Source organism: Streptomyces sp. NPDC004327 (assembly GCF_042873935.1).
Taxonomy (GTDB): domain Bacteria; phylum Actinomycetota; class Actinomycetes; order Streptomycetales; family Streptomycetaceae; genus Streptomyces.
Genome location: NZ_JBIAME010000001.1, coordinates 230,686 through 288,356, shown reverse-complemented (window position 1 = coordinate 288,356; position 57,671 = coordinate 230,686). Strand labels below are relative to the sequence as shown.

The window sequence follows — 57,671 nt, the reverse complement described above, 5'->3', positions numbered from 1 at the left end:
GTCCCGCCTTGCGTGTGGTCCAGGTGATCCCGTCCGGCGAGGTGAGGATGGTGCCGCCCAGACCGGCGACGACGAACTGGGAGCCCGTCCAGACCACGTCGGCCAGCGTGTCGTAGGCGTCCGTGATCTGTGTCGTCCAGGTGATCCCGTCGGTCGAGGTCATGGCGGAGTCGCCGACCGCGACGATCAGGCTTCCGGACGTGGTGATGCCCATCATGCCGATCGACGAGCCCGGGTCCATGGCCACGCTGTGGACCGGCAGGTCGGGCAGGTTGGTGGCCGCGGGCCCGCCGTCGGTGCCGCTGGCGTCCACCCAGGTCGTCCCGTTGTCGGTGGTCAGGTAGACGTGCTGGCTGCGGCTGGGCGGCGCGATCACCGAGGTGCCCCAGAGGCCCGCCATCACGCGCTGCGGGTTGTAGGGGTGGACCGCGATGCTCGTGACGCCGCGTCCCGGCAGCCCGGTCGAGTACGAATTCCACGTCGACCCGGCGCCCATCAGCGCGTTGTCGGTCCGCCACACCGAGCCGTCGATCAGTCCCGCCCACACGCTGTTGCCGCCGCTGCCGTACACGGGTGCGATGCTGAGGATGCCCGCGGGGAAGGTGTGGATGGTGGCGAAGCTCGCACCGTGGTCGGTGCTCTGCAGCAGCTGCGTGCCCCAGTCGTGCAGCGGCCCGCCGGCGACGTACACCCTGCTGCCGTCGCGGGGATCGATGGCGATGGCGTTGACACCCGGCGTGATGCCCGCCGCGCCGCCGGACCACGTCACGCCGCCGTCGGTGCTGCGGAAAAAGGTGTTGTTGAGGGTGGCGAAGAGGGAGAGTGGTGCGTAAGGGTCGACAGCTACCCAGCCGCCGTCGCCGCCCAGCCGGGGAACCCAGTCGTTGCCGGACATGCCGGGCGCGCGCTGCGCGGTGCCGTTGTCCTGCGAGCCGGCGTAGCTGTAGCCGTTGTTCACCGCCGAATGCCGGCCGATGTCGAGGCCGCCCGTGCCGACGAGGATGGTGGCGACGCCCTCGTTGAGGTTCGTCCAGTTGGCGCCGCCGTCGCCGCTGACCGCGGTGCCGCCGTCGGTGCCGACGTACAGGCGGGTGGGCGCCGTGCCCCAATGCGGCTTGGGGCTGAAGGTGATGGCGTGGTGGTCGACGTGCACCTTGCCCCCGGTCAGGGTTCCCGTGGCGAAGCTGTCGCCGCCGTCGGTGGACAGGTGCAGGTCCTGGAAGCCGAGGTAGAGCCGCGTGGCGTCCTGCGGGTCGACGCCGATGGTCTGGTCGAAGCCCATCTGTCCGCCGGTGGCGGCCGCCGCGGCGGCGGGCTTGAGCGTCCAGTTGTTGCCGCCGCTCTTCGATTTGTACAGCCCCACCCAGGTGCTCGGCGGCGTGGATGCCGTGGCGTAGAGGGTGTTGTGGTTGGGCTGTGTCGACTGCGCCATCGTGATGGTCTGGTAGGTACCGGCAGCCGGCGCGCCCGGGTTGGCGAACAGGTTGGTGGGAAAGGTGGCGCCGGCGTCCGTGGACTTGAGGATGCCCAGGCCCCGCATGCACGCGTACACCGTGTTCGGCGTCGTGGTGTCGAGGTGCAGGTCCGTCAGCGGGCCGCCCAGGATGGGCGCGTTGTTGTTGTAGCTGCCCGCGTTGCTGCCGAAGTTGTCGCCGTCGTTGACGGAGCGGTACACCCCGCGGACGAAGGTGCCCACCAGGACCACGCCCGGGGCGGGGATGACGATGCGCACCACGTCGGCGTTCAGCATGGCGGAACCGCCGATCGTGCTCCAGGTCTCGCCGCCGTCGACCGAGCGGAACAGCGAGGGGCCGAGCCAGAAGACGCCGCCGGCGTACACGATGTCGGGATTGCCGGGGTCGAGTGCCACCGCGCCCATCTGGTTCCACGGCAGACGGTCGGTCTTCGGCGCCCAGGTGGCGCCGCCGTCCAGGCTCTTCCAGATGCCCCCGAGGGTGGCGGCGTAGAGGGTCTGGTCGCTGCCGCCGCGCGGGTCGACGGCGATGTCGTACACGCGTCCCGCCACCGGGGCGGGGCCGCCGCCGAGGTTCTGGCGGATCGGTGCCGGTCCCACCTGCTGCCACTGCGCCGCTACCAGCGGACCGCTGCCGGCGCCGCCACCACCGAAGCCGGCGACGCGCAGGCGCATGGCGTCGCGCTCCAGCCCCTCGCTCTGCCGCAGTGCCTCCAGCCATGCCTCACGGTCGAGGACCCCGTCCGCCCTTGCCCGCGCCAGCCGTCGTGCCTCGTGCAGTCGTTCCCTGACGGCGATCTCGATGGCCGCATGCTGAGTCATGACCTGCCCTCCGCCGTTCTCGCCCGAATCCGTGTGGCCGAGGGCATCAAGTACCGTCCGCCACGACGGTCCCTACCATCCAGCCTGGCGCCTGGAAGAGAGGGCCGCCACCGGGGCGCGAGGGTTCGGGTGTTCGGCCGCGAGGGCGGCCCGGCGGGCCGAGGCGTAACTCCTGCGCGCGCTGCGCGGGGGTCAGTCGGCCGCCAGGATCTCCACGCCGTGCGCGGTGAGTTGATCGAGGACAGGGTGGCGGGGGTCGGCGTCGGTGATCAGTCCGCTGACGTCCTGCCAGGGCAGGACGCGGAACCGGGAGGCGGCGCCGATCTTCTCGGACGAGGCGAGGATGTAGGTGTCGGCGGCTCGTGCGGCCAGGGCGCGTTTCATCGCGGCCTCGTCGGCGTCGCCGGTGGTCAGACCCGCTTGCGGGTGGACGCCGGTGACACCGAGCAGGCACAGGTCGGCCGAGACGTTCTGGGCGGCCTCGACCGCTGCGGCGCCGCAGGTGACCGCCGAGTGCTTGAACAGGCGACCGCCGAGGAGGAAGACCTCGGCCCGGGGGTGGTCGAGCAGAGCGGCCGCGACGGTCGGGCTGTGAGTGATCACGGTGCAGTCCAGGTCCGGCGAGAGGGCGTGGGCGACGCCGAGCGCCGTGGTGCCGCCGTCCAGGATGAGGGCGCTGCCGGGCCGTACGAGCGCGGCGGCGACCGCGGCGACTTTCCGCTTGCCGTCGGGGGTGACGGATTGCCGGGCCGCGTAGTCCGCGAGGGCCGGGGAGACGGGCAGGGCTCCGCCGTAGACCCGCTGGCACAGTCCTTCGGCGGCCAGGTCGCGCAGGTCTCGGCGCACGCTGTCCTCGGAGATGCCCAGGTCCGCGGCGACGTCCTTCGCGACGATCTTGCCCTCGCGGGCGAGCAGGGCCAGCAGGTGGTCGCGTCGCTCAGCAGCCAGCATCCGTATTCTCTCCTGTTCTTGCACGTTTCCGCGTGTATCGTAGCGCGCCATGACCGAGAAGCCCATGCTCATCCTCATCGCCGGGCCCTATCGCTCCGGCACCGGCGGCGACCCCCAGGCCATGGCCGCCAACCTCGCCCGCCTCGAAGCCGCGGCCTGGCCGGTGTTCGCCGCCGGCCACGTTCCCGTGATCGGTGAGTGGGTCGCCCTGCCCGTCCTGCACTCGGCCGGCGCGGGCCCCACAGACCCCCTCGCCGACCAGGTCCTCTACCCGACCGCCCAGCGCCTGCTCGCGCACTGCGACGCCGTGCTCCGCCTCCCCGGCGACTCCACCGGGGCCGATCAGGACGTCGCCACCGCCCGCCGCCGCGGCCTGCCCGTCTACCACGACGTGCACGAGATCCCCCGCCTCACCCCGCAGGAGAGCGCATGAACACCCGCCCCGGCATCGACGCCCCCGACCACCGCGGCCGCACCTGCCTCGACCACGCCGGCCGGGACCTGGACCGCAACCCCGACGTCGTCGTCCGCGACGTGGAGCTCACCTCCCAGGGCTGGCACGTCCTGCGCCGCACCACCTTCGACTACCGGCGCCGCGACGGACGGTGGACCACCCAGCAGCGCGAGACGTACGACCGCGGCAACGGCGCGGTCGTCCTGCCGTACGACGCCGAGCGCGGCCGCGTCCTGCTCACCCGCCAGTTCCGCTACCCGGCCTACGTCAACGACCACCCGGACGGCATGCTCATCGAGGCCGCGGCCGGACTGCTCGACGGCGACGACCCGCTCGCCGCCGTCCGGCGCGAGAGCGCCGAGGAACTCGGCGTCACGCTCGGCCCGCTCACCCACGTCCTCGACGCCTACATGAGCCCCGGCTCCGTCACCGAGCGCCTGCACTTCTACGCCGCCCCCTACACCCCGGCCGACCGCACCGGAAACGGCGGCGGACTCGAGGAGGACGGCGAGGACATCGAGGTGCTCGAACTGCCCTTCACCGACGCCCTCGCCATGATCCGCGACGGACGCATCACCGACGGCAAGACCATCCTGCTGCTGCAATGGGCAGCCCTGGACGGGCCCTTCGCCGCCAGGGCGGGCGCCCGCTGACACCGCAGCCCCGGCCCGCCGCGCCCGGAAACGACCGAAACGCCCGCGAGATTCACGCCTCCGCACGCGCGCCCGGGGACCCGACCTCGGTCCCGGGCGGAAGCACCACCGCCACGACCCTGACCGGCGTCGTCGGTCCGTCCGCGCCGGAGCCCCGGCCGCGGCGAACGGCGGTCCCTCCCGCCCGGAGGCGACCGGATACAGTGCGCGAAACGGCAGCCCGGTCAGGAGGGACAGCGTGAGCGCCAGCAGCAACACCCGGCCCGCCGAGGGGGGAGCGCGAGCGCCGCGGCCCGGCCGGCTGCACCGCCTGATGCGCTACATCCCGCTGATCGCCCCCGTCCTGCTGTGGGCCGTGCCCTGCTGGGTGCTCCTCTACACCGGCCAGCACTGGCCGTCGCCCGTCACGCCGGCCGGCACCGCCCTGTTCGGCGTCGGCCTCATCGGTATGCCGCTCGCGATGGTGCGCGGCCACGGCCGGCGCCAGCAGGACTGGGCGGCGATCACCGGTGACACCCTGCTGGGCGCCGGCTGGGTCCTGTTCACCTGGTCCGTTCTGCTCGGCGTCCTCCTGCGGCTCGCCCTGACCGTGGCCGGCGTCGGCGAGGGCCAGGACCGGGCGCGAATCGTCACGTGGGCCGTCCTCGGCGTCACCGCCGTGCTGCTCGCCTGGGGGTACGCCGCGGCCCGGCGCGTGCCACGGGTACGCCGGCTCGACGTGCGACTCCCGCGACTGGGTGCCGGGTTGGACGGCCTCCGCGTCGTCCTCGTCACCGACACCCACTACGGACCGCTCGACCGCGCTCGCTGGTCGGCGCGCGTCTGCGAGACGGTGAACACGCTGGAAGCCGACCTGGTCTGCCACACCGGAGACATCGCGGACGGCACGGCCGAACGCCGCCGCGCCCAGGCCGCCCCGCTCGGGACCGTGCGGGCCACCCGGGCCCGTGTCTACGTCACCGGCAACCACGAGTACTACAGCGAGGCCCAGGGCTGGGTCGACCTGATGGACGAGCTGGGCTGGGAGCCGCTGCGCAACCGCCATCTGCTGCTCGAACGCGGAGGCGACACGCTCGTGGTCGCCGGCGTGGACGACGTCACCGCCGAGTCCTCCGGCCTGTCGGGCCACCGCGCCCACCTCGCCGGAGCCCTGAACGGCGCCGACCCCGACCTGCCCGTCCTGCTCCTGGCGCACCAGCCCACGTTCGTCGACCGGGCGGCAGCGGCCGGCATCGACCTCCAGCTCTCCGGCCACACCCACGGCGGCCAGATCTGGCCCTTCCACCACCTCGTCCGCCTCGACCAGCCCGCCCTCGCCGGCCTCAGCCACCACGGCCCCCGCACCCTCCTCTACACCAGCCGCGGCACCGGCTTCTGGGGCCCGCCGTTCCGTGTCTTCGCCCCCAGCGAGATCACCCTGCTGGTGCTCCGCTCCCCGCACCCGCCCACTTCGCCGTAAGCACCGGACGGCCCCCGCACACATCCGGAGCCCGCCCACCTCGCCGCGGCACCGGACGGGCGAACGCATCCGTACCCCGCCCACCTCGCCGTGGCGCGGCGGGGACGGGCGCCGGAAAATTCCGCTCGGCCGGAGCGGGTGCGGGCATAGGGTGCGCGATCATGGAGCATCGTCAACTCGGCCGCAGCGGCCTGCAGATAAGCGAAGTCACCTACGGAAACTGGCTCACCCACGGCGAGACCGTCGCCGAGGGCAACGCCCTGGCCTGTGTGCAGGCCGCACTCGACGCGGGGATCACCACCTTCGACACCGCCGACGTCTACGCGCTCGGCGCCGCCGAGGAACTGCTCGGCAGGGCCCTGGCCGGCGTCCGCCGTTCCTCGCTGGAGATCACGACCAAGGTCTGCCTGCCCACCGGCGACGGACCCAACGACCAGGGCCTGTCCCGCAAGCACATCATGGAGTCCTGCCACGCCTCCCTGCGTCGCCTCGGCACGGACTACGTCGACCTCTACCAGGCGCACCGCTTCGACGAGCGGGTCCCGCTGGAGGAGACGCTGATCGCGTTCGACGACCTGGTCCGCCAGGGCAAGGTCCTCTACCTCGGCGTCTCCGAATGGACCGCGCCGCAGATCGCTTCCGCGCTGGAGCTGGCCGGCCAGCTGGGCCTGCGCAGCCGCATCGTCGCCAACCAGCCGCAGTACAACATGCTGTGGCGGGTCATCGAGCCCGAGGTCCTCCCCCTGTGCCGGCGCGAGGGCATCGGCCAGTTCGTCTTCCAGCCGCTCGCCCAGGGCGTCCTCACCGGCAAGTACCTCCCCGGCGAGCAGCCCCCGCCCGGCTCCCGGGCCACGGCCGGCGGGCGGGCTCCGCGCTTCATCGGCCGCGTGCTCGGCCAGGAGCTGCTCACCCGCGTCCAGGCCCTGCGCCCGCTCGCCGAACAGGCGGGCCTGACGATGGCACAACTGGCGGTCGCCTGGACCCTCAACCAGGACGGCGTCTCCTCCGCGATCATCGGCGCCACGCGCCCCGAGCAGGTCAAGGAGAACGCCGCGGCGGCGGGCGTCAGGCTCGACGCCGAGCTGCTGGCAGCGGTGGACCGGGTCCTCGGCACGCTGGTGGACCGCGACCCGTCGAAGACCGCCCGGCTGATGGACGTCGACCCGGCCTGGCAGGGCTAGGGCCTGTGCGGCGGATCAGGGTCCCCCCGGCCATGATCCGCCGGACAGGCCCCAGGCCGACGGACCGGGGCCGCCGGGTGGCGACGCGGCGGCCCGGGTCTCCGACGACTGCCACCCACCCGCACACTGCGCACTCCGGTCGGTTCCGGCCTCAATTACGGTCTGTTCAGGCCAAGTTGCCGACTGCCCTTCGCCTTCGTGGCATACCTGCGAGTCCGGAGGCACCTACGGGGGAGGATCACGCGCGTGAGCGATGGGGCCGTGAACACCGACGCGAGCGGGACCGGCGCGCAGTGGGCCGAACGGCTCTTCGCGGGCGAGGAGCGCTGGGGCTGGGAGTACGCGGAGCCGCCGGCGCCGGTCCCCCACCACCTGGCGGACAGCCCGCCGGTCTGGGTGGAACCTCCTGGTGCGGATGCGCGGCCCCAGGGCCGGGGGAAGAAGTCGGGCAACTGGACCGGGTGCGCGTACGGGCTCGTCGTGGGCATCGGGATCTACCTGGCCTTGCGGTACGGCATCCTCGCGCTGGTCCTCCTCCTGGCCGTCGTCCTGGCACCGGTGGCAGGCAACGCCCTGGCCCGTCGCGCGGCCCGGCGTCACCGCCAGAGGTTGTGGGGTGAGCACCAGGAGAGGGTCGCCCACTGGCAGGGTCTCCTGGCCGCGCACGAGGCCGAGGAGCGGAGACGAGTAGCGGAGGCCGCCGTCTGGTTTCCGGTGCGTCTGGCGTCGCAGCCGAGCCGCGTGGACGTGTTCGGCGGCACGGGGAACGGCTGGGCGAGCCTGCTGGCGACCGTCGGCGGCCCGCTGCTCGCCACGGGTCCCCTGCTCGTCATGGACTTCAGCCAGCAGTCCGTCGCGCTGGAACTCGCGGCGCTGGCCGCCCACCGCGAGGTCGAGGTGAGCCACGTTCCCCTCCCCTCGGGCTTCGTGGCAGCGGACCTGCTGCACGGCTTCACTCCCGAGGAGCTCGCCGAGTGCCTTGCCGAGGCGCTGCAGTCGATGCGCCCGGAAGGCTCGGAGATCGACCTGCACTCCATCGACGCCGACCTGATCGGGACGGCCGCCCGTGCCCTCGAAGCGCCGGTGACCTACGCGCGGCTCGCCGCCGGTCTTCGCGTCCTGCTGCGCACCTACGAACCGGGCACGGACGCGGAGCCCCTCTCCGCGCGGGAAGTCGAGGCGCTCTCCCGAGCCGTCGACCGCGTGGGCCGGGGCGAGCGCGTCCAGAACGAGCTGCGCTACGTCCACGGCCAGATGGAACTCATGGCCAAGGCTCCTGCGCAGCCGGCGCCCCACCCGGGGCCCGCCGAGCTGTGGCAGCCGGGCCGGCTCACCGTCCTCGCCACGGACGACGTCATCGACCGCCGCAAGGACCTGACCGACCGCATCGTCTTCTTCCAGTTCCTGCACCACGTCCGGCAGCGCCGGCTCACCCCCGGCGCCGGCATGCTGGTGATCGCCGGGGCCGAACGGCTGGGCCGCGCCGCGCTCGAGTCCATGGCCCGCCAGGCGCGTGCGGCCGGAATCCGGCTGACCCTGCTGTTCGAGCACCTGCGCGAGGACACGGTGCGGCTCGTCGGCGGCTCGGACAGCGCCACGGTCTTCATGCGGATCGGCAACGGGAACGAGGCCCGCGACGCCGCCCGGTTCATCGGGCAGGACCACAGGTTCGTCGTCCACCAGCTGACCAGACAGGTCGGGGAGACCTTCGCCGAGGGCCGGGGCAGCAGCTACGGCGAGCAGGACGGCAAATCCGTCTCCGAGGGCTCCGGCAAGGGCAGGTTCGTCGCCGGCGACGGACTGTTCACCACCGTGTCGGGGCGCGGCCGGGCGACCTCGCGCTCCTTCACCACCTCCCTCTCACGGAGCTGGCAGGAGACGGCGAACACCTCGACGGCCCGGTCCACCACCCATGGCGAGAGCCTGTCCCGGGTCTACGAGTTCACCGTGGAGCCCACCCAGCTGCAGGCTCTTCCCGCGACCGGCCTGGTCGTGGTCGAGGCCGGGCCGCACGGGCGGCGCACGGTGTTCGCCGACTGCAATCCCGGGATCGCCGGTCTGCCCCGGCTCTCCCCGGTGCCCCGGCCGGCCCTGCCGTGACAGGGCGTGCGCCCCTGGTCAGGACCTCGTAGCCTTGGTTCATGGCGGAGGCCACATCCGACAGCGGGCAGGACGACGGCCACGAAGACGGTGACGGCGGCTCCGGGCGGACCCCTTCCGGGGGCTCGGCGCGCACGGCCCCCGCGGCCGGGAGCGGCGACGGCGCCGACCGGCTGCCCGTATGGAGCAAGGCCCTCGGCTGGTGCGGTGTCGCCGGGCTGATCTATCTGCTGATCTGTGCCGTGAGCATCATCAGCCGCGGCTTCGCGGGGCTGGGCGGCGACGCGGCGCACACCATGTTCGCCTTCGCCGCGCACCCGTGGGTCGGACTGAGCGTCGGCATTCTCGGTACCGTCCTGATCCAGTCGTCGACCACGACGACGGCCATCGCCGTCACGGCCGTGGGGTCGGGCGCGCTGCCCATCCAGGGCGCGATCCCCATCATCCTGGGCGCGAACGTCGGCACCACCGTGACGACGAGTCTGGTCGCCCTGACCTTCATCGGCGACCGCGCGGAGTTCCGCAGGGCGCTGGGCGCGTCGACCGTCCATGACTTCTACAACTGGCTCGCGCTGCTGATCTTCTTCCCCATCGAACTGATCTGGCATCCGCTGCAGCACATCAGCGGGGCGCTGACCGATGCGCTGTACGGCACGGACTGGCTGCCGGACCCGGCCCATCTGAACTTCATCCGGGCGGCCACCAGACCGGTGGAACACGCGGTGATCCACGCGACCTCGCACGTCAGCAGCACGCTCGGTCCGCTGTTCACCATCGTGATCGGCGCGGCGCTGATCCTGGTCGCCGTCCGCTACCTGGGTAAGCTCCTCAAGGTGCTCATGGTCGGCAGGGCCCGCTCCATCCTGATCAGGGCCGTCGGCCGCAACGCCTACCTCGCCATGGCGTCGGGCATGGGGGTCACCGTCGTCACCCAGTCCTCGACCATCACCACGTCCGTCCTGGTGCCCTTCGCCGGAACGGGCATCCTCACACCGGCGCAGGTGTATCCCGTCGTCGTCGGCTCCAACCTCGGCACGACGTTCACCGTGGTCTTCGCTGCGTTCGCGGGCGTCGGGCAGGACGCAAAAATCGGCCTGCAGGCGGCCTTCGTCCATCTGATCTACAACCTCTTCGCGATCGTCGCGATCTACGTGATCCCGCTCCTGCGCCCCGTACCGCTGCTCTGCGCCGAGGGCCTCGCCCGCGTCGCCTCCGAGCACCGGTGGGTCCTGGCCGTCTACCTCGGCACCGTCTTCATCGCGCTCCCCGCCCTGGTCATCGTGCTGGTGGGCGTGGTCTGAGCGCGGCGTCCGACGGCGGGGGGGCGCGGGTCGGCGACGGACGTACCCCGCGGGCGAAGCCTCGCCGCGGCCTGCTCCGTCATCGGCGGCGGCCGTCGCCCGGGCGAGAGGCTCGTGAGCCCGGCGACGGCCTCCGGGGACGGTGGAAGCGGTCAGCGGGTGCGCAGGCCGGGGAAGCCCGTCGGGATCGGGACGGCCGCGTCGCCGTCGTCGGCGAGGACCCAGGCGGTGCCGTCGACGGTGACCGAGGGGCGGGAGCCGTGGGCGGGGGTGCGGGGGGTGAGGGGAGCGCAGAGGTAGGTGTCGTCCGGGAGGGCGGGGAGGCGCAGGGCCTCGGCCATGGCGCGGCCGCGGGCGTTGGCGGCGAGGAGGAGCAGGCCCTCGGCGCGCAGGGCGGCGGCGGCCAGGCGGACGGCGCGTTCGCGGGCGCGGTCCCCGTCGCGCTCGTGGACGAGCGGGCGGAGGGCGGAGGCGTGCACGGGGTGGCGGCGGACGCGGCGGAAGAGTTCGGCGACGCGGGTGACGTCGTCGGGCCCGGCGAGGACGGCCGCGCGCGCGTCGGCGGCGAGGCCGAGGAGGACGTTCTCGGGGAGGGCCGCGTCGCGGTGGAGCCAGAGGACGCTGCCGGGCGGGACGCGCGGCGGCCCGCCCCGTACCAGACCCGCCGACCAGCGCGAGCCCGCCTCGTCCACGTACGCGAGCAGGCACATCCGGTCGCTCGGACGGCGGTCGCCGGACTCCCGGTCCGGGCCGTGCAGGACCACCTGGGCGTGCAGGGGTACGGACCTGCCGGCGCGTTCCCAGGTCAGCGGGCCGCTGGGGCCGCGGCGGAAGGGGAAGGCCCCCTCGCCGAGCCGTCGTTCCAGGTCCAGCGAGATGCCGGCCGCCTCCACCATGCCCAGATCGCCCAGATCGAAGCGGTCCGTGCCGCGCGCGGCCAGGGCGCTGTCGAAGGTGTCGCGGAGCGTCCGCGCGAGTATCCCGCCCTGGGGGTCGAGTTCGTTGAACAGCCGTGCCAGCGCGAGGAGTTCGGCGTCCCAGGCGCTGAGGTCCACCTGGGGCGTGAGGATCACGCACACCACCGTGCCGTTCTCGGTGCGCACGTCTCGCGGCGTGAGGCGGTGGGCGAGCGCGGAGTTCGCCGTGTCGTGCGACAGCGTCTCGTACGCCTCCGGGGAGACGCAGAGCGTGGTGTCGTCCGGGTAGTTCTCCGACACGCGGACGAAGTCCGCCCCCCGCAGCATCGTCCGCGTGTACTCGACGGCGGCGTCGGCCGCCGGCGGCTCCACCACCGGCCCCCGGTGGACCGCCATGCGCACGGCGGGGAGCCGATCGGTCAACTCGGCGAGGAGCGGGGCGAGCGGCACGGCGGCGTCGATCAGCAACAGCAGGCAGTCCTGGAAGGCATGGCTGTCGAACCGGCCGGGGCCGACGGACGCGAGGCCGCCGAGCAGGGCCGCCGACTCCGACACGAGCCGGGAACGGGACGCGGCGGACGCCCCGATGGCGATGACGATCCTGGCGGGATCGGCGGCGAGCCGCAGCAGCCGCTCGGCCTCGTGCCGCTCCGCCGCGTCCCGCACGGGGTCGAGCAGCGTCAGGCCCCCTCGCACCGCCCGTGCGGCCTGGTCGCGGCGGCCGAGCCGGAGCAGGGTCTCGGCGGTGCGCAGATGGACCCGGCCCGACTCCGACAGCAGGCCGCGGGTCCGGAAATGGGTACTCAACTCCCCCTGCACGACGAGGAGTTCTTCGTCCTCGCGATGGACGGTCAGGGCCTGTTCCAGGCAGAGCAGCGCCTCGCCGGCCTCCGGGGCCGAGGACGCGCCGCCGTGCCACGCCAGTGCCTCCCTCGCCCAGGAGATCGCGTCCCGCGCCCCGTCCTGCGGCCAGAGGGTGAGGACGATCCGGGCGATGACCAGGGCGGCGAGGCCGAAGGTCGCCTCGTCGGCCTCCAGGTCGCTGTGGGAGACCCGGTGCAGGATCTCCCAGGCGTCGTCGGGCCGCCCGAGGGCGAGTGCGGTGCGCGCGAGGGCGATCGCGGCCCTGCCCCGGACGCTTCCGCCGTGCTCCGGACTCAGACCGATCCAGTGCTCGGCGGCCCGCCGGAACGCCGGGAGGTGCGCCGGCATCCCGGCCACGTCCGTGAGCAGCAGCAGCGTCTCCGGGGCCGCGTACGCGAACTCCAGTGCGTTGCGCACCCACACCCCGGCCCGGGGCGCCGGCTCGGGCACGATCCCGAGCCGCGCGGGCAGGGTGCTGCCGGGGTGCCAGTCCTCGTGGAGGGCCGCGGCGGCGGCCTGGTGGAAGCGGCTGATCCGGGCCCGGGCGACCTCCCGCCGCGCGTCGTAGCCCGGGGTGGCCCGCACCTCGTCGTGGACGACCGCCGGGAAGACGTACCGGCCGGGTCCCGGCCGGTCCAGGAGACCGTCGCGCACGAGGGTGTCGAGGTGTGCGGCGGCGGAGTCCGGCGACCGGTCCAGGACGGCGGCGGCCTCCTCCAGGGTGAACTCCGAGGCGGCGGCCTCCGCGAGCCGGACGAGAGTGGTGGCGCGGCCCTCGGAGAGTTCGTCGAGCCAGTGGCGTACGACCGAGGCGGGGGGCGGAGAGCCGGCCGACCGGGACTCGGTGAGGATCCGGGCGGCGCGGGCGGAGATCACGGGGTCGGGCGAGGCCAGGGCGCCGCCCAGGATCCGCAGGGTGAGGGGCCACCAGCGGCCGGCCGCCACCGCGTCCGGCCGGGGCGCGCCGCCGGCGGCGAGGAGCCGGCCCGCGTCCTCGCCGAGGAGCCCCAACAGGTGCACTTCCGCGGCCAGGAGCGCGCTCGGGATCTCGCCCCGCGACGTGGCGATCACGGCGCAGCCCTCCGGCGGAACGGTGGCGAGCGCGCGGGCGCGCTCGTCCGTCCCGATGTCGTCCATGACGAGGAGGACCCGGCGCCCGCTCAGCGCCTGGTGCAGGCGCGCCGTCAGCTCCTCGGGGCGCGGGGTCGTGTCGCCGGGGGACTCCCGGCGGGCGCCGATGTCGTGCAGGATCCGGTCGAGCGCGGCCTCCGGCGCGACCGGGTGGGGCGTCGATCCCCGCAGCGGCACGAACAGCGCGCCGTCGGGAAAGCGCTCGCGCACCCGGTGGGCCACGTGCAGCGCCAGGGTGGTCCGCCCGGCGCCGGGGACGCCGTCCCAGGCGGTGACGTGGACGGCCCGCACCTTTCCGGTGGCGAGTTGCTCGACGAGCTCGTCCGCCGTCGTCCGCGCGGTGCCCACGAAGGGCTCCGGCGCGGGTGGCAGGCCGGGCTCGTCCTCCGGCGCCTCCGGCGCCTCTGTCACCGAAGGCTCCGGCTCGGCGAGCCCCAGCAGCTCCAGCGTCCGCCGCGACGCCCGCGCGAACGCCTCCTTCTCCGCCGCCAGGTCGTGCGGCCCCTCCCCGTCGTACGCGACCGAGGGCAGCCGGGTCCGGCTCGTGCCGCGGTCGGCGATGTGCCGGTCGAGGGCCTGGTGGAGGGCCCAGACCTCGTGGGCGGGAAGGTGCTCGCGCAGGACGGACCGGGCGTCGGGCGGCAGGGCCAGCTCGACCGGGCCGCCGGTGTGCCCCGTCACCTCGAAGACGCCGCTGGTGACGACTTCGGCGACGTCCGCGATCTGCGCGTCCGGCACCAGCTTCTCGCGGACCAGGTGGAGCAGCCGCAGGCTGAACCGGTCGAAGGGCGCGCAGAGCACGGCGAGCCGGGCGGCGCGCGGGGAGGCGGTGCGCAGGAAGCGGCGGGCTCGTTCGGCCGGCGGGAGGGGGACGGTCCGCGGGCGGGCGGGGCCGGCGGTGGTACGGCCGGTGGGCGGGACGAGGACCGCGGTGCAGCCCTCCGGGTCGCCGCGCATCAGCGTGCGGGACCAGCGGCCGAGGGAGTGCGGGGTGAGGGAGAGCACGGGGACGGGCAGCCAGGTGCCGGCCGCCGTCTCGTCCTCGGATGCGAGCAGCGCGGGCGGCGCCACGGGCACGCGGCCGCGGGGGCTGCCGGGAGCCGCGGGGGTGAAGCGGGCGGTGGGGAGGTCGAGGCCGCCGCGCCGCCAGAGGCGGGTGGGCAGCGGGTTGAGTACGGCGGTGGGGTGGGCGCCGGCCCAGGCGCGCAGCAGGTGCCACACGTCGGGGCGGCGCCAGGCGTCGGCCATGCAGTCGGAGACCACGACGACCAGGCGGCGCCCGTCGGCCGAGCGCAGCGCGCCGGGGGCTCGGGGCGTGCCGTGCGCGTCGAAGGTGAGGTCGGCGACCTGGAGGGTGCGGAAGGCGCCGAGCCGGTCCAGGACGGCCGAGAACTCGGCGACGGTTTCGGCCCAGACGCGCATGCCGGGCGAGCGGTCGACGACGAGGACGAGGTCGAACCAGCGCTCGGGCGCCGCCGTGACCACCGGGATCAGCTCGCCGCTGCGGGCGTAGCCGTCGACGGTGGCGTCGATGTCGAGTTCGCCGCGCCGGCCCTCGGGCCAGCGCCGCTTCCAGGGGCGCAGGGCGCGGGTGAGTTCGAGGGCGCGGGGCAGGCCGGCTGCGTGCGGGGCGGCGACGGCGTGGCCGCGGAGCGGGGCGGCGCTGCCGGGGAGCCGTTCGTGGAGGGGGCGGGTGCCGGCGCCGGGGCGCGCGGGGGCATGGGGTTCCGCTTCGCGGGTCGGTGCCTTCGGGGTGCGGGGGTCCCGGTCGGCGCCGGTGTCCGGCTCGCGCGGCCGGTCCTGGCCGGCCGGCCGGGGCGCGTCCGCGCCGGACCGGGGCCCGGCGGTGTCCCGTACCGCTTCGCCCGCCTGGTCCGCTCGCAGAGCGGCGAGCCACAGCGCCTCCGCCAGTGCGGTGCCGTCCAGTTCGGGGGCGGCGGCGCGCAGGGCGGAGAGCAGCCGGGGCAGGGGGTCAGGCATGCGAGAGCTCGCGCAGGATCAGGTCCTCGACCGCCTGCCGGCGGGCCTCGTCGGGGGCGTCGGTGCCGGCCAGGAGGTGGACGGCGTTGAGGAGTTGGTCGACGGCGAGGCTCTCGCCGGCGCCGAGGCGCTCCAGGAAGGCGGTGACGAGCCGGTCGGCGGCCGGGGTGGTGGCGGCGCCGGCGCCCATGTGGGCCTCGACGATCCGCAGCAGGGTCTCGGGCGTGGGCAGCGGCATGGTGAAGCGGACGCAGCGGCGCAGGAAGGCGGCGGGGAAGTCGCGTTCGCCGTTGCTGGTCATGACGATGAACGGGAACTCGGTGCACTGCACCCGGCCGCGCCGGATCTCGTGGTGCCGGTCGCCCTGCCATTCGCGTACGGCGACGACGTCCGTGCCGTAGCGGGCGAGTTCGGGGATCTCGAACTCGCCGCGCTCCAGGACGTCGAGGAGGTCGCTGGGCAGGTCGAGGTCGCTCTTGTCGATCTCGTCGATGAGCAGGGCGCGGGGCCGGTCGGCGGGCAGCAGGGCGGTGCCGAGCGGGCCCATGCGCAGGAAGGGCGCGATGTCGTCGCCGCCGGTCTCCTGGAGCCGCTGGGCGTGGATGCGGCCGAGGGCGTCGTAGCGGTAGAGGGCGTCGGCGAGGCTGCTGCGGGAGGTGATGTGCCAGCGCAGGACGGTGCCGAGGGCGAGTTCGGCGGCGACCTGTTCGATGACCGTCGACTTGCCGGAGCCGGCCGGTCCGGTGACGAGCAGCGGACGGCGCAGCGCGAGCGCGGCGTTGACGGCCTCGACGAGGCCCGGCGGCGGCACGAACTGCTCGTGCAGGGAGCGGCGCGGGAACTCGCGCCACGGCGGCGCCGGCGGCAGCGCCACGCGGTCCTCGGGCCGGGCGGGCGGGGTGCCGTGGCCGGCGTAGTAGGGCTGCCAGGTCATGCGGGTGACTCCCCCTCGTCGTGGGCCGGTTGCCGGCCGGCCAGGTGCTCGCTGTCGAACCAGGTGCAGAAGTCCAGCCATTCGGGTCCGTCCCAGACGGTACGGAGCCGGGCGAGATGGTGCAGCCCGTTTCCGGCGCGTCCCTTCTGCCGGTAGGCGCGGCAGAACTCGGCGGGCAGCAGGTGCCAGTGGGTGTCGACGGAGCGCCGTACGGATTCGGGTACGTGCCCCTGGGGCGCCGCCCCGGACGGCGCGTCGGTCGGCGGCGCGTCGGGCTCCGCGTCGGCCGGCGGCGCGTCGTCCGGCCACAGCACGATCGGCGAGGAGGCGAGCAGCGTCTCCATCAGCTCGGCGAGCCGGGCGGGCCGGTGGGCGAGGGCGACGGCGCGGGTGCGGGGCTCGTTCATGAGCCGCTCGCGCAGTTCGGCCACGCGGCGGGTGTCGGCCTCGCCGAACCAGTCGACGCGGTCGCCGTCGGCGCTGTCCTCGATGGCCTTCAGGGTGTCGCGGGCCTGGTCGTTGATCCACCACAGGTGGTCGGGCGGCTGGATCCGGTCGCTCCAGCGCAGCACCACGTCGTAGCGGGTGCCGATGCGCATGCCGAAGTCGGTCTCCTCGGGCCGCCAGGAGGCGAGCAGCGGGGCGGGCGCGGCGATCTCCACCCGGCGCAGGGGCGTGCCGAGGGCGCGCGCGAGGGGCGCGGCCCAGCGGAGCACGCCGACGAGCGCCCGCTCGGTGCCGGCGCGGTCCTGCGCGGCGCAGGGGAACTCCTCGTGGTGGCGGACGGTGCCGCCGTCCAGGAGCCAGGCGGCGAGCGATTCGGGCCATTCGTCGCCGACGGCCGCGTGCAGGCTGACGACGAGCCGCAGGCGCATCTCCTCGGTGCGTTCGGCGAGCCGCGCGAAGGCGTCGTTGAGGTCGATGACGGCACCGGTGTCCTTGGCCCAGGCGCGCAGGGCGGAGTGCTGCGGGTCGACGCCGGTGGCGCGGGCGAGGTGGGCGAGGAAGCCGGCGGTGGGCGCGGTGCGGCTGGAGCCGGCGAGCGGGGCGCGCAGCAGGAGGTGTTCGACGGTGTCGCGCAGGAGGTCCGTGCCGGTGGAGTCGGGCGGCGGGGTGAGCGGGTCGGCGACGGTCGCGGCGAGCGTGCGGCGCAGCAGGACGCTGGTGAGGTCGCTGCCGGGCCATGCGGTGAGCAGGTCGAGGGTGCGGGCGGCGTCCCGCAGGGCGTCGAGGACCCCGTGGGCCCACTGGCGTTCGGGCGCGGGCAGGCCGGCGAGGCGGTCGCGCAGGGCGGCCAGGTCGCGGGGGTGGGCGGGGACGTCGGCGGTGGGCTGTTCGCCGCCCAGCGGGGCGAGCGCCTGGCGCAGGGCGGCCCGGCCGACGGGGCCGAGCGGGGAGCCGGTGCGGGCGGCGGTGTGCCGGGCGTTGCGGGCGAGCCAGAGCGGGCCGGCGGCGAACTGGGCGCCGTCGTAGTCGACGTGCTGGATCGCCTGGCCGACGGCGCCGCCGTCCTCGCGTACGGCCCGGGCGACCCAGGCGCCGGTGAGGGTCTCGCCGGCCTCGTCGACGCCGGCGTGGAGGACCCTGACCAGGGTGTTGCTGAAGCGGAGGTCGTAGGCCTCCTCGTCGGCGGCGGCGCCCATGAGCAGGGTGAGCCGGGTGTCGCCGCGCCGGATGCCGCCGGCGAGCGAGGGCAGGTCGGGGACGGCGTGGCCGGCGTGGCAGGTGTCGACGACGGCGACGAGGCCGTCGAGGCCGGTGGTGTCGAGGAGGGCGCCGAGCAGCGTGCCGACGTTGACCGCGCTCAGCGGGTCCTCGGCGCCCGAGTCGCCGGCCATGTAGTACAGCTGGGTTCCCGCGGCCATGCCGTGTCCGAGGAGGGCGAGCACGAGCACGGCGCCCGCCTCGGCGGCGGCCCGGCCCGCCTGCCGTACCGCGTCCTCGATCTCCGTACGGGTGAGGCCGGCGCCGCACAGCAGGGTGCGGCCGTGCGCCGGGTCCTTGTCGCAGGCGCCGGCCCAGGGGGTGGTGAGGGTGTCGTGCAGGGCGTGGGCGGCCGGTTCGAGCGCGTCGAGCAGGCCGAGTCCGGGGCACTGGGCCCCGATCACGAGCACGTGGCGCCGTTCGCTCATCGCTCCGCGAGGGTGGTGAGGGCCTCGACGAGGGGTCCGGCGACGGCCGGCTGGGCCAGGTACTTGGTGGCCGGGTGCACCCAGGCGCCGTCGGAGTCGACGCGCCGGCTGTGCGGGAGGACGGCGCCGGCGTTGGGGCGGGTGAAGTCCTCCAGGACGGGGCGGGCGGCGACGAGGTCGTCGCGGTCCCAGAAGTTGAGCCAGCGGCCGACGGTGGCGGGGGTGGCGAGGGGGTGCGGGCGGACCCGGGGGTGGACGGCGCCGCGGATGCCGAGCGGCGAGCCGAGGGTGACGAACAGGGCGATGTCGGCCGGGTGTTCGTGCAGGGTCTCGAGGGCGACGACGGTGCCGAGGGAGTGGGCGACGACGATGTTGGGGCCGTCGGGGTCGAGGCAGTCGGCGACCCGGGTGCGGATCCGCCGGTCGAGGGTGGTGGTGCCGTCGGACTCGGCGCGGTTGAGGTAGCGGGCGACCTGGCCGAGCATGCCGGCGGTGGTCCGGGCGCTGAGCCAGCCGCCCACGGCGCGCAGTCCGGGGACGGCGAGCAGGCTGGTGACGGCGTTGACGACGCGCCGGGCCGGCGCGCCCGCGCCCTGGGCTCCGCCGGGCGGGGCGAGGCGGGAACGGGCGTGGCGCAGGGCGGCCGTCTCGGCGGCCGGGAGGTCGGCGGCGTGGTCGGCGAGGCGTTCGTCGACGGCCTCCAGGAGGAGGGCGGCGAGCAGGTCGTCGTCCTCGTCGGCCTGCGGGCCGGTGGCCGCGCCGCCCTGGGCTCCGGCCGTACGGAACAGGTCGCCGTAGTAGGCGAAACGGGCGTCCGCCGCCCAGCCGCCGGTGAGCGCCGAGACGTGCGCGGAGTGTCCGGCGGGCCCGGCGCCCGCGGCGACGGCGCGCAGCCACTCGTCCCGTTCGGCGGCGGGGTCGCGGGGACCGCCGATGCCGTGGACGAAGACCAGGCGAGGCTTCATGGCTCCCCCGTTCGGCGCGGCGCTTCCGGGTGGTCCGGATGCTGGTCCCGGTGATCCTTACGGGTGGGGTGGTGCGGGAGCAAGCCGCGGGCGGAGGACCGTCGAGTCTCGGCCAACTCCGCCCGGCAGCATGGCGGGATGCGCGCGATCAGCGGCTCGCGCCGGCGGTCGCGCTCGGCGTCACGCCGGTGGTCGCGCGACTTGTCGCGCCGTGATCGTGCTCGGCGTCACGCCGGTGGACGGGCTCGGCGTCACGCCGGCGGTCGCGCTCGGCGTCACGCCGGGGGCCGCCGGCTCCGTCGCCGGGTCAGCGGTCGCTGTCGCGGACGAGGGCGTCGATCGTGGCGAGGGCGTCGTGGTCCGCGTACTCCTTGGCGAGCGCGGTGGCGCGCTCCCGGTACGAGGGCGTGTCGAGCACGGTGTCCACGGCCGCGCGCAGGGCCTCGTCGGAGGGGGCGGCGGTGCGCAGGTTGACGCCGGTGCCGGTCCACTCGACGCGGGCGGCGACCTCGGGCTTGTCCTCGGTGTCGCCGCCGAGGACGAGCGGCACGCCGTGGCCGAGGGCGGCCTGGGTGCCGCCGTAACCGCCGTTGCTGACCAGTACGTCGGCGAGCGGGAGGAGCTCCGAGAAGGGGACGAATCCGGCCACGATCGCGTTGCCGGGTACGGCGGGCAGCGCGGCGGCGAACTGCTCGGCGGCGTCCGGGCGTCCGGTCGCGGCCACGACGAGGACGTCGGGGCGGTCGGCGAGGACCCGCACCGTGGGGACGGCCAGGCGGGTCAGGTCGGTGTTGGCGAGGGTGCCCTGGGTGGTGACGACGATCCGCCTGCCCTCCTCGCGGGCCCGCAGCAGCTCCGGCCACCAGGCGGGCTGCTCCTGCCCGGCGGCGGCCGGGATCGGGATCGCGCCGACGAAGCGGACGTTCTCCGGCATGTCGGAGCGCGGGTACTCGAAGCCCGCCACGGTCAGCTGCACGAAGACGTCGGCGGCGCCGATCAGGTTCCGGCCGAGCGGCCCCTCCGGCAGCGTGGCCCCGGCGCTGGCGAAGCAGCCGCGCAGATGGGCGACGAGCGGCTCGCGCATCTCGGCCATGCGGGCGGCGATCGCCGCGTGCTGCTCCCGCTCGGCCTCGTCGCCGGCCGGCAGGAGGCCGAGGCCGTGCGGCGCGGTGTCCCGGCTCTCGACGCTCAGCGGTGTGATGCCGACGCTGAAGACGGCGGGCCGCCGGCCCTTCTCCTCGCCGAGCGCCAGCGCGAGGCCGCCGAAGAACAGGTTGTCGTGGATCACGGCGGTCGCCGGGAAGCCGGCGAGGACTTCCCGCAGCGCCCGGCACTGCGCGGCCGTCGGGTCGCCGAACACATGCATGACGTCCCACATGATCTGCGCCGGCCCGGCCGGAATCGTGTCCCGCTCAGGGAACCTGGCCGAGAAGTCCCGGTCGTCGTAGTCCGCTTCAGCGGGCAGCGCCCGGAACTCCGGCCCCGCCGCCCGCACTTCCTCCGCGAACCGCGCGCCGCCCAGGAACACGACCTCGTGCCCGGACCGCGACAGATGGCTCGCTATCCGCAGCAGCGGCGCGTGATGGCCCGACACGGGTGTGGCGGCGACAAGAATCCTGGACATGCTGGACTTCCCCCCTGTGAACGACTGTCGCGCGACTGCGCAGGCGCCGTGGTGACGCACGTGACAAGCCTACGAGCTGCGGAAACGGATCCCGTCGGCTTTCGGCCGCGACGGCGCGTCGACCGTCCGGCGGGGGCGGCGGGGGCGGCGGGGGCGGCGGGGCGACCGTCCGGCGGGGCGGCGGCGCGGCGAGTGTCCGGCCGGCGGGGGGCGACGGCGCGGCGACTGTATGGCGGAGGGTGGCGGGGCGGCGTCAGAGACGAGGGCGGCGGCGTTTGGTCTTGGCCGCGGCCCGCTCGCACAGCAGCCCGCGGTAGTGCTCGCCGCGCTCTCCGCCGAGCTCCAGCATCTCGATGATGCCGGCGACTTGCGCGGCGAGTTCGGCGTTCCCGGTGAGCCCGATCCGCACCAGCGGCCAGAATCCCTCGAGGGCGGCGGACCGGGACCGGTCCACGAGCCCGTGGTCCCGGAAGAACTCTCCCGCGGACACTCTCCAGAGCGTGTCGAGGAGTTCGTCCCTGGCGAGCACCGACAGTTCGCCGGCGAGCGCGGCCATGATGACGGCGACGGCAGGCGGGGTGCACGCGAAGATGTCGCCGTTCCACTCGGCATGGCCGTCGAGGGTGTACCCGATCATGTCCCGGGCCGTCCGGGCCTCCAGGATCGCCTCGAACAGCAGCGGCAGATGCTCGGCACTCTCGCCGCAGCCGCAGTCGAGCTCCGCCCAGTCGTGCCGCGCGAGCTCCGCCCGTACGAGCTCACCGACCGCCGTCTCCTGCCCCTCCTCAGCCATGCGCACACCTTCTCACCGGGGCGGAACGGGTGCGGTGCCCGCCCCCGCCGGGGCGGGCACCGCGGAGCTCAGGTTCAGTGCCAGTACTTCATGTCCGTACCTCCTCTCCCGGTGAGCGTGGGCTGCACAGGGCTAGGCCGTGTCTGGTGGGACTCGTGCGGACTCAGTGCCAGTACTTCATGTCCTGACCTCCTCCCCCGTCGCGGGGCGCAGCGTCACCTCGAAGCGGTCGAGGCCGCGCAGGGTGAGGTTGCGCCGGTGGTCGGGTTCCGCGACCGCCCGTGCGCCGGGGTGGTCCGTGGCGAGGGTTCCGAGGACCGATCCGGCGAGCCGGATCGCCATGGACGCGCCCAGGCAGGCGTGGGCCCCGCGGCCGAACCCGAGGTGCGGGTTCGGGGCGCGGTCGAGTCGCAGGTCGGTGGGGTGGGCGAAGCGGCGCGGGTCGTGGTTGGCCGCGCCGAGGAGGAGGGTCACGGGGTCGCCCGCCTTGATCGTGACGCCTCCGAGTGCGGTGTCGGTGACGCAGACGCGGGCGTCGGCCTGCACGGGGGCGTCGAAGCGGACGAGTTCGTCGACGGCGGTGGCCGGTCCCGCGGCGCGGAAGGCCGCTGGGGCGCCCGGGGTGGTGAGCAGGGCGGCGGCGGCGTTGCCGAGGAGGCGGGAGGCCGATTCGTAGCCGGCGTGGAGGACCGCGCGCAGGCTGTTGCGCAGCACGGCCGGGTCGACGCCGCTGGTGCTTGCGTGCGCGGCGACGTACCCGATGAGGCCGTGCCCGGGCGGGTCGGCGAGCCATCCGCCGGCGTACGCGGCGAGTTCGGCGCGGGCGGCGACGGCCGGTTCGTGCTTCTCGGGCCACAGGCCCGCGTCCATGCCGTCGACGACGGTCCGGGACATGGGCACGAACCAGTCGAGGTCGGGGGCGGGCACGCCGAGGAAGTCGGTGACGAAGCGCAGCGCGAGCGGTTCGGCGAGCTCTCCGACGAGGTCGAAGGAGTCCCGTTCGGCCAGCTCGGCGAGGAGTTCCTTGACGTGCCGGTCGAGGCGCCCGTGCAGGGCGTCGCGGTCCTGGGCGCGGAAGCCGTCGAGCAGCAGGTGCCGGATGGCGGTGTGCTCGGGCGGGTCGAGGGTCTGGACGCTCAGCAGCGGGGCCGGGATCTCCTCGCCGGCCCGGCGCCAGTCGGAGGCGAAGCGGGCGGAGTCGGTGAGGACGGCGAGGCAGTCGGCGTGCCGGGTGAGAACCCAGGATCCGAGCGGCTCGTGCCAGAGGACAGGGTCGGTTTCACGCAATTCGGCATATGCCGGGTAGGGGTTCGGGAGGAGCTCGGGAAGGGCGAGCCGGAGGATCGGATCGGCGGTCGCCGCCTGTTCGAGCTGTGCCACGAAACCTCTCCCCCTGCGCAGAAAGACCCTGGTGAAGGCCGTAAATGCTTGCGGTCGAGCAGTGCGGAGCAAACGTTTCGCCGGTAGGCGGCGCCACTCCACGGGCATATCTCCGTGCTGATGGCCGGTGACGCTACCACGCAACTTCCGTGGCTGGTATGACTACCTGCCTCAGATCTTTCCGATCCTCACACCGAACCTCACGGGGAGTAACGGATGTCGGAGCAAGGCCAGACCATCGTCCACGACGTGCCGCTCAACGTCGCCCAACAGCCCGATCCGTACCCGCTGTTCGAACGGATCCGGGAGCACGGGGTGGTGCAGCGGGTTCGGCTGAATCCCACCCTTGAAGTCTGGATGGTCACCGGCTATGACGAGGCGGTGGCCGCACTCACCGATCCACGGCTCAGCAGCAGCCCGGCCGGGGTCAACGGGCTCGCCGAGGAGATGGCCCACCAGGAGCGCACCAACGTCCTGATGGCGAGCATGCTGGTGGCCGACGGCTCGGACCACACACGGCTGCGCAACCTCGTCTCGAAGGCATTCACGGCCCGCCGGATCGAGGCGCTCGCACCGCGGATCCAGGCACACACGGACGCCTTCCTCGACGCCTTCGCCGCACGCGGATCGGCCGACCTGGTCGCCGAGTTCGCCCTGCCGCTGCCGATGGCCGTGCTCAGCGAGCTCATCGGCATCCCGGCCGAGGGGCAGCCCGATTTCGCCAGACTGGCGGTCGGCCTGATCATGCCGCCCAACACCCCCGAACGCCTGGCCAAGGGGGCCCGGGCCCGCGCCGAACTCACCGAGTTCTACGAACCGTTGATCGCCCTGCGCAAGAAGGAGCCGCGCGACGACCTGCTGAGCGCGCTGTGCGCGGCGCAGGCCGAGGAGACGATCAGCGACCGCGAACTGACCGCGATGGCCATCCTGTTGACGCTCGCCGGGCACGAGACCACGGCGAGCCTGATCGCCAACGGCGTCCACGCCCTGCTGCGCCACCCCGAGCAGTTCGCGACCCTGCGCGACGACCCGTCGCTGCTGCCGAACGCGATCGAGGAACTCCTGCGCTACGAGGGACCGGTCAGCCGTGGCGTCGCCCGCTTCACGGTGGACCCGTACGAGATCGGCGGCGTCACCATCCCCGCCGGCGAGATGATCATCATCGGGCTCGCGGCCGCCAACCGCGACCCGCAGCGCTTCGACCGCCCCGACCTGCTCGACGTGGCCCGCCGCGAGATGCCGCAGCAGCTCGCCTTCGGCCACGGCATGCACTTCTGCCTCGGCGCCCCGCTGGCCCGCGCCGAGGCCCGGATCGCGCTCGGCACGCTGCTGCGCCGCTTCCCGGACCTGCGGCTCGCCGACCCGGACGAGGACCTGACCCGCCGCGAGGGCATCCTGCGCGGGATGGCGACGCTGCCGGTCAGCTTCACGCCGGCGCCCGTGAGCGGGCGCGCGTGAGTACGGCGGGGCCCGCCGCGTTCGACGCCATCGCGCCCACCTACGACGCCTCGCGCGGCGGCACCGCGCGGGCGGCGGTCTTCGCGGAGCAGCTGGCGCCGCTGCTCGACCCGGCCGAGCCGGTGCTCGACATCGGCGTCGGCACCGGCATCGTGGCGGCCGAACTGACCGCCCGCGGTCACCGGGTGTGCGGCGTCGACCTGTCCCCCGGGATGCTCGCCCACGCGCGCGAGCGGCTCGGCGCCCGGGTGGCGGTCGGCGACGCGACCCGCCTCCCGGTCCGCACGGGCTCGGTCGCGCAGGCCGTGTCCACCTGGCTGCTGCACGCCGGACCGGATCCGCGCGCGGTGTTCACGGAGGTGGCGCGGGTGCTGCGGCCCGGTGGCCGCTATCTGGTCGTCCCGGCGCGCGGCATGCGGCCCGGCGACGACATCGGCCGGATCGTGAGCGACCTGGAGGACCGGCTCGACCCCGACCGCACCCGCCGGGACGACCCCGAGCACCTCTCCCTGGTGGCGGGCGCGCGCGGGCTGCGGTACGAGGGCACGGCGAGCGAACGGCCCGCCGTCTTCCGGGTCTCTCCGGAGGCGATTGCCCGGTCGATCGAGGGCGGAAGGCTCTTCACCGGCGCGTGGCAGGTGCGCGAGGAGGACCTGCCGCTCGTCGCGGAGGCGTGCGCCCGGCTGCGCGCCCTGCCGGACCCGGAGCTCCCCCGCGTGCGGGAGATGGCCGACTTCGTGATGGTCTTCCGCCGGACGCCCCAAACGCCCCGGACGCCCCGGACGGGCTGAGGAGCCGTGGCCCGTACGGTACGGCCGTGGGCGCGCGAGCCCCGCGGCCGCGGCCGTACCGCAGACCGGCGACTGGCGACTGGCGACCGGCGACTGGCGACCGGCGACTGGCGACCGGCGACCGGCGACCGGCGACCGGCGACCGGCGACCGGCGAACCTACCGGCCGCTCTACTGGCCGAACTTCAGCGCCGCAGCGTACGCCTCGTCCGGGTCCAGGCGCCGCAGTTCCTCGGCGATGAGTTCGGCCGTGGTGCGGACCTTGAGGGCCATCACGCGGTTCGGCTGGCCCGGGATCGCGAGGTGGGCGACCGGGCCCTCCGGGCGGTCGATGACGATCTCGCCGTCCGGGATGCCCATGCGGACGGCGGTGACGACGGGGCCGTCCGTGACGACCCGCTCCACCGGCACGTTCAGCCGGTCGCCGAACCAGCGGGCGAGCAGCTCGGCGCTGGGGTTCTCCGCCTCGCTCTCGACGGCGGCCGACGTCACCGTCGCACGGGCCTGGTCGAGCGCGGCGGCGAGCAGCGAGCGCCAGGGAGTGAGCCGGGTCCAGGCGAGGTCGGTGTCGCCGGGCGCGTAGGAGGCGGCGCGCGCGGCGAGGGCGCCGATCGGGTCCGCGACGGCGTAGGCGTCGGTGATGCGGCGCTGGGCGAGCGCCCCGAGCGGGTCCCGCGACGGCACCTTGGGGGCGTCGACCGGCCACCACACGACGGTGGGCGCGTCGGGCAGCAGCAGCGGCAGGACGACGGAGTCGGCGCGGTCGTTGACCTCGCCGTGCAGCCGGAGCAGCACGGTCTCGCCGGCGCCCGCGTCCGTGCCGACGCGGACCTCGGCGTCGAGCCGGGTGACGTTGCGCTCGCGCGGGGAGCGGGTCTGCCGCTTGATGACGACGAGGGTGCGCGAGGGGTGCTCGCGGGACGCCTCGTTGGCGGCCTTCACGGAGTCGTAGGCGTTCTCCTCGTCGGTGACGATGACGAGGGTGAGGACCATGCCGACGGCGGGGGTGCCGACGGCGCGCCGGGCCTCCAGGATCGCCTTGTTGATCTTGCTGGAGCTGGTGTCCGTCAGATCGATCTTCATGACCGGTTCCGGTCCCTTTCCTCGTGGCGTGCCCGCACTGGTCCCAGCGCCGGATCGGCTCCGGATCTTCCCGTGTCCAGTATTCAGGATCCAGGAGGCTGGATATCGAATCCGATCTCCTGGATCTGGATGTTGGATCCGGGATCCAACATCCAGGATCCGACCGCCCCGGCTCCGCTCACGACTCTCCGCCCAGCCCCACCGCGAGCACCAGCTTCCCGCGTGTGTGGCCGCCCGCGTTCAGGCGCCACGCCTCGGCCGCCTGGTGCAGCGGCAGCACCTTGTCGACGAAGACGGTGAGCCTGCCCTCGTCTGCGAGGGCGGCCAGGGTCACCAGGCCGGGCGCGTCGGGGCGCACCCACACGTAGTGGCCGCCGACGACGGCGGCCCGGTGGTCCGCGACCGAGGCGAGACGGGCCGGGGAGCGCAGCAGTTCCACGGAGACGTCGATGGCCTCGCCCCCGACGAAGTCGAGGGCGGCGTCGACGCCGTCGGGGGCGAGGGCGCGGACGCGGTCGGCGAGGCCGGGCCCGTAGGCGACGGGTTCGGCGCCGAGACCGCGCAGGAAGTCGTGGTTGGCGGGGCCGGCGGTGCCGATGACGCGGGCGCCGCGGGCGGTGAGGATCTGGGTGGCGAGGGAGCCCACTCCTCCGGCGGCGGCGTGCACGAGCACGGTGTCGCCGGTGGTGGCGCCGACCCGGTCGGCGGCCTGCAGGGCGGTGAGTCCGGCGAGCGGCAGGCCCGCGGTCTGCGCCCAGCTGAGGGCGCGCGGCTTGCGGGCGAGCATCCGCACCGGGACGGCGACCTGCTCCGCGTACGCGCCGCACTCGGCGCTGTCCTTGCGGATGTAGCCGAACACCTCGTCGCCGGGGGCGAATTCGGGCGAGTCCAGTCCGTTGCCTGCGACGACGCCGGCGACGTCCCAGCCGGGGATGAGCGGGAAGTGGGCGACCATGATCGGGTCGAGCCCGCCGGCCGACATCTTCCAGTCGACGGGGTTGATCCCGGCGGCCTCGACCCGGACGAGGACCTCACCGGGGGCGACCTTGGGATCGGGCAGCTCCATGAGGGTGAGGGTCTCGGGGCCGCCGTAGCGCGGCATGGCCATGGCCCGCACGGCGTCAGTCCTCCGTCTCGCGGGCGGTGGTGTGCTCGGGCTCCGGCTCGTCGGGCCCGGACCGGGCGGCGTCGGCGGACGGCCCGGGCTCGGGGGCGGCCATGGCGTCGGCGCGCCGGCCGACGACGGCCGCGGCAGCGAGCGCGGTGCCGAGGAAGGCGGTGGCGACCACCCAGGGCCGGTCGAGGACGTGACCGGTGGCGTGGTCGAGGGAGTAGCGGCCGGCTCCGGCGACGCCGATGGCGGCGGCGGTGAAGCCGAGGAAGGCGGGGTACTCGTAGCCGCCCTTCATGGCGAAGAAGCCCGCCGGGGCGTGCACGGCGACCGCGCCGGCCATGGCGCCCGCGGCGGCGGCGCCGGCCGCCGGGGTGGCGAGGCCGAGGGCGAGCAGGGCACCGCCGCCGGCCTCGCCGAGCCCGGCGGCGATGGCGCTCTCCCGGCCGGGCGAGAAGCCCATGGCCTCCATGGCCTTCGTGGTGCCCTCGAGGCCGCCGCCGCCGAACCAGCCGAGGAGCTTCTGGGCGCCGTGCGCGGCGAGGACGGCGCCGGTGCCGACGCGCAGGGCGAGCAGGCCGAGGTCGCGGCGGTTGAGAGCGGTCATGGGGTCTCCCGGTGAGTGCGGTGCGGGTGGCGCGGGCGCGGCGGGTGCGCGCGTCCGGCACGGGCGTTCTCCACTCTGCGCCGCGCGGCGGCCGGACCCTTCGCGTTGTTCGTCCATACAGGTCATCTTTTGCGGCGTACGCCGGGTGTTGCTTTAGTGAAAGCGCCGGTGACGGCCCGACGAAAGTGGGGATGCATGACCGCCGATTCCGCCGAGACGGCCGATTCCGCCGAGACCGCGGCCCTGCGGGCGAAGGTGCGGGCCCTGATGCCGCGGGCCAAGGAGGACCTGACCGCCCTGGTCGCGATGCGTTCGGTGGCCGACCCCCGCCAGTTCCCGCCCGAGGAGTGCGCCGCCGCGGCGGACTTCCTGGTCCGGGCCTTCACCGAGGCCGGCCTGCGGGACATGCGCCGGGTGACCACGCCCGACGGCACGGACGCGGTCGTCGGCCACGCGCCGGGACCCGAGGGCGCGCCGACCGTGCTCCTCTACTGCCACTACGACGTGCAGCCGCCGCTCGACGACGCCGCCTGGCGCACCCCGCCGTTCGAACTGACCGAGCGCGACGGGCGCTGGTACGGGCGCGGGACCGCCGACTGCAAGGGCAACATCGCCATGCACCTCACCGCGCTGCGCGCCCTGGGCGGCCCGGACGGCCAGGGCTTCCCGGTCAACCTGAAATTCGTCGCCGAGGGTTCGGAGGAACAGGGCACCGGCGGACTCGAACAGCTGGTGCCGCTCCAGCCCGAACTCTTCGCCGCCGACGCCCTGTTGATCTGCGACACCGGCAACTTCGCGCTCGGTCTGCCGACCGCGACGACCTCGCTGCGCGGACTCACCAACGTGGTCGTGACCGTGTCCACGCTCAAGGGCGAGATGCATTCCGGGATGTTCGGCGGACCGGCCCCGGACGCGCTCGCCGCGCTCGTACGGATCCTCGACGGGCTGCGCGACGACGCCGGTAACACCGCGGTCAAGGGCCTCGCCGCGGACGGCACCTGGGACGGCGTCGACTATCCCGTGGAGCAGTTCCGCGCCGACGTCGGCGCGCTCGACGGGGTGTCGCTGCTCGGCACGGGCACGGTCGCCGACGAGCTGTGGGCGCGGCCCGCCGTGACGGTGCTCGGCATCGACTGCCCGCCGGTGGTGGGCTCCTCGGCTGCGGTGCAGGCGAGGGTACGGGCCCGGGTCAGCCTCCGCGTACCGCCCGGGACGGACGCCGAGGAGGCGCGGAAGGCGCTCACCGCCCATCTGATCGCGGCGGCGCCGTGGGGCGCGCGGGTCGAGGTGGAGCCGGAAGGCGTCGGCCAGCCGTTCCGGGCACGCACCGACGGGCCGGCGTACCGGGCGCTCGGTTCGGCGCTGCGGCGGGCGTACGGCAAGGAGATGGTCCGCTCGGGGCAGGGCGGTTCGATCCCGCTGTGCAACGTGCTCGCCCGCCAGTTCCCCGACGCGGAGATCGCGCTGATCGGCGTCGAGGAGCCCAGCTGCCTCATCCACGCGCCCAACGAGAGCGTGGACCCGGCCGAGATCGAGCACATGGCGCTGGCCGAGGCGCTGTTCCTGAACAGCTACGCGACCCCGCTCTGAGGCCGCGCGAAGAGGAGTGGAGCAAGACCATGACCGAGACTCACGACCGACCCGCGCGGGACGGACTGCCGCCCGGGCCACTGGGGATGCTGGCCGGCATGGCCTGGCAGGCGCTGCTGATCGCCGGTGTCGTCTCGCTGATCCTGGGTGTGCTCGTGCTGGCCTGGCCGCATGCCACGCTGACCGTCATCGGTGTGCTCTTCGGCATCTACCTGCTGGTCAGCGGCATCCTCCAGCTGGTGGCGGCGTTCGGCACGCACGCCCGGACCTCGCTGCGGGTGATGGCCTTCATCAGCGGCGCGCTGTTCATCCTGCTCGGTCTGTTCTGCTTCCGGGACGCGACGCAGTCGATCCTGCTGCTCGCGCTGTGGATCGGCATCGGCTGGCTGTTCCGGGGCATCGCGATGACGGTGGCGGCCGCCTCGGACCCGGCCATGCCGGCCCGTGGCGGACAGATCTTCCTGGGCGTGATCAGCGCGCTGGCAGGCGTGGTGCTGATCGTCTCGCCGCTGGAGTCGGTGCGGGTGCTGACCGTCCTGGCCGGCATCTGGCTGCTCGTCGTGGGCCTGGCCGAGGTCGTGACCGCCTTCCAGGTGCGCTCGCGCGCGAAGGAGATCCCGCCGGGCATGTGAGCGGCTGCGGCCGGGCCCGAGTCCGGACCAGGCCCAGGCCCGGGTCCGGGTCCGGGTCCGGGCTCAGGTCCGGGTCCGGGTCCGGGTCCGGGTCCGGGTCCGGGCCAGGCCCAGGCCCGGGTCCGGGTCCGGGCTCAGGTCCGGGTCCGGGTCCGGTGTTCCTCTCCCGGGCGGCCGGGCCTGGCCCGCCGACCCGCCCGCGCCCCGCCCGGCTCCGGCCGGGCGGGGCTGCGCTACATTTTGCCGGTCCTTGACCACGAGACCGGGCGCGGCGAGCGCGCGGTCCCCGCCCCGCGGAGCCGGCATTCCATGAGCGACATCGTCAACGGCCTCGGCCGGACCACGGCCTACGGCGCCCTCGGCGTCGTCCTGTTGATCCTCGGCATCGTCCTGATCGACCTCCTCACGCCCGGCAAGCTGGGCCGGCAGATCTGGGAGGACCGCAACCGCAACGCCGCGATCCTGCTCAGCTCGGCCCTGCTCGGCATAGGCGGCATCGTCTTCACGGCGATCTGGACGACGTACGACGACTTCGCCAAGGGCCTGGTGTCCACGGCCGCGTTCGGTCTGCTCGGGCTGGTGATGATGGCGGTCGCGTTCCTGGTGCTCGATCTGGTCACCCCGGGCAAGCTGGGCGCGACCCTGGTCGACCCCGAGCCGCACCCGGCGGTGTGGGTGACGGCGTCCGTCAACCTCGCGGTCTCGGCCGTGGTCTCCGCGTCGATCGCCTGACCGGACACGCGCGGCGCACTGCCGGGTGCGACCGGCCCGCCCGGCCGTCGTGGCCTCCACCGGCCTCGGCATGCACCTCACGCGGGAGACCACCGCGGACACCCTGCGCACACTGGCCTCGCTCGCGCCCGGCTCGACGAGGTCAGGGCGACGGCTCCACCTCCAGATGGCGGTGGCGGCGCGGCCCCCGGTAGAGGAGGGCGTCCCAGCCCAGGCGTTCGAGGGCGGTGGCGCAGGCGGTGAGGGCGGCCTCCTCCTCGTGGACGGCGCCGGAGGCGGGCGGGCCGAGCCATTCGACGCGGACGGTGCCGGGGCGCTCGCCGGGTGCGACCCGGTAGCCGGTGGCCAGGCGGGTGCCGTCGGGGGCGAGCGCCGAGGGCTGCTGCCCGGCCGCCTCCAGGGCCAGGGCCACCGCCCGTACCGGCCGGCGGCGCTCCCATTCGGCCGGGCGGGCGGCCGGGTCGCCGCCCGGGCCCGAGCCGTCCTGGCGGTTGGTCAGGCGCCGGATCTGGAGCAGCCCTTCGAACGCCGAGCGCACCTCGCGGGAGCGCTGCTCGGCGTCGCGCTCGGGCAGCGGCGGCCCGTCGCCGGTGGCCGCGGCGAAGCCGCCGCCCGAGTCCGCTCCGTCCGCGCCCGTGGCGCTGCCCGTACCCCTGTCCGCGTCGCCGGTCACAGCAGCCGCCGGATGTCGCCGCGGACCCGGTAGAAGCCGCCGGCGGCCGGGTGCAGGGCGTCGACGACGTAGCGGGTGCCGGGCTCGCGGATGGCGCGCGGGAACTGCACGTTCCAGCCCTGCTCGTAGCCCTCGCTGACGACCCTGACGCGGGTCCGGCCGGCTTCCTGGACGCACTCGACGACGATCGAGCCGACGGGGGCGGCGCGGACCGCGTCGACGGCGGCGACGGTGGTGGCCGGGGCGTAGGTCGGCAGGGCGGCGGCGAGCTTGATGTCCTGGGCGACGGGCACGGTGCCCCGCTGGGCGGCGGCGATGGCGGCCTCGCTCGCGTCCACGCAGACCAGCGAGCCGTCGGTGGTGACCAGGTAGAGCCGCTCGTCGTGGTACTGCATGGAGAGCGCCGAGCCGCCTCCCGTGCCCAGCTTCCAGAGCCGGGTGCCGTCCTCGGCGAAGCAGTAGACCGAGGAGGCGTTGTCCCCGGCGAAGACGAAGCGGCCGCCGGGCGAGGTGGCGCACGAGTAGACGGGGCTGTCGCAGCCGTACACGGCCTCGGTGCGGCCGGTCCTCTTGGCGAGCCGGACCACCTTGCGGCGGGCCGTGCCCGCGTACACGGCTTCGGCCTCCTGCCAGCCGAAGAGCACGGCGCCGTCGACGGCCGTGTGCCAGAGCTCGCCGCCGCCGTCGGGCGCGTGCGCCGCCACGCCGTGGCTGTCGCCGTAGTAGACGCCGTCGGCGTCCGCGCGGACCATCCAGGCGTGCTCGCCGCGGCCGCCGCGCGACCACTGGTGCTCGTCCTCGTGGTCGATGACGGTGAGCCGGCCGGAGCGGTCGGCCACGTCCAGGACGCCCTCGTGGATGTCGAGCCAGAAGATGTCGACGTCGGTGGCGATCTCGTACGCCGCGAACGGCAGCTTGGCCGACAGGTCGTAGACCCGGCCGTCGTCGCAGCCCGCGTAGATCCAGAAGTCGTCGGCGACCAGGCACTTGACGCCGTCGGGCAGGCTGAAGCGGGCGTGGACGGCGCCGTCGTGGCCGAGGGTGAAGACCTCGCCCGCCTGGTTGCCGACCCAGCAGCGCTCGTCGTCGACGTGGATGCCGAAGGCCGCGGAGCCGGTGCGGAAGCGCCACAGGACGGGCGCCACGGCACGGGCGGTGGAGGGCGCGGAGCTCACCGTGCGGCGGGTGACCGCGCGGGCGGCGCGCTGTCCCTGGACGGCCGGCGCGTACCCCTTGCGGACCTTCTCGCCTATCTTCTTCGCCGCCGCCGCGCGTGCCTTCTCGGGCGTGGCGAACGCCGAGGTCTGTGTCTGCCCGGCGGCGCCGATGCGGCCGTAACGGACCGACACCACCGTGCCGTCGACCGTCACTTCGTAGAACTTGTGCGCGCCGCCGCCATCCTGCGACAGCTCCAGATAGGTCTTCGTCGTCATGATCCGAACGGTAGGGGCACCCACTGACAACGGCTCCCGGACAGCCTCCGGACCAGCCCCGAACGGGCCCCGAACCGGCCCGGACGGCCCCCAGCGGGCTCCCGGACAGGACGAAAGTCCGTCCGATTCAGGACTTTCGTCGCGGTATTCCGGACATCGACCACTGTGACGATGGTTCCCGAAGATCATCCGACGCGTCGTCACCTCGCCGCCGCCCGGCGGGGAACGGCCGGAAGGGCCTCATGACCGAGCGACAGAAGCGGCCCCTGCCCGTACGGGTGCGGTGGCACACCGACGGCATACCGATGGACGACCTGTTCCGGGCCGAGCCGGTACACCCGACCGGAACGACGACCACGGCCGCGACCACGACCGCGGCCCCGCCCGCGGCCCCCCACCCGCCGAAGCCCGGACCGAAGACCGGCCCGAAGACCGGATCGAAGACCGGACCGAAGACCGGACCGAAGCCCGGGCCGGACACGACCGGGAAGCCGGCGACGCCGGCCACGGCTCCGGTGCCGCACACCGGCCGGCTCCCCCGTCGTCCGCCGCCCGACGAGCCCGAGCTCACCGAGCGTCCCGGACCGGCGCTGCCCGGCTGGTCGGCCGTGCTCGTGGGCCTGACCGCGCTCGGCGCGGCGGCGGCGCTGCTGTGGCGGGGCGGGCCGCGGCGCGCGGCCCATCCGGCCCTCTGGGAGTGGGGCGTGCTCGCCGGCTGCGCGGTGGTGGCCGCGGTCGCCTTCGGCGGCCTGACCCGGGGCCGTACCGGATCCGCGTGGCTGCTGACGCTGTTCGGCCGCTACCGGGGCAGCGTGCGGCGCACCGGTCTGGTCTGGATCAGCCCGTTCGTGCTGCGCCGCCGGATCGACGTACGGCTGCGGCACTGGCGCAGCGAGCCGATCGCGGCGGTCGACGCGGAGGGCGCGGCGCTGCGGGTGGTGGTCCTGGTGGTGTGGTCGGTACGGGACACGGCGCGGGCGCTGCTGACCGTCGACGACCATCTGGACTACCTGCGCGAGCAGGTGGAGGCGGCGACCGTACGGGTGCTCTCCCAGCTGCCGGCGGACGCGTTCCGCGGCGACGGGCCGTCGCTGCGCGACGCGGAGGCGGTCGGCGACCGGCTGACCCGGCTGCTCGCGGCGGAGTGCCGTCCGGTCGGCGTCGCCGTGTTCTCGGCGCAGCCGACGCGGATCGAGTACGCGCCCGAGGTGGCCGCGGCGATGCAGCGCCGACAGATCGCGGCGCTCGACGCCAAGCACCGGGACTCGGTGCTGACCGGCGTCATCGACGCCGTGGACGACACGGTGACGCGGCTGACCACCCGCGGGCTGGTCGACCTCGACGACTTCGAACGCCAGGCCCTGGTCAAGGATCTGACCGTGGCCTTCTACACCCGGCGTGGCGGACTGTCCGATCAGAGTCAGGAGTGAGTGCATGAAGGACGACACCGACCTCACCGTGGGACTGGGCGCGCCCGGCTTCCGCGACGAGACGGCCGACGGCTGCGACTGCGCGGGCTGCGCGGCGGCCCGCGGCGCCGCCCGCGCCGAGCGCGGCGGTGGCCCCGCTGCCCTGCGCGGGGTGCGCCGCGCGGTCGTGGCGACGCTGGGCGCGGTGGCCCTGGCGGGCACCACGGCGGGCCCGGCGGCGGCCGAACCGGCGCCCTCGCACGCGGGCTGGGACGGCTCGCGCTACTGGTACAGGAACGCGGCCGGCCAGTGGCGATGGACCCAGCACCACGACCGGTACGTGAGGAACAGCGCCGCCGCCGGGGCGAAGGCGGCCCGGCCGGCCCGGAGCGGCGGCGAGCCGGTCTTCCGCGGCCGGCAGGGCTGGGACGCCCGGGACCGGGTGTACTGGTTCAGGAACGGCGGGCACTGGTACTGGACCAGCCACCAGTGGAAGTACGAGCTGCGCACGGGCGCGAAGGGACATGCCCCGGCGGACCACGGCAGCGGTTCCGGCACCGCAGGCGCCCCGGCCTCGCGCGGCTGGACGGTGCCGGTCGCCTCGTACGGCCTCACCGGCTACTACCGCCAGCCCGGTTCCTGGTCGAAGGGCTACCACACCGGTACGGACTTCGCGGTGCCCTCGGGGACCACGGTCCGCGCGGTCGGCCCGGGCCGGGTGGTGCACGCCGGCTACAACCGGAGCTACGGCTACGAGGTGGTGATCCGGCACGCCGACGGCCGCTTCACGCAGTACGCCCATCTCTCCCGCATCGACGTGCCGGTGGGCCGGAGCGTCTCGGCCGGACAGCACATAGCCCGCTCGGGCGCCACGGGCCGGGTGACCGGTCCGCATCTCCACTTCGAGGTGCGGACCACGCCGTACTTCGGCTCGGACGTCGATCCGCTGGCGTATCTGCGGGCGCACGGAGTGCGTGTCTAGCGGGCGGTTGGGGAGTGCCTTCGAACATCTCCCCCGGAGTCCACCGTTCCGCACACCTGTTCGCATACGCTGCCCTCGCACCGCCAAGATCACGCCTCGACAGGCGACTTGATACCAGGGGGACTTCAGTGAAGCGTTTCCTCGCACGCATGACGTGCGCGCTCGGGCTGCTGCTCGGCAGCCTCGCCGCGACGGCCGCGCCGGCCGGCGCGGCCCCGGCCGCCGACTACACCACGGTCGCCAACGTGGCCGGCGGCTCCTGTCTCGAGATGCCCGGCTGGACCGGCGACTGGGGGGCGCAGGCCGCGACGTGGGGCTGCAACGGCGGCGACAACCAGACCTGGGTCTTCAACCCCAACAACGGCGGCTTCTTCCAGATCGTCAACCGCTCCTCCGGCCTGTGCCTGGAGCTGCCGGGCCTGCCGCCGTCGACCGACAACGGCACCCGGGTCCAGCAGTGGCCGTGCAACGGCGGCCGCAACCAGCTCTGGTGGTTCGACCACTGGCGCAACGTCAACGGCCAGTCCACGGCCGAGATCAAGAACGCCTACACCGGCTGCCTGGAGCTCAACGGCTGGCAGGCCGGCACGTGGGGCACGGGGGCCGAGCTGTGGAGCTGCAACGGCGGCGACAACCAGCGCTGGGCCTTCGCGAACGACTTCATCTACAGCCACTGACGCCCTCCACCTGAGCCCGGCCTCCGGCCCGGCCCTTCGCCGGGCCCTCGGCGCGGCTCTCCGTCCGGCGGTTCTCCTTGAGGGTGATCGTGCCCTTACGGAGGACCACCGGGCGCGGTGCGCGCTTGTCGGTGCCGGCCGCCGGCCGACTGCCGACGGAACGGATCCCGCCGGCATTCAAGGTTCAGTCAACGAACCTCTCGGGCTAGGGTGGGCGTCCGGCCGAGCGGCCGCGCAGCGCGAAGAGAGGCTCACCCACCATGAAGATCCTGGTCGTCGGCGCCGGTGCCACCGGCGGATACTTCGGCACGATGCTCGCCCGCGCCGGGCAGGACGTCACCTTCCTCGTCCGTCCTGCCCGCGCCGCCGCGCTGCGCGAGCGCGGGCTGCGGGTGGTCGGCGAGGAGGAGTGGCGGCTCGACCCGGTGCTGCTGACCGCCGCCGAGCTGGCCGCCGACCCCGTCCCGTACGACCTGGTGCTGCTCTCCGTGAAGGCCACCGCCCTCGCGGCGGCGATGACGGACCTCGCGCCCGCCGTCGGGCCGGACACCGTGATCGTGCCGCAGCTCAACGGCTTCGCCCATCTCGACGCGCTCGCCGCCCGCTTCGGCAAGGAGCGGGTGCTCGGCGGGGTGGCGAAGGTGGTCACGACCCTCGACGAGCACGGGGACATCCTGCGGCTCGCGCCGCTCGCCCACCTCTCGCTCGGCGAGCTCGACGGCGGCGAGCCGTCGCCGCGTGTGGCGGCGGTGCGTACGGTGCTCGCCGACGCGGGCATCGACGCGCGCGTGCCGGAGAACATCGTCACGGCGATGTGGCACAAGTGGGTCTTCATCACCACCGTCGGCGCCCTGACGAGCCTCACGCGCGGCTCGGTGGGCGAGGTCAGCGCGCTGCCCGGCGGTACGGAGCTGGCGACGGCCCTGCTCGACGAGGCGGCCGCCGTCTCGGCCGCCGCGGGCCACCCGCTGCCGGAGGCGGAGTACCGCACCGACCTCGGCGTGGTGACCGCGGCCGGGTCCCCGCTGGTGCCGTCGCTCTACCGCGACCTCACCTCGGGCCGGCCCACCGAGGTCGAGCACCTCTTCGGCGACCTGGTGTCCCGGGCCCGGGCGCTCGGTGTGGCGACGCCGCTGCTCGACCTGGCGACGCTGCAGCTGCGCGTGCACCAGGCCCGGGTCACCGCCTGAGTCAGGGCGCCACGAAGAGCCGGGGGAAGCGCGGCCCGAGCCAGGGCTTGCGGCCGAAGGCGAGGGCCCGGCCGGTCGCCATCACCGGGACCGGGTCGATCCGGCCGAGCGCCATCAGCAGGAAGGCGACGGGCTCGGTCAGGACGGTGCAGTCGGGCCGCTCGAAGGGGCCGGTCGTGGTGGTGACGGCGCCGTCGGCGATCGTCACGCCGAACCGGGCGCCGCCCCAGAGCCTGACCCGGTAGCGGGCGGTGAGGCCCGCGATCGCGGCCTGGTCGGCGACGCGGGGCATCGCGGCGGTCATGAAGGGCAGCGTCAGTTCGACCCGCTCCCGGTCCAGCATGTGCGGTCGGCCGGCGGACCGGGCCAGGTCGTAGCCGTGGCCGAGCATGTGCGTGAGCAGGTACGCGCCGAGGCGGGCCGGGTCGAGGGGGCCCATCGGCGTCTCCACGACCTCCTCGGGGTCGCGTTCCTCGACGGCGTCGAGGAACGCGAGGGCCTGGTCGTGGATCAGGTCGGCGAGCGGCCCGGCGGCCCGCTCGGGGAAGGCGGCCAGGGCCTCCTCGTTGGCGGCCGCGATGCCCTGCGCGGTGCCGTCGCCGTACGGGTGGGACCGGCCGGCGGCCAGCTCGGCCATCAGCACGTTCGCCTGGCCGAGATGGGCCGCGGTCTCGCCGAAGGTCCAGGTCAGACGGGGCACCGGGCGCCCGGTGTCGGGCGCGGCGCGCACGATGTCGGCGATGTCCCGCGCGGTGCCGCGTATCGCCGCGCCGAGCCCGTCCGGCAGCACACTCATGTCGTCCCCACCCTCACGCCCGGCTGTTCAGTGGCGCAAGAGTAGGGGGTGACCCCGGCCGCTGCCCAGGGGCCGGGGTCACCCGTGATGCCTCACGCGCGTGTGAGCCGCAGCGTGAGCAGCTGGAAGGGGCGCAGCTCGATCAGGACGTCGTCGCCGTCGACCCGCGCCTCCTCGTCGCGGGGCCGCTCCAGGAGGTCGCAGACCCGGGCCCGCGCGAGCGCGAAGCCGGTGGTGAGCCGGGTGCGGGCGCGGCCGCCGCGCGACTCGTAGACGCGGACCACGACGTCGCCGCTGCCGTCGTCGGCGAGCTTGAGCGCGCTGACGACGACGGCCTCGTCGCCGACGCTCACCAGCGGCGCCACCTCGGCCGAGCCCGGCACCCGCCGCTCGGGCAGGTTGATGCGGTAGCCCTCGCGGACGGCGTCGCCGATCGTGGCGCCGGGGACGAGGGCGTGGTGGAAGCGGTGCGGACCCTGGTCGGTGTGCGGGTCGGGGAAGCGGGGGGCGCGGAGCAGGGAGGCACGGACGGTGGTCGTGGTGCCGTGGTCGGCGGCCCGTACGGTCCGGGTGACGTCGTGGCCGTAGGTGGAGGCGGTGACGAGCGCGACGCCCCAGCCGGGCTCCTCGAAGTGGACGAAGCGGTGGTTGCACGCCTCGAACTTGGCCGCCTCCCAGCTGGTGTTGGTGTGGGTGGGGCGGTGCAGATGGCCGAACTGGGTCTCGGCCGCGTACCGGTCGGTGTGCAGGTCGAGCGGGAAGGCGCACTTGAGGAACTTCTCGGTCTCGTGCCAGTCCACCTCGGTGTCGAGGTCGAGCCGTTTGGCACCGGCGGTGAGCGTGAGGCTCTGCACGGCGCGCGAGGAGCCGAAGGCGCGGGTGACGCGGACGGTCACGGTCTCGGCCGAGTCGGTGGCGACGGTCAGTTCGCCGGCGTCGGTGAGGTCGGTGACGGTGTTGCGGTAGAAGCGGTCGACGTCCCAGGCGTCCCACATGTTGGGGAAGTCCGGGTGGAGTTGGAGGAGGCCCAGGGCGCCGCCGGGGGCCACGGTCTCGCGTCCGCTGTCGAGGTCGACGACGGAGACGACGAGCCCGCGGGCGTCGACGACGACCCGCAGCAGTCCGTTGCCGAGGACGAAGCCGCCTTCGGCGCGCGGTTCGACGGTGCAGCGGCCGGGCGCGGCGGGCCGGGCGCCGGCGGGGCGCGCGCCGCCGGCGGGGATGCCGGCGCGGGTGTGCGGGGCGGAGTTGAAGACGACCTCGGATTCTCCCTGGCCGCCCCGGTCGCCCGCGAGGGCGCGCTGGGCCCGGTCGACGATCCCGGTCAGCTCCTCGGCGACGGCGGCGTAGGTGGCCTCGGCCTCGCGGTGCACCCAGGCGATGGACGAGCCGGGCAGGATGTCGTGGAACTGGTGCAGCAGCACCGTCTTCCAGATGCGGTCCAACTCCTCGTACGGATAGGGAAGTCCGGTGCGAACGGCGGCGGTCGCCGACCACAGCTCGGCCTCGCGCAGCAGGTTCTCGCTCGCCCGGTTGCCCTGCTTGGTGCGGGCCTGGCTGGTGAGGGTGGCCCGGTGCAGCTCCAGGTACAACTCCCCTACCCATACCGGGGGTTCGGGATACTCGGCCTGGGCCTTGGCGAAGAACTCGGCGGGCCGTTCCCAGCGCACCCGGGCCGAGCCCTCCAGGTCGCGCATGCGGGCCGCCTTGGCGATCATCTCGCGGGTGGCTCCGCCGCCTCCGTCACCCCAGCCGGTCGGCGCGAGCGAGCGGCTGGCGCGCCCCTTGTCCTTGAAGTTGCGGACGGCGTGGGCGATCTCCCGGCCCTGCATCGAGCAGTTGTAGGTGTCGATGGGCGGGAAGTGGGTGTAGATCCGGGTGCCGTCGATGCCCTCCCACCAGAAGGTGTGGTGCGGGAAGGAGTTGACCTGGCTCCAGGAGATCTTCTGGGTGAGCAGCCACTTCGAGCCGGCCTCCTTGATGATCTGCGGGAGGCCGCCGGCGAAGCCGAAGGTGTCGGGCAGCCAGGCCTCCTGGTTCTCGATGCCGAACTCGTCGAGGAAGAAGCGCTTGCCGTGCACGAACTGACGGGCCATCGCCTCCGAGGAGGGCATGTTGGTGTCGGACTCCACCCACATGCCGCCGGCCGGGACGAAGCGGCCCTCGGCGACGGCCTTCTTCACCCGGGCGTACACCTCGGGCCGGTGCTCCTTGATCCAGGCGTACTGCTGGGCCTGCGACATCGTGAAGACGAAGTCGGGCTCGTCCTCCAGGAGGGCGGTCATGTTGGCGGTGGTGCGGGCCACCTTGCGGACGGTCTCGCGCAGCGGCCACAGCCAGGCCGAGTCGATGTGGGCGTGGCCGACGGCGCTGAGGCGGTGGGCGGAGGGCTCGGCGGGGGTGGCGAGGACGCCGGCCAGTTCGGCGCGGGCCGCGGCCGCGGTGCCGCCCACGTCCTGGAGGTCGATCGCGTCGAGGGCGCGCTCGACGGCCCGCAGGACGTCCCAGCGGCGGGCGCCTTCCACGGGCAGTTCCGCCATCAGCTCGCCGAGCACCTCCAGATCGGCGACGAGCTCCCAGACGGTCTCGTCGAAGACGGCGAGGTCCATGCGGGCGAGCCGGTACTGCGGGCGGTCGCCGGCGGTGTCCTTGTGGCCGAGCCCGGTGGGCAGGAAGGGATGGTAGTCGAGGATCACCGGGTTGGCCGCGGCCTCGACGTGCAGCAGCACCTCCTCGCCGCCGGCCGCCGGTGCGGCGATCCGCACCCACTGGTTGCGCGGGTGGAGGCCCTTCACCGGGCTGCCGTCGGGGCGGTAGACCAGGCCCTCGCACTGGAAGCCGGGCATGTTGGCGTCGAAGCCGAGGTCGATCAGCGCCTCGACGGTGCGCCCGGCCCACTCCTCGGGCACGGTGCCGGTGACCGTGAGCCAGCTGGTGCTCCAGGGCGCGCCCCACGCGTCGCCGACGGCGATCGGCGTCCGGGGCGCGGCGAGGCCCTCGGCGACCGGCACGGGCTCGCCGGGCGCGGTCCAGATGGCGGCCTGGAGCGGCACGGAGGCGGGATGGACGGCGGGTCGGATGCGTTCGTCGAGGACCCGCTTGAGCCGGGACTCGACGAGGCTGCGGTCGTCATGCATGCGGAGCACTCCCAGGGGCAGGGGCGAGGGTACGGTGCGGGGTCGGCCGCGCGGGGCGGACCCTGGGTTCGTCCGGCGGATCAGGGCCGGGCGGGCACGGGTCGTCAGGCGGATGAGGGCCGGGCAGGCCCGGGGTCGTCAGGCAGACCAGGGCCGGGCAGGCGCGGGTCGTCCAGGGATCAGGGCCGGCGGGTCCGAGGTCCGGCGGCCCGCGGATCAGTGCCGGGCGGGTCCGAGGTCGTCCGGGGTGACCAGCTCGGTGATGCCGCGGGCGGCGAGGTGCGCGGGGTCGGCGGCGCGGGACGCGAGGACCACGGCCGGGCGGGCCCCGTCCGCGGCGAGCCGCATGAACGCCTCGAAGTGGGCGCCGCCGGGGCCGCAGGACGAGCGCTTGGTGACCTCCTCGGGGAGGTCGACGACGAGCGCGGTGGTCCTCGGTGCCGCCGGGACCGCTTCCGTACGGGCTTCGGCGACGGCGTCCGCGAAGGCGCGGCCGGCCGGCTTGACCCGGCCGTCGTTGGTCAACAGGCCGAGGCTGTATTCCAGTTCGGGGAAGTCGGCGAGCGAGCGGTCGACGTCGTGGGAGCACCACCACGTGATACCCCACAGACCGGGGCAGTCGAGCGCGGCCGCGACGGTCGTCCGGGTGAATTCGGCCGCGCGCCCGGCGGGCACGTGCGGGGCGGGGGCGCCGACCTCCTGGAGCCAGACGGGGCGGCCGGGGTCGTCGGCCCACGCCTTGGACAGCTCGATCAGATAGGCGGCGTGCTGCCCGGCCGCGAGCGAGTCGGGTCCGTAGCGCTGGGCGGTGCCGTTGAAGACCCAGGAGTGGACGGCGGTGACGGCGCCGAGCCGGGCGGCGTGCGCCGGGGTGAAGGGGTGGTCGTCCTGGTACCAGGCGGCGTCGTAGGCGGCGTGCAGATGGAGCCGGCCCGGCGCGCCCTCCTCGCAGGCGGCGAGCATGCGGACGAGCCAGTCGGCGGCCTCGGCGGGCGTGGCGCGGTCGGGGTCGGGGTGCGGCTCGCCGGAGAACTGGTTGATCTCGTTGCCGAGGGTCATGCCGAGGAAGTTCGGCCGGCCGGCGAGGGAGGCCGCGAGGGTACGGAGATACGCGGCCTGGCCGCTCGTCACCTCGGGGTCGGTGAAGAGGTTGCGGCGGTGCCAGGTGCGGGTCCAGGCGGGCAGGAAGTCGAAGCTGGAGAGGTGGCCCTGGAGGCCGTCCACGGCGACGTCGAGACCGCGCTCGCCGGCCGCGTCGACGAGCCGGCCGAGCTGCTCGACGGCCCGGGGGCGGATGAGGGTGCGGTTGGGCTGGAAGAGCGGCCAGAGCGGGAAGACCCGGACGTGGTCGAGCCCGAGGGCGGCGACGGAGTCCAGGTCGGCGCGGACCGCGTCGAGGTCGAAGTCGAGCCAGTGGTGGAACCACCCCTGGCTGGGCGTGTAGTTGACGCCGAAACGCGGACCTGGAGCGGAATGACGGTTCGTCATGTGCGATGCGGTTCCTTCGTGAGACGGCGAGCGGTGTCGTCGGTCAGCACTCGAATGGTCGTCCCCTGGGCGGTCAGCCCTTGAGCGCGCCCTCCTCGACCCCCTTGAAGAAGAAGCGCTGGAACACCGCGAACACGGCGACGATCGGCAGGAACGCGATCATCGTGCCGGCGGCGATCTGCCGGGGGTTGGCGGTGAACGTGCCGTCGAGGTACTGGAGTCCGACGGTGAGCGTGTAGCGGCCGGGGTCGTTGAGCACGATCAGCGGCCACAGGAAGTCGTCCCATGCCTGGATGAAGGTGAAGATCACGACCACGCTGAGCATGCCCTTCACGTTCGGCAGGCCGACGTGCACGAGCCGCTGCCGGACGTTGGCGCCGTCCACCAGGGCGGCGGCGTCGAGTTCGGCCGGCACGGACCGGAAGGCCGTGTACATGAGCAGCACGTTGAGCATGGCGACGGCGCCGGGCAGGGCGACCCCGAGGAGGGTGTCGGTGAGGCCGAGGCCGCGGACCGTCACGTACTGCGAGACGATCGTGACCTCGCCGGGCAGCACCAGGGTGGCGACGAACAGCCCGAGCGCCAGCCGGGCGCCGCGGAAGCGCAGCCGGGCCAGGGCGAAGCCGGCGAGGGTGGCGCCGACGACGTTGCCGAGGACCGAGATCCCGGCCACGATCAGCGAGTTGACGGCGTACGTCCACACCGGGATGGTGTCGGCGACCTTGGCGTAGTTGGCGAGGGTGGGGGCGTCGGGCAGGAGGTCCGGGGTGCGGGACCAGACGTCCTCGCCCGGCCCCTTGAGCGAGGTGGACAGCTGCCACAGGAAGGGGCCGATGGTGAGCAGCAGGACGAGGACGAGGAGGAGGTAGCGGACGGTCCGCTCGGCGGCGGACGGGGCGCGGCCCGGTGCGCTCATGCCGTCATGCCGCCTTCCGGTCGAGTCGGGCGAGCAGGACCATCGGCCCGACGGTGAGGACGAAGAGCAGCACGCTGAGGGCGGAGGCGTAGCCGATGTGCCCGGTGAAGCCGCGGCTGTACATCTGGATGAGCATGACCACCGACATGTCGCGGCCGCCGGGCCCGCCGGTGCCGTTCGACAGCACGTACAGCTCGGAGAAGACCCGCAGCGCGTTGACCGAGACGAGCACGGCGATCAGCAGCATGGCGGGGCGGACCCCGGGCAGTGTGACGTGCCAGAACCGGCGGGGCGCCGAGGCGCCGTCGACGGCGGCGGCCTCGTACAGCTCGCGGCCGACGTTCCCGAGCGCGGACAGGTAGATGACCATGTAGTAGCCGAGCCCCTTCCACACCGTGAGGGCGATGGCGCTGAACAGCAGCAGCCAGCGGTCGGTGAGGAAGGAGACCGGCCGGTCGGCGAGGCCGAGCTGCTTGAGCAGGCCGTTGAGCAGTCCCCGCTCGTCGAGCACCCAGCCCCAGACGAGGCCGACGACGACGGCCGAGGCGACGACCGGGGTGTAGAAGGCGGTGCGGAAGAAGGTGATGCCGGGGAGCCTCTTCTCGACCAGCAGCGCGATCAGCAGCGGGAGGATCGTGAGCAGCGGCAGGCAGATGAGCAGATAGAGCACGCTGTTGAGCAGGGCGTCGGTCAACTGCTCGTCGTCCAGGGCCCGTCGGTAGTTCTCGAGTCCGGTGAAGTGCCCGCCGCCGAGCGGTCTGGCGTTGGTGAAGGACAGGATCGCCGTGTTGACGGCGGGGAAGACGTTGAAGACGGCGAGCCAGACCAGGGCGGGACCGGCGAGCAGCCAGGGCGTGAACCAGCGCCGGTGGGTCACTCCGGTTCAGTCCTTCAGCAGCTGGTCGGCGCGGGCGACGGCGGTGTCCAGGGCTTGCTTCGAGCCGCTCTGGCCGCTGATGGCGAGGGCGATCTGCTGGTTGATCAGGGTCTTGACGGCGTCGTTGGCCTGGACGGGTTCGAGGACCTTGGCCGAGGCGAGCGAGCGGAAGGCCATGACCTTGGCATCGCCGGCGTTGCTGCCGTCGCTCTTGCTGAAGAAGGGGTCGGCGGCGGAGGCCGTGGTGGAGGGGAAGACGCTGGTCTCGTGGGCGAAGGCGGCCTGGTTCTCGGCGTTGGTCACCCAGCGGGCGAGCGCGAGGGCCGTGGCCGGGTTCCTGCTGGTCTTCGGGATGGACAGGCCCTGCACGTACAGCGGCGGGGTGCCGATGGCCGGGGACGGCACGACCTTGGGCACCAGGCTCGGGTTGTCGGTGCCGAGGCTGGTGATGTAGTTGGCGCCGGCGGTGGTCCAGGCGGCGGTGCCGGAGCTGAACAGCTTGGTGTTGCCCGCGTAGGTCTCGGTGAGCACGTCCTTGGGCAGCAGGCCGTCCTTGAAGGCCGCGCGGTAGGTGTCGAGGACGGCGGCGGCCTCGGGGGTGTTGAAGGTGAAGTGCTTTCCGTCCGCGGACATGATCGGCACGCCGGCGTTGGCGAGGTCGATGAGGTTGGGCTTGCGGCTCATCAGGTACGTACGGCCGCCGGACTTCGCCTTGACGGTGCGGGCGGCGGCGACGAGCTCGTCGAGCGAGGCCGGCGGCTTCTTCGGGTCGAGTCCGTACCGGGTGAACAGTTCGGTGTTCCAGTAGTTGACGTCGGTGTTGAGGTACCAGGGATAGCCGTACGTGCCGTCGTGGCCCGGGAAGCGGTACGCGTCGAGGCCGCCCTTGACGTAGTCGGCGGAGGCGGCGGGGTCGGACTTCGCGACGTCGAGCAGCAGGTTCTGCTTGACCAGCGGCAGTGCGAAGTCCGGGGGCAGGTTGACGACGTCGGGCAGGGTGCCGCCGGCGGACTGGCTGAGGACCTTCTCGGAGTAGCCCTCGCCGGGCTGGTCGAGCCATTCGACCTCGGTGCCCGGGTACTTCTTCTCGAAGCCGGTGATCACCTTCTCCATGTAGGCGGTGAACTTCGGCTTGAGGGCCCAGGTCTGGAGCGAGACCTTGCCCTTCACCTCGCCGCCGGTGGCGGCCGGGCCGGGCAGGCCCGAGTCGTCGGCGCCGCCGAGGCCGCAGCCGGCGAGGGTCACGGCCGCCACCGCCACGGCGGTCCAACGGGCCAGCGGGTTTCTCCGCATGTGTCGCACGAGGGTGTCTCCTTGCTCGGACGTCGCGTGGGTGTGCTCGGACCTTGCTCGGCTTGCTGACGCTCTACTTGCGTGACGCACCGCTCGCCCGGCGCCCTTCGTGCCTGGCGCTCGGCCTGCGCGATGCTCGGCTTGCTTGACTAAACCGCTCTAGCGATGCGGGACTATGCTCGCGACCGAAGTCCGGTGTCAAGAGCGCGCGTCGAGCCGCACGAAACGAGGGGGGCGTCCGGTGGCCAGACCGACCATCGCCGACATCGCCAGGGAGGCGGGCGTCTCCAAGGGCGCCGTCTCCTTCGCGCTCAACGGCCGCCCGGGGGTGAGCGAGGCGACCCGGGAGCGGATCCTGCGGGTCGCCGAGCGGATGAACTGGCGCCCGCACAGCGCCGCCCGCGCCCTCGGCGGCGCCCGCGCGGGCGCGGTCGGCCTGGTGCTCGCCCGGCCCGCGCGCACCATCGGCCTCGAACCCTTCTTCGGCCAGCTGCTCTCCGGGCTCCAGGCCGGGCTCTCGGTCCGCTCCACCGCCCTGCAGCTGCTCGTCGTCGAGGACACCACGGCCGAGATCGAGGTCTACCGGCGCTGGACCTCCGAGCACCGGGTCGACGGCTTCGTCCTGGTCGACCTCCAGGTGCGCGACCCGCGCGTCCCCGTCCTCGAGGAGCTCGGCGTGCCGACCGTGGTGCTCGGCGGCCCGGGGCGGCACGGTGCGCTGCCCGCCGTCTGGGCCGACGACCGCGAGGCGATGACCTCGATCGTCGAGTACCTGGCCGCCCTCGGCCACCGCCGGATCGCCCACCTCGCCGGACTGCCCGCCTTCCAGCACACCCGGCGCCGGATCCGGGCGGTACGGGACGCGGCGCGCCGGCTCGGACTCGCCGAGGCCGTCTCCGTACCGACCGACTTCAGCGACGCGGAGGGCGCGGCCGCCACCCGCACCCTGCTGGCCCGGCCGCGCCGCAAGCGGCCCACGGCGATCGTCTACGACAGCGACGTGATGGCGGTCGCGGGCCTCGGGGTCGCCGCGGAGATGGGCGTACCGGTGCCGGGCGAGCTGTCGGTCGTGTCCTTCGACGACTCCGCCCTGGCGCGGATCGTCCACCCCTCGCTGACCGCGCTCTCCCGGGACACCTTCGCGCTCGGCGAGCAGGTCGCGGGCGCGCTGCTCGCGCTGCTCGACGACCCGTCCTCGGCGCGGGACGTGCGGAACCCGACCCCGCGCCTCACGGTCCGCGAGAGCACGGCGGCACCGGCCGACGGCCCTCTTGACCCCTCAGCTAAAGCCCTTTAGCCTCCCGGACCGGGCGGCCGAGCGCCGCCCGGTCCGTCACCGCACCATCGCGCCACCGGCACCACCAGCCCGTTCCCCCCTCCCGCTGGACCGGAGCTCCGATGAGACGACTTCCCCTGATGCTGGCCGCCGCGCTGTCCGCGGCCGTGCTCGGCCTCGCCGGCACACCGCACGCGACGGCGTCGGCGCCACCCGCCGAGCGCCCCTCCGACAACGTTGTCGCCGCTGCCGGCGACCAGCCCTACGCCTCGTACTGGTACCCGAACACCCTCCTGAACTGGGATCCGGCCACCGATCCCGACGCCCGCTTCAACCGCTCCCAGGTGCCGCTGCGGTCCCGGGTCGCCGACCCGGCGCTGAAGGCCAACGCGGCCGCCCGCGCCGGTGAGGGCAAGGTGGTGTCCCTGGTGTCCTTCGGGCCGACGTCCGGCAACCCGTCCCAGGGCTCGGCCGATCCGCGCTACTACGCCTTCGGGCACTGGCAGTACGTCGACACCCTGGTCTTCTGGGGCGGTTCGGCCGGCGAGGGGCTGATCCTGGCGCCGAACCCCACCGTGATCGACGCCGCGCACCGCAACGGTGTGAAGGTCTACGGCACGGTGTTCTTCCCGCCCACCGCGTACGGCGGCCAGCTCCAGTGGGTGCGCGACTTCGTCCAGAAGTCCGGCACGCGCTATCCCGTCGCCGACAAGCTGGCCCAGGTCGCGCAGTACTACGGCTTCGACGGCTGGTTCATCAACCAGGAGACGGCCGGCGGCGACAGCGCCCTCGCCACGGAGATGCGCAACACCCTGCGGTACGCCCGCTCGCTCGGCCCGGTCGACTTCATGTGGTACGACGCCATGACCGAGTCCGGCTCGGTGAGCTGGCAGAACGCCCTCACCTCCGCCAACGACTCCTTCCTGCAGGAGGGTTCGCTGCGGACCAGCGACTCGATGTTCCTCAACTTCGGCTGGAGCGCCGCCGGGCTCGACTCCTCCCGCACGCTCGCCCGCGGCCTCGGGCGCGGCGACTACGAGCTGTTCGCGGGCGTGGACACCGAGGCCAACGGCTACGGCACGAGCGTGTCCTGGGACGCGCTCTTCCCGCCCGGCCGGCCGCACACCGCCTCGCTCGGCCTCTACCGCCCCGAGTGGACGCACAACTCCTCCACCGACCGCGCCGACTCCTACGCCCGCGAGGCCCGCTACTGGGACGGCGCCAACGGCGACCCGTCCGACACCACGACCACGTCCTCCTGGAAGGGCATCGCGAACTACGTCGCCGAGTCGTCCCCGGTCACCGCCAAGCCGTTCGTGACCTCCTTCGACGCCGGGCAGGGCGACTTCTACCACTCCGGCGGCGTCCGGGTGTCGACGAGCGGCTGGAACAACCTCTCCCTCCAGGACGTGCCGCCGACCTACCGCTGGCTGGTGGAGTCCGCCGGCACCAGGCTCAAGCCGTCGTACGACTTCACGGACGCCTTCGAAGGCGGCTCCGCGCTGCGCCTGACCGGGCCGCTCGACGCGGTGAACACCGTACGGCTGTACCAGACCCGCCTTCCGGTGACCGCCGACACCAAGCTGTCGGTCGTGCTGAAGACCCCGTCCGCCGGGGCCACCCATCTGAAGGCCGCAGTCTCCTTCACCGACTCCCCCACCACCTTCACCACCCTCGACCTGGGCTCCACCACCACGGCCGGCTGGGAACGCAGGACCCTGGACCTCTCCGCGTACGCCGGCCGCACCGTCGCCCAGCTCGGCCTCCAGACGACCGGCACGGCCGCCTCGTACGACATCAAGGTCGGCCAGCTCGCCCTGTACGACGGCACGGTGGACGTCCCGGCGGCCCCCACCGCACCGGTGGTCCTCGGCGCGACCGACTCCGGCACCACGAGCAAGTCGCTGCGGCTCTCCTGGACCGCGTCGGCCACCGGAGCCGTGCACCACTACGAGGTGTACCGCCGCAACCCCGACGGCAGCCGCACCTTCCTCGGCGCCACCCCCAACGACAGCTACTTCGTGCCAAGGCTCGACCGCGTCGGCACCGAGACGACCACCACCCTGGACGTGGAAGCCGTCTCCACCGAGTTCGGCCGCTCGCCCGCCGCGAGCACCACGGTCACCTGGTCCGCGACGGCCGACGCGAACCTGGCGCTGAACCGGCCCGTCACGGCCTCCGGGCAGTGCAACGCCGACGAGTCGGCGGCGAAGGCCGTCAACGGCAGCGTGTCGGGCGGCACCACCGACAAGTGGTGCACGCTCACCGCGTCGAAGTGGCTGGAGGTGGACCTCGGCTCCGCCCGGACGCTGAACCGCTTCGTGGTGAAGCACGCGGCGGCGGGCGGCGAGAGCGCGAGCTGGAACACCCGGGACTTCACCGTCCAGGTCCGCGACAGCGCCACCGCCCCCTGGACCACGGCGGTGACCGTCACCGGCAACACGGCGGCCACCACCACCCACCCGGTCTCCGTCACCGCCCGCTACGCCCGCCTGGTCATCACCAAGCCGACGCAGACGACGGATCCGGCCGCCCGGATCTACGAGTTCGAGGCCTGGGGGTCCTGAGGTCCCCGCGCCCCTCGGCTCGGCGCCGGGGCGGCCTCGAGCCCGAAGCCGGTCAGGACGGCACCGGTGAGAGCAGGGCCGGCACGCCCGCCGCCCCGAGGAATCCGTACACCGTGGGCAGAGTCCGGCATCCGCCGCCGACAGTCCGGATGCCGGTTCCCGCGGTCCGCTGCACGGGCCTGTCGCCGGGGCCGCCCGCCGTGGTCGACTGGGCCGCATGACGCTGCTGAGCCGCACCTACGTGGACGAGTGCCTGGCCGGGAACGAGGGGCTGCGGGACTCCTTGGAGCGCGCCGCGCTGCCGCCCGTCTTCGACGGGGCCTGGCGGCCCCATCTCCTGTCGCGTCCCTGGTTCGTGCGGGAGGCGGAGGTGCGGGAGTTCGCCCGGGACCTGGAGGACCTGTTCGAGCTGCTCGTCTCGCTGCCGGACCGGCTGTTCGGCGGCGACCTCACGGCCTACGCGGCGGAGCTCGGGCTCGATCCGCGTCACGCGGCCCTGCTGCGGCGGTCCGGCGACGGGCGCCCGGCGAAGCTGGGGCGCGCCGACGCGTATCACGACGGCAGCGGCTACCGGCTCCTGGAGTTCAACCTGGGCAGCGAGGTCGGCGGCCTGGAGATGGCCGTGTGCAACCAGGGGCTGCTGCGGGTCGGGGAGTTCGGCGCGTTCGCCGCCGCGCACGGCCTCGGGTACGTGGACACGGCGGCGCGGCTCGCGGCGGATCTGCGCGAGCGGGCCCGGCCGGCGCTGGCGGGTGGCGGGGCGGAGCCGGTGATCGGGCTCGTCGAGGGCCATGGCGGGGTGGCGGCCTTCGGGCCGCTGATGCGTGCCGTCCAGGAGGCGATGGCCGCGCAGGGGCTCCGGCTGGTGATCGGCGAGGCCGGGGAGCTGCGCACCCGGCCGGACGGCAAGCTGGCCCTGGCCGGCGAGCCGCTGGATCTGGTGCTGCGCAACTTCGGGGCGAGCCAGCTGCTCGACGACCCGGCGGGCCCCGAGGTGGCCGAGCGGCTGTTCCGCGCCCACGAGGCGGGCCGGACGGTGCTCTTCGCGTCCCTGGAGTCGGGGCTCTACGCGCACAAGAACGCGCTCGCGATGCTGTCGGACCCGCGCCGGACCGGCGCCTTCGACGACAAGGAACGCGCTCTGGTGGAGCGGGTGCTGCCGTGGAGCCGGACGCTGCGGGCGGGGGCTTCGGCCGCGCTGCTCGACGAGTGCCGGGAGCGCCGGGAGCGGCTGATCCTCAAGCCCGGCGCGGGGCACGGCGGCATCGACACCTTCGTCGGCTGGGAGTGCACCGACGCCGAGTGGCGCGCTGCGCTCGGCGTCGCCGCCGAGCGGGGCTATCTGGTGCAGGAGCGGGTGGTGCCGCGGCCGGAGCCGGTGCTCGACGCGGCGACCGGGGCGGCCGCGGACTGGATCGCGGCCGTCGGCGTCTTCCTCACCTCCGAGGGGTACGCGGGAGCGCACGCCCGCGCCAACCCGGCCGGCGGCGGGGCGATCGTCGGGCTGAGCAGCAATCCGGACACCCGCATGGCCTGCGTGTTCTCCCACCGCTGAGGGACCCGGCCCGGACAATGGGCGGGTCGAAGGGGTGGGCCCGGGTTCCTCGCGTCCGTCCGCTGGTCGCCGCAGGGAGCGCATATGGCAAGGGTCGAGGTCGACGGCGTCGGACTGTTCTTCGAGGCGGGCGGTGACGGCGACCCGCTGGTCCTGGTACACGGCTCCTGGGCCGACCACCACCACTGGGACGCCGTCGTCCACGGTCTCGCGCTGCGGCACCGGGTGCTGGTGTACGACCGCCGGGGGCACAGCGAGAGCGACCGGCCGGAGGGCCAGGGGACGCGACGCGAGGACGAGGAGGACCTGGCCGAACTCCTTCAGACCCTGGGGTTCGCGCCCGCGTTCGTGGCGGGCAACTCCTTCGGGGCGTCGATCGCGCTGGGGCTCGCCTCGCGCCGGCCGGAGCTGTTCCGTGGGCTCGTGGTGCACGAGCCGCCCCTGATGAACCTGGTGGCGGGGATGCCCGCGTACGAGGAGCAGATGGCGGACACCGGCGAACGGATCGGCCGGGTGGTGAGGCTGCTCCGGGAGGGTGACGCGCTGGCCGGGGCACGGACGTTCGTGGAGGAGGTCGCCGTCGGTCCGGGCGCCTGGGACCAGTTGCCGCCACAGCTTCGGGACACCTTCCTCACCAACGCGCCCACGTTCCTCGACGAGCAGGGCGACCCGGACTGGGCGTCCCTGGACCTGGCCGCGCTCTCCGCGTGCGACGTGCCGGCGCTGGTGTCCCGCGGCGCGGAGAGCCCGGCCTGGTTCGGCGCGGTGGTGGACCGGGTGGCCGGGGCGCTGCCCGGGGTGCGCACCCATGTCTTCGAAGGCGCGGGGCACGTCCCGCACGTCACGCACCCGGAGGAGTACGTCGAGCTGGTGACGGCCTTCTGCGCGGAGAACGGCGCCGGCGGGCCGTAGGGGATGTCTTGCGGCGCGACGGCTGCTGCGCCTGCGATTGCCGCACTGGCCATGTTCTCGGTCAACAGCCGTGGACTTCTCGGTCATTCCGACCGAAAGGCCCTGCCGCACGGACGCTGACACCCTACCGTCGAAGGAGTCTGCCCCGGTTCGGGGCGGAACGGGGTGATCGAAACGCACGGAGGAGGGGAAGCCATGGGGGTACGTGCACGGCTGCGCGGGGGCGCGGTCGCGGTGGGGGCCGCGGTGCTGGCGGTCGGGACCCTGGGGGCCGGGGTGGCTCCGGGTCAGGCGGCGGCTGCCGACCAGTGGCGGCCGCAGCCGGGGACCCTGTACATCTCCGACTTGCCGAAGACCGAGTCGTGGCGCGCCAACCCGACTGCCCGGGGATGGGGTGACGATTTCGACTGTCCGGTGGGCTGGCCCGCCGAGCCGGCCGAAGTCAATGTATGGCACCGGGACTTCACCACCGCGGAGACCGCGCTCGCCCAGCAGAAGGTGGCGGTCTTCGGCACGGAGGCCGAGGCCATCGCCTTCGCGGACAAGGCCCGGCAGGACTACATCGCCTGCGCGCACGCCCCGCAGCGGCCCGGCGTGACCGCAACCTACCTCGACCACGGGGTGATCAACGTCGAGGAGGGCGCCACCCTTCAGGGGATGCACACCTTCGACTCCAACGCCACCGAGCGCCCCGACTACAACTACCTGTGGGGCGTGGGCCGCGACGGCGACACGGTGACGCTGGTCCTGTGGCAGAGCTACTGGGGCGATCCGCCTGTGATCCCGTGGAAGAACACCCTGAACACCGCGGTGAAGAAGCTGTACTGAGCCCTCCGCCGACTCCTCGCCGCGGGTCCCGGGCCGGGGCGACGCTGGAGTGCGCCGACACTAGGCTGTCCGGATGCGCGTACTGCTCGTCGAGGACGACGAAAACCTCCGGTTCGGTGTGGCCGCGGCCCTGCGGGCCGCCGGGTTCGCCGTCGACGAGGCGGCCGATCTGCCGCAGGCCGACGAGGCGCTGTTCGTCACCGCGTACGACTGCGCCGTCTTCGACCGGATGCTGCCGTCCGGCGACGCGGCCGGCTACGTCGACGGGCTGCGGCGCGGCGGGCGCGGGGTGCCCGTGCTGTTCCTGACCGCGCGGGACACCGTGGCCGACCGGGTGGAGGGCTTCGCGAGCGGCGGCGACGACTATCTCGTCAAGCCGTTCGCCGTGCCCGAGCTCGTCGCCCGGGTGCGCAGCCTGTGCCGCCGCGCCGCCATCGTACGTCCTCCGGTGCACCGGGTCGGCGACCTGGAGATCGACACGGCGCGCCGGCACGTGCGCCGCGGCGGCGTGCTGCTCACGCTGACCGCCCGGGAGTTCGCGGTCCTGGAGGTGCTCGCGACCCGGGCCGACCAGGCGGTCGCCCGGGCCGAGCTGATCGAGAGCTGCTGGGACGAGATGGCCGAGCCGCAGTCCAACGTCCTGGAGGTGCTGGTCTCCCAGCTCCGCCGCAAGCTCGGCGATCCGCCGCTGATCCACACCGTGCGCGGGGTCGGCTACCGGCTCGCGCCGCCGGGCGACCCCGGCGCCGGCGCCCGGTGAGCCCCGTCCGGCCGCGCCGCCCGCGCACCCTCACCCCGACGGCGCGCGTGCTGCGGCTGCGCCGGCGGATCAGCCTGCTGTTCGCGCTGACCAGCGCCGTGGGCCTGGTCGCGATGGCCGTGTTCGCCGTGCGCAGTGACAGCGGCCGCTGGCGGGAGCAGCTCGACCACTCGATGGACGCGGACACCAGCTGGGCCCTGGGCCTCCTGGAGACCGACGAGAACGGCCGGCTGGACACCGCTGTCCTCGCGGACAACGTGAACACCGCCTGCCCGCCGCTCACCGTGCTCCTCGTCTCGCCGGACGACCCGGACCGGCTGACCGTCCAGCACGCGCCGGCCAAGCCGTGCCTGGCCGTGAGCCGCGGCACCGTCCTGGCCGCCGGCCGTGCGGCGGTGCGGGCCGACGAGGTGCGCGCCGTCGACCGGCGTACGACGGACGGGGCGCCGGTACGGGTGTTCGCGCAGCCCTTCTACGCGCCGGACGCGGCCGGGAACGAGCCGCCGCAGGGCGTCCTCGTCACCGTGTCCGACGCGTCCGCCGAGCAGGCGGAGCACCGGCGCCTCGTATGGGTGGTGTCCGGCGGCTGCGCGGTGCTGGTGCTGCTGTCCGCGGCCGTCGGCCACGTGCTGTCCGGGCGGGCGGTACGGCCCGCACTGACCGCGCTCGCCCAGCAGGAGGCGTTCCTCGCGGACGCCGCGCACGATCTGCGCACGCCGGCGGCCTCGCTGCGTACGCTCGCGGAGACCGCCCTGCGCGGCGAGACCGACAGCGCCGAGGTGCACCGGCGCACCCTGCGCCTCGCCGAGGGCATGGGCGGGCTCGTCGACGGGCTGCTCACCCGCGCCCGGCTGATGTCCGGCACGGCGACCCTGGCACGCCAGCCGCTGCGGCTCGACCAACTGGTGGAGGCCGTCGTCGAGGAGGCGCCGGCGGCGGGCCACCGGGTCCGGGTCGTGGCGGCGGACACGGTCGTGGTCGCCGATCCCGACCTCGTGCGGCGCGCCGTAGGCAACCTGCTGGGCAACGCGCTCGCCCACGGCCACGCACCGGGCGTCCCGGCGGACGTGCTGATCACGGTGACCCCGGACGGAATGCTGACGGTCGAGGACGCCGGCCCCGGACTTCCGCCGGAGGTCGCGGGCGCCCTCTTCGAACGGTTCCGCAGCGGATCGGGATCCACCGGCCTCGGTCTCTCCATCGCCTCCTGGGTCGCCCACGCGCACGGCGGCACGCTGACGGCGGAACGCGGCGAGCGGGGCGGGCACGGCGGGGCCCGCTTCGTCCTGCGGCTTCCCACGCCCGACTGACCGGCCCCGGGCTCCGGGCTCCGGGCTCCGGGCTCCGGGCTCCGGGCTCCGGGCTCCGGGCTCCGGGCTCCGGGACCGTAGCCCGGCTTCAGGAAAACCTCAGCATCCGCACGTGATCATTCCCAGGACCGTTCACCCCTCGGGAGTACCTCGTGATCCGCGCCCTCGTCCGCCGTCGGACCCTCGTCATCGCCCTCGCCGCCCTCGGTGCCACCTCGCTGGCCGCCTGCACGGCCGCCGGACCCGGCGACGACGGCGGCCGGCCGCGCTCCTCGGCCGCCGCCGACCCCGCCGCCCGCCCCGAGCTGCGCCGCTTCTACGAGCAGCGGCTGACCTGGCGGCCCTGCGGCGACTTCCGGTGCGCCGCGCTCACCGTGCCCATGGACTACGCCCGCCCCGGCGACGGCAGGACCTTCGTCCTGCCCGTGGCCAAGGCCGCCACCGCCGCCGCGGACCAGCGGATCGGCTCGCTCGTCTACAACCCCGGCGGCCCGGGCGAACGCGGCGTGCAGGCGCTCAAGGACGGCCTCGCCGACGAACTCGGCAAGGGCGTGCGCGAGCGGTTCGACATCGTCTCCTTCGACCCGCGCGGTGTCGGCGAGAGCAAGCCGGCCCTGACCTGCCGCACCAAGGACGCCGACGACCAGACGGGCGGCACGGGCAGCACGGAGAGCACGGACAGCACCGAGAACACCGAGAGCACCGAGAGCACCGAGAGCACCGACGAGGGGTCCCCCGCGCCGCTCTACCCGCGCAGCGACGCCGAGCGCGCCGCCGTCCTCGCGGGCGCGCGGGAGACCGCCGAGTCGTGCGCCAAGGCCAGCGGTCCGCTGCTGCGGCACGTCGGCACGCGTGACGCGGCCCGGGACCTGGACGTGCTGCGGGCGGCGCTCGGCGAGCGGCAGCTCACGTACGTGGGCTGGTCGTACGGCACGAGCCTCGGCACCTCGTACGCGGAGCAGTTCCCGCGCCGGGTGCGGGCGATGGTCCTGGACGGCGCGGTCGACCCGTCCCTCGACTGGCGGCAGCGCGTGATCGGCCAGTCCAAGGGCTTCCGGGACGCGGTCGAGGAGTACGCGCGAAGCTGCGCCGCCACGGTCGGCGACGGCTGTCCCGGCGCCACGCCCGAGGAGATACGCGCGCTGATCGACCGGCTCCTCCAGCGCACGCAGCGTGAGCCGCTGCCGGTCAAGGACTCGGCGGAGGGCCTGGACGCCGAGGGGTTCGTCGCCGCGCTCAGCCTGTCCATGTACACGCCGGAGGCGCAGTGGCAGGGCCTGTCCGAGGCGCTGCGCGCGGCGGACGCGGGAGACGGCACGAAGCTGGCGGCCCTGGCGACCGAGGACGAGAGCTCGGACGGTCAGGACGGTCAGGACGACCAGGAGGAGCAGCCGGGCCCGGACGACGGGACCACGGACGCTTCCGACGAGCCGGCTGATTCCGACGGGTCCGGCGCGTCCGCCGTGCCCGAGGACAACAGCGAGGCGGCCCTGACCGCGATCAACTGCCTCGACGTGCCCCACCCGCGCGACGAACGGGCCTACTGGGACGCACTGCCCGCCGCCGACCGGGCGGCAGGCGTCTACGGCACGTCGTCCGTCGCCGGCGAACTGGTCTGCAAGGACTGGCCGGCCGGCCCCGAGCGGCCGCACCGGGTGCACGCCGACGGCGTCGCGCCGGTCCTCGTCGTGGGCACGGCGGGCGACCCGGCGACCCCGTACGCCGAAGCGGTCAGCCTGGCACGGCAGTTCCCCGGCGGCATGCTGCTGTCGTTCGACGCGCCGGGCCACACCGGCTACGGCCGCGACGCCTGCGTCGACAGGAAGGTCGAGGCGTACCTGATCTCGCTCACGAAGGTCCGCCCCGGCACCACCTGCACCCCTTAGGCGCCGGACAGGAGTTCGCCGAGGCGGGCCGCAAGGCGTTCGTACTCCTCGGGGCGGTTGTAGATCTGGGCGCTGAGGCGGATGCCGCCACCGGTGGGCCAGGGCCAGATGAGCACGCGGCAGCGGAGCCGGGCGGCGATCTCCTCCCTCAGGGCGGTGGCCTCGGGCTGTGTGCGGGCGAGGTGGCGCGGCAGGCGCAGGGCACGGATGGCGAGGGCGGGATCGTACGGGAGCGGGGTCAGACCGGGGATACGGTCGGCCAGCAACTCGACGCCGTACGAGACCAGTTCGGCGTTGTGCGCGCGTACGGCCGAGGCGTCGAGGCCGGCCAGCAGGTCCAGGCCTGCCGGGGCGGCGAGGACGGCCGTGTAGTCGATGGTGGCCCGGTTCTCCACCGCGCGCGGGAAGCCGTGCGCGTCCTCCCAGGACGGTACGGGCGCCGGCACCCGCGCCCGGTGGTCGGGCGCCACCGCGAGGACGGCACTGCCCGGCGGGGCGTAGGCCCACTTGTGGAGGTTGCCGAACCAGAAGTCGGGCCGGCCGGCGAGCGGTTCGGCCAGCATCCCGGGCGCGTGAGCGCCGTCGACG

General features: G+C 74.2%; 44 protein-coding genes (2 of these 44 only partly in view). 23 read left to right on the top strand and 21 right to left on the bottom strand.

Annotation, left to right across the window (positions count from 1 at the left end):
- Window positions 1-2,296, bottom strand: the 5' portion of a protein-coding gene (locus ACFYU9_RS01115; protein WP_389341174.1) for a hypothetical protein. 1,109 nt of this gene lie to the left of the window's left edge; the window shows 2,296 of its 3,405 coding nt (coding positions 1-2,296); it begins with the start codon at window positions 2,294-2,296; its stop codon lies off the left edge, out of view.
- 192 nt (window positions 2,297-2,488) lie between these two features.
- Entirely contained in the window at window positions 2,489-3,247 is a 759-nt protein-coding gene (locus ACFYU9_RS01110) for a DeoR/GlpR family DNA-binding transcription regulator (RefSeq protein ID WP_389209650.1), read from the bottom strand.
- Window positions 3,248-3,296: 49 nt separating this feature from the next.
- Between ACFYU9_RS01110 and ACFYU9_RS01105 the strand changes: the two genes are divergently transcribed.
- The 6 genes from ACFYU9_RS01105 (at window position 3,297) to ACFYU9_RS01080 (ending at window position 10,395) form a co-directional block, all read left to right on the top strand.
- Window positions 3,297-3,680, top strand: coding sequence for a DUF4406 domain-containing protein (locus ACFYU9_RS01105; RefSeq protein ID WP_389209648.1), 384 nt, complete (start codon window positions 3,297-3,299; stop codon window positions 3,678-3,680).
- A complete protein-coding gene (locus ACFYU9_RS01100) occupies window positions 3,677-4,354 on the top strand; it encodes an NUDIX domain-containing protein (protein WP_389209646.1) in 678 nt (225 codons plus the stop codon). The genes ACFYU9_RS01105 and ACFYU9_RS01100 overlap by 4 nt, the downstream gene beginning before the upstream one ends.
- Window positions 4,355-4,592: 238 nt before the next feature.
- Window positions 4,593-5,813 carry a metallophosphoesterase gene (locus ACFYU9_RS01095; RefSeq protein ID WP_389341171.1) on the top strand — a complete coding sequence of 407 codons (1,221 nt, stop codon included), beginning with the start codon at window positions 4,593-4,595 and terminating at the stop codon, window positions 5,811-5,813.
- A 161-nt stretch (window positions 5,814-5,974) separates the two neighbouring features.
- Window positions 5,975-6,994 carry an aldo/keto reductase family protein gene (locus tag ACFYU9_RS01090; RefSeq protein ID WP_389341168.1) on the top strand — a complete coding sequence of 340 codons (1,020 nt, stop codon included), beginning with the start codon at window positions 5,975-5,977 and terminating at the stop codon, window positions 6,992-6,994.
- 246 nt (window positions 6,995-7,240) lie between these two features.
- Window positions 7,241-9,094: a hypothetical protein gene (locus ACFYU9_RS01085; protein ID WP_389341165.1), complete on the top strand. Its 1,854-nt coding sequence runs from the start codon at window positions 7,241-7,243 to the stop codon at window positions 9,092-9,094.
- Window positions 9,095-9,135: 41 nt separating this feature from the next.
- Window positions 9,136-10,395: a Na/Pi symporter gene (locus ACFYU9_RS01080; RefSeq protein ID WP_389209638.1), complete on the top strand. Its 1,260-nt coding sequence runs from the start codon at window positions 9,136-9,138 to the stop codon at window positions 10,393-10,395.
- A 152-nt stretch (window positions 10,396-10,547) separates the two neighbouring features.
- Here the strand turns inward: ACFYU9_RS01080 and ACFYU9_RS01075 are convergent, their stop codons facing one another.
- The 7 genes from ACFYU9_RS01075 to ACFYU9_RS01045 form a co-directional block, all read right to left on the bottom strand.
- Window positions 10,548-15,287 carry a NaeI family type II restriction endonuclease gene (locus tag ACFYU9_RS01075; protein ID WP_389341162.1) on the bottom strand — a complete coding sequence of 1,580 codons (4,740 nt, stop codon included), beginning with the start codon at window positions 15,285-15,287 and terminating at the stop codon, window positions 10,548-10,550.
- On the bottom strand, window positions 15,280-16,221 hold the full coding sequence (locus tag ACFYU9_RS01070) for an AAA family ATPase (RefSeq protein ID WP_389209634.1): 942 nt from the start codon (window positions 16,219-16,221) through the stop codon (window positions 15,280-15,282). Before ACFYU9_RS01070 ends, ACFYU9_RS01075 begins: the two co-directional genes overlap by 8 nt.
- Entirely contained in the window at window positions 16,218-18,353 is a 2,136-nt protein-coding gene (locus ACFYU9_RS01065) for a hypothetical protein (RefSeq protein WP_389341159.1), read from the bottom strand. The genes ACFYU9_RS01070 and ACFYU9_RS01065 overlap by 4 nt, the downstream gene beginning before the upstream one ends.
- Window positions 18,350-19,318: an alpha/beta hydrolase gene (locus ACFYU9_RS01060; protein ID WP_389341156.1), complete on the bottom strand. Its 969-nt coding sequence runs from the start codon at window positions 19,316-19,318 to the stop codon at window positions 18,350-18,352. Before ACFYU9_RS01060 ends, ACFYU9_RS01065 begins: the two co-directional genes overlap by 4 nt.
- Window positions 19,319-19,625: 307 nt before the next feature.
- Complete coding sequence (locus ACFYU9_RS01055; RefSeq protein ID WP_389341153.1) at window positions 19,626-20,942, bottom strand: glycosyltransferase; 1,317 nt, start codon at window positions 20,940-20,942, stop codon at window positions 19,626-19,628.
- Between the two features lie 253 nt (window positions 20,943-21,195).
- On the bottom strand, window positions 21,196-21,735 hold the full coding sequence (locus ACFYU9_RS01050; RefSeq protein WP_389209626.1) for a hypothetical protein: 540 nt from the start codon (window positions 21,733-21,735) through the stop codon (window positions 21,196-21,198).
- Window positions 21,736-21,912: 177 nt separating this feature from the next.
- A complete protein-coding gene (locus ACFYU9_RS01045; RefSeq protein WP_389341150.1) occupies window positions 21,913-23,115 on the bottom strand; it encodes a cytochrome P450 in 1,203 nt (400 codons plus the stop codon).
- A gap of 216 nt (window positions 23,116-23,331) precedes the next feature.
- Here ACFYU9_RS01045 and ACFYU9_RS01040 point away from each other — a divergent pair, with 216 nt between their 5' ends.
- On the top strand, window positions 23,332-24,573 hold the full coding sequence (locus ACFYU9_RS01040; RefSeq protein WP_389341147.1) for a cytochrome P450: 1,242 nt from the start codon (window positions 23,332-23,334) through the stop codon (window positions 24,571-24,573).
- The gene (locus tag ACFYU9_RS01035) at window positions 24,570-25,364 is read left to right on the top strand and encodes a class I SAM-dependent methyltransferase (protein ID WP_389341144.1); all 795 of its coding nucleotides are present in this window, start codon (window positions 24,570-24,572) and stop codon (window positions 25,362-25,364) included. Before ACFYU9_RS01040 ends, ACFYU9_RS01035 begins: the two co-directional genes overlap by 4 nt.
- Before the next feature lie 170 nt (window positions 25,365-25,534).
- Here the strand turns inward: ACFYU9_RS01035 and opcA are convergent, their stop codons facing one another.
- From opcA to ACFYU9_RS01020, 3 genes are all read right to left on the bottom strand, one after another.
- Window positions 25,535-26,446, bottom strand: a complete 912-nt coding sequence (opcA, locus tag ACFYU9_RS01030; protein ID WP_389341141.1) for a glucose-6-phosphate dehydrogenase assembly protein OpcA — start codon at window positions 26,444-26,446, stop codon at window positions 25,535-25,537.
- A gap of 178 nt (window positions 26,447-26,624) precedes the next feature.
- Complete coding sequence (locus ACFYU9_RS01025) at window positions 26,625-27,563, bottom strand: NADP-dependent oxidoreductase (RefSeq protein WP_389341138.1); 939 nt, start codon at window positions 27,561-27,563, stop codon at window positions 26,625-26,627.
- A gap of 4 nt (window positions 27,564-27,567) precedes the next feature.
- The gene (locus ACFYU9_RS01020; RefSeq protein ID WP_389209615.1) at window positions 27,568-28,164 is read right to left on the bottom strand and encodes a DoxX family membrane protein; all 597 of its coding nucleotides are present in this window, start codon (window positions 28,162-28,164) and stop codon (window positions 27,568-27,570) included.
- A 195-nt stretch (window positions 28,165-28,359) separates the two neighbouring features.
- Here ACFYU9_RS01020 and ACFYU9_RS01015 point away from each other — a divergent pair, with 195 nt between their 5' ends.
- From ACFYU9_RS01015 to ACFYU9_RS01005, 3 genes are all read left to right on the top strand, one after another.
- Window positions 28,360-29,754: a dipeptidase gene (locus ACFYU9_RS01015; protein ID WP_389341135.1), complete on the top strand. Its 1,395-nt coding sequence runs from the start codon at window positions 28,360-28,362 to the stop codon at window positions 29,752-29,754.
- Between the two features lie 29 nt (window positions 29,755-29,783).
- Window positions 29,784-30,386, top strand: a complete 603-nt coding sequence (locus ACFYU9_RS01010) for an HdeD family acid-resistance protein (RefSeq protein ID WP_389341132.1) — start codon at window positions 29,784-29,786, stop codon at window positions 30,384-30,386.
- A gap of 309 nt (window positions 30,387-30,695) precedes the next feature.
- Complete coding sequence (locus ACFYU9_RS01005; protein WP_389209609.1) at window positions 30,696-31,118, top strand: DUF350 domain-containing protein; 423 nt, start codon at window positions 30,696-30,698, stop codon at window positions 31,116-31,118.
- Between the two features lie 142 nt (window positions 31,119-31,260).
- Here ACFYU9_RS01005 and ACFYU9_RS01000 read toward each other — a convergent pair whose 3' ends face one another.
- Together ACFYU9_RS01000 and ACFYU9_RS00995 are read right to left on the bottom strand one after the other, a co-directional pair.
- Complete coding sequence (locus ACFYU9_RS01000) at window positions 31,261-31,791, bottom strand: hypothetical protein (protein WP_389341129.1); 531 nt, start codon at window positions 31,789-31,791, stop codon at window positions 31,261-31,263.
- Window positions 31,788-33,224, bottom strand: a complete 1,437-nt coding sequence (locus ACFYU9_RS00995; protein ID WP_389209605.1) for a WGR domain-containing protein — start codon at window positions 33,222-33,224, stop codon at window positions 31,788-31,790. Before ACFYU9_RS00995 ends, ACFYU9_RS01000 begins: the two co-directional genes overlap by 4 nt.
- 242 nt (window positions 33,225-33,466) lie before the next feature.
- On the opposite strand from ACFYU9_RS00995, the gene ACFYU9_RS00990 reads away from it, so the two are divergent.
- From ACFYU9_RS00990 to ACFYU9_RS00975, 4 genes are all read left to right on the top strand, one after another.
- Window positions 33,467-34,654: an SPFH domain-containing protein gene (locus tag ACFYU9_RS00990; protein ID WP_389341126.1), complete on the top strand. Its 1,188-nt coding sequence runs from the start codon at window positions 33,467-33,469 to the stop codon at window positions 34,652-34,654.
- A gap of 4 nt (window positions 34,655-34,658) precedes the next feature.
- A complete protein-coding gene (locus tag ACFYU9_RS00985) occupies window positions 34,659-35,615 on the top strand; it encodes a M23 family metallopeptidase (protein WP_389341123.1) in 957 nt (318 codons plus the stop codon).
- A gap of 149 nt (window positions 35,616-35,764) precedes the next feature.
- Window positions 35,765-36,292 carry an RICIN domain-containing protein gene (locus tag ACFYU9_RS00980; protein WP_389209597.1) on the top strand — a complete coding sequence of 176 codons (528 nt, stop codon included), beginning with the start codon at window positions 35,765-35,767 and terminating at the stop codon, window positions 36,290-36,292.
- A gap of 260 nt (window positions 36,293-36,552) precedes the next feature.
- Window positions 36,553-37,482: a ketopantoate reductase family protein gene (locus ACFYU9_RS00975; RefSeq protein WP_389341120.1), complete on the top strand. Its 930-nt coding sequence runs from the start codon at window positions 36,553-36,555 to the stop codon at window positions 37,480-37,482.
- 1 nt (window position 37,483) lies between these two features.
- Here the strand turns inward: ACFYU9_RS00975 and ACFYU9_RS00970 are convergent, their stop codons facing one another.
- The 6 genes from ACFYU9_RS00970 to ACFYU9_RS00945 form a co-directional block, all read right to left on the bottom strand.
- Window positions 37,484-38,278: a maleylpyruvate isomerase family mycothiol-dependent enzyme gene (locus ACFYU9_RS00970; RefSeq protein WP_389341117.1), complete on the bottom strand. Its 795-nt coding sequence runs from the start codon at window positions 38,276-38,278 to the stop codon at window positions 37,484-37,486.
- A 92-nt stretch (window positions 38,279-38,370) separates the two neighbouring features.
- Window positions 38,371-41,415 carry an alpha-mannosidase gene (locus ACFYU9_RS00965; RefSeq protein ID WP_389341114.1) on the bottom strand — a complete coding sequence of 1,015 codons (3,045 nt, stop codon included), beginning with the start codon at window positions 41,413-41,415 and terminating at the stop codon, window positions 38,371-38,373.
- A 216-nt stretch (window positions 41,416-41,631) separates the two neighbouring features.
- Window positions 41,632-42,903: a glycosyl hydrolase gene (locus ACFYU9_RS00960; protein WP_389341111.1), complete on the bottom strand. Its 1,272-nt coding sequence runs from the start codon at window positions 42,901-42,903 to the stop codon at window positions 41,632-41,634.
- Window positions 42,904-42,976: 73 nt separating this feature from the next.
- Entirely contained in the window at window positions 42,977-43,819 is an 843-nt protein-coding gene (locus ACFYU9_RS00955; RefSeq protein ID WP_389341109.1) for a carbohydrate ABC transporter permease, read from the bottom strand.
- Window positions 43,820-43,823: 4 nt separating this feature from the next.
- Window positions 43,824-44,696 carry a carbohydrate ABC transporter permease gene (locus ACFYU9_RS00950; protein ID WP_389341106.1) on the bottom strand — a complete coding sequence of 291 codons (873 nt, stop codon included), beginning with the start codon at window positions 44,694-44,696 and terminating at the stop codon, window positions 43,824-43,826.
- A 6-nt stretch (window positions 44,697-44,702) separates the two neighbouring features.
- A complete protein-coding gene (locus ACFYU9_RS00945; RefSeq protein ID WP_389342929.1) occupies window positions 44,703-45,989 on the bottom strand; it encodes an ABC transporter substrate-binding protein in 1,287 nt (428 codons plus the stop codon).
- Window positions 45,990-46,230: 241 nt separating this feature from the next.
- Here ACFYU9_RS00945 and ACFYU9_RS00940 point away from each other — a divergent pair, with 241 nt between their 5' ends.
- From ACFYU9_RS00940 to ACFYU9_RS00905, 8 genes are all read left to right on the top strand, one after another.
- Window positions 46,231-47,286 carry a LacI family DNA-binding transcriptional regulator gene (locus ACFYU9_RS00940; protein ID WP_389209583.1) on the top strand — a complete coding sequence of 352 codons (1,056 nt, stop codon included), beginning with the start codon at window positions 46,231-46,233 and terminating at the stop codon, window positions 47,284-47,286.
- 101 nt (window positions 47,287-47,387) lie between these two features.
- A complete protein-coding gene (locus tag ACFYU9_RS00935; protein ID WP_389341103.1) occupies window positions 47,388-49,832 on the top strand; it encodes a discoidin domain-containing protein in 2,445 nt (814 codons plus the stop codon).
- A 217-nt stretch (window positions 49,833-50,049) separates the two neighbouring features.
- A complete protein-coding gene (locus tag ACFYU9_RS00930; protein WP_389209579.1) occupies window positions 50,050-51,387 on the top strand; it encodes a hypothetical protein in 1,338 nt (445 codons plus the stop codon).
- An 84-nt stretch (window positions 51,388-51,471) separates the two neighbouring features.
- Window positions 51,472-52,299 carry an alpha/beta fold hydrolase gene (locus ACFYU9_RS00925; RefSeq protein ID WP_389341100.1) on the top strand — a complete coding sequence of 276 codons (828 nt, stop codon included), beginning with the start codon at window positions 51,472-51,474 and terminating at the stop codon, window positions 52,297-52,299.
- 195 nt (window positions 52,300-52,494) lie between these two features.
- A complete protein-coding gene (locus tag ACFYU9_RS00920; protein WP_389209575.1) occupies window positions 52,495-53,127 on the top strand; it encodes a hypothetical protein in 633 nt (210 codons plus the stop codon).
- A gap of 73 nt (window positions 53,128-53,200) precedes the next feature.
- Window positions 53,201-53,887 (top strand): response regulator transcription factor, encoded by a 687-nt coding sequence (locus ACFYU9_RS00915; RefSeq protein WP_389341097.1) that lies wholly within the window; start codon window positions 53,201-53,203, stop codon window positions 53,885-53,887.
- Complete coding sequence (locus ACFYU9_RS00910; RefSeq protein ID WP_389341094.1) at window positions 53,884-55,197, top strand: sensor histidine kinase; 1,314 nt, start codon at window positions 53,884-53,886, stop codon at window positions 55,195-55,197. The genes ACFYU9_RS00915 and ACFYU9_RS00910 overlap by 4 nt, the downstream gene beginning before the upstream one ends.
- Before the next feature lie 152 nt (window positions 55,198-55,349).
- Entirely contained in the window at window positions 55,350-57,083 is a 1,734-nt protein-coding gene (locus tag ACFYU9_RS00905) for an alpha/beta hydrolase (RefSeq protein WP_389341091.1), read from the top strand.
- On the opposite strand, the gene ACFYU9_RS00900 is transcribed toward ACFYU9_RS00905, so the two are convergent.
- Window positions 57,080-57,671: the 3' portion of an aminotransferase class V-fold PLP-dependent enzyme gene (locus ACFYU9_RS00900; RefSeq protein WP_389341088.1), read on the bottom strand. 572 nt of this gene lie beyond the right edge of the window; only the last 592 of its 1,164 coding nucleotides appear in the window; its start codon lies off the right edge, out of view; it ends in the stop codon at window positions 57,080-57,082. The two genes, ACFYU9_RS00905 and ACFYU9_RS00900, sit on opposite strands and share 4 nt — an antisense overlap.

Excerpts from the sequence above, each read along its gene's own strand:
- ACFYU9_RS00955 (WP_389341109.1), bottom strand. The coding sequence starts at position 43,819 with ATGAGCGCACCGGGCCGCGCCCCGTCCGCCGCCGAGCGGACCGTCCGC.
- ACFYU9_RS01040 (WP_389341147.1), top strand. The coding sequence starts at position 23,332 with ATGTCGGAGCAAGGCCAGACCATCGTCCACGACGTGCCGCTCAACGTC.
- ACFYU9_RS01010 (WP_389341132.1), top strand. The coding sequence starts at position 29,784 with ATGACCGAGACTCACGACCGACCCGCGCGGGACGGACTGCCGCCCGGG.
- ACFYU9_RS00975 (WP_389341120.1), top strand. The coding sequence starts at position 36,553 with ATGAAGATCCTGGTCGTCGGCGCCGGTGCCACCGGCGGATACTTCGGC.
- ACFYU9_RS01090 (WP_389341168.1), top strand. The coding sequence starts at position 5,975 with ATGGAGCATCGTCAACTCGGCCGCAGCGGCCTGCAGATAAGCGAAGTC.
- ACFYU9_RS01105 (WP_389209648.1), top strand. The coding sequence starts at position 3,297 with ATGACCGAGAAGCCCATGCTCATCCTCATCGCCGGGCCCTATCGCTCC.
- ACFYU9_RS01100 (WP_389209646.1), top strand. The coding sequence starts at position 3,677 with ATGAACACCCGCCCCGGCATCGACGCCCCCGACCACCGCGGCCGCACC.
- ACFYU9_RS01070 (WP_389209634.1), bottom strand. The coding sequence starts at position 16,221 with ATGACCTGGCAGCCCTACTACGCCGGCCACGGCACCCCGCCCGCCCGG.
- ACFYU9_RS00980 (WP_389209597.1), top strand. The coding sequence starts at position 35,765 with ATGACGTGCGCGCTCGGGCTGCTGCTCGGCAGCCTCGCCGCGACGGCC.
- ACFYU9_RS01080 (WP_389209638.1), top strand. The coding sequence starts at position 9,136 with ATGGCGGAGGCCACATCCGACAGCGGGCAGGACGACGGCCACGAAGAC.
- ACFYU9_RS00925 (WP_389341100.1), top strand. The coding sequence starts at position 51,472 with ATGGCAAGGGTCGAGGTCGACGGCGTCGGACTGTTCTTCGAGGCGGGC.
- ACFYU9_RS00945 (WP_389342929.1), bottom strand. The coding sequence starts at position 45,989 with ATGCGGAGAAACCCGCTGGCCCGTTGGACCGCCGTGGCGGTGGCGGCC.
- ACFYU9_RS00960 (WP_389341111.1), bottom strand. The coding sequence starts at position 42,903 with ATGACGAACCGTCATTCCGCTCCAGGTCCGCGTTTCGGCGTCAACTAC.
- ACFYU9_RS00970 (WP_389341117.1), bottom strand. The coding sequence starts at position 38,278 with ATGAGTGTGCTGCCGGACGGGCTCGGCGCGGCGATACGCGGCACCGCG.
- ACFYU9_RS00930 (WP_389209579.1), top strand. The coding sequence starts at position 50,050 with ATGACGCTGCTGAGCCGCACCTACGTGGACGAGTGCCTGGCCGGGAAC.
- opcA (WP_389341141.1), bottom strand. The coding sequence starts at position 26,446 with ATGAAGATCGATCTGACGGACACCAGCTCCAGCAAGATCAACAAGGCG.
- ACFYU9_RS00920 (WP_389209575.1), top strand. The coding sequence starts at position 52,495 with ATGGGGGTACGTGCACGGCTGCGCGGGGGCGCGGTCGCGGTGGGGGCC.
- ACFYU9_RS01015 (WP_389341135.1), top strand. The coding sequence starts at position 28,360 with ATGACCGCCGATTCCGCCGAGACGGCCGATTCCGCCGAGACCGCGGCC.
- ACFYU9_RS01005 (WP_389209609.1), top strand. The coding sequence starts at position 30,696 with ATGAGCGACATCGTCAACGGCCTCGGCCGGACCACGGCCTACGGCGCC.
- ACFYU9_RS01075 (WP_389341162.1), bottom strand. The coding sequence starts at position 15,287 with ATGCCTGACCCCCTGCCCCGGCTGCTCTCCGCCCTGCGCGCCGCCGCC.
- ACFYU9_RS00985 (WP_389341123.1), top strand. The coding sequence starts at position 34,659 with ATGAAGGACGACACCGACCTCACCGTGGGACTGGGCGCGCCCGGCTTC.
- ACFYU9_RS00915 (WP_389341097.1), top strand. The coding sequence starts at position 53,201 with ATGCGCGTACTGCTCGTCGAGGACGACGAAAACCTCCGGTTCGGTGTG.
- ACFYU9_RS01050 (WP_389209626.1), bottom strand. The coding sequence starts at position 21,735 with ATGGCTGAGGAGGGGCAGGAGACGGCGGTCGGTGAGCTCGTACGGGCG.
- ACFYU9_RS01065 (WP_389341159.1), bottom strand. The coding sequence starts at position 18,353 with ATGAGCGAACGGCGCCACGTGCTCGTGATCGGGGCCCAGTGCCCCGGA.
- ACFYU9_RS01055 (WP_389341153.1), bottom strand. The coding sequence starts at position 20,942 with ATGTCCAGGATTCTTGTCGCCGCCACACCCGTGTCGGGCCATCACGCG.
- ACFYU9_RS01110 (WP_389209650.1), bottom strand. The coding sequence starts at position 3,247 with ATGCTGGCTGCTGAGCGACGCGACCACCTGCTGGCCCTGCTCGCCCGC.
- ACFYU9_RS01060 (WP_389341156.1), bottom strand. The coding sequence starts at position 19,318 with ATGAAGCCTCGCCTGGTCTTCGTCCACGGCATCGGCGGTCCCCGCGAC.
- ACFYU9_RS00995 (WP_389209605.1), bottom strand. The coding sequence starts at position 33,224 with ATGACGACGAAGACCTATCTGGAGCTGTCGCAGGATGGCGGCGGCGCG.
- ACFYU9_RS00990 (WP_389341126.1), top strand. The coding sequence starts at position 33,467 with ATGACCGAGCGACAGAAGCGGCCCCTGCCCGTACGGGTGCGGTGGCAC.
- ACFYU9_RS01020 (WP_389209615.1), bottom strand. The coding sequence starts at position 28,164 with ATGACCGCTCTCAACCGCCGCGACCTCGGCCTGCTCGCCCTGCGCGTC.
- ACFYU9_RS00965 (WP_389341114.1), bottom strand. The coding sequence starts at position 41,415 with ATGCATGACGACCGCAGCCTCGTCGAGTCCCGGCTCAAGCGGGTCCTC.
- ACFYU9_RS00935 (WP_389341103.1), top strand. The coding sequence starts at position 47,388 with ATGAGACGACTTCCCCTGATGCTGGCCGCCGCGCTGTCCGCGGCCGTG.